The 57671-nt window shown below is 43.1% G+C and carries 51 protein-coding genes and 2 pseudogenes (2 of these 53 cut by a window edge); 41 read left to right on the top strand and 12 right to left on the bottom strand.

The window, feature by feature from the left end:
• Window positions 1–567, bottom strand: partial view of a helix-turn-helix domain-containing protein gene (locus LY387_RS24945; RefSeq protein ID WP_128650094.1) — the 5' portion only. The gene continues 78 nt to the left of window position 1, outside the view; only the first 567 of its 645 coding nucleotides appear in the window; its start codon is at window positions 565–567; the stop codon falls past the left edge of the window.
• Window positions 568–765: 198 nt separating this feature from the next.
• On the opposite strand from LY387_RS24945, the gene LY387_RS24940 reads away from it, so the two are divergent.
• From LY387_RS24940 to LY387_RS24925, 4 genes are all read left to right on the top strand, one after another.
• Window positions 766–1002: a DUF2164 domain-containing protein gene (locus LY387_RS24940; protein WP_234496827.1), complete on the top strand. Its 237-nt coding sequence runs from the start codon at window positions 766–768 to the stop codon at window positions 1000–1002.
• 153 nt (window positions 1003–1155) lie between these two features.
• Entirely contained in the window at window positions 1156–1704 is a 549-nt protein-coding gene (locus LY387_RS24935; RefSeq protein ID WP_234497852.1) for a cytochrome b, read from the top strand.
• Window positions 1701–2270: a YceI family protein gene (locus LY387_RS24930; protein WP_128650096.1), complete on the top strand. Its 570-nt coding sequence runs from the start codon at window positions 1701–1703 to the stop codon at window positions 2268–2270. The genes LY387_RS24935 and LY387_RS24930 overlap by 4 nt, the downstream gene beginning before the upstream one ends.
• Before the next feature lie 353 nt (window positions 2271–2623).
• A complete protein-coding gene (locus LY387_RS24925) occupies window positions 2624–4768 on the top strand; it encodes a YadA-like family protein (protein ID WP_234496826.1) in 2145 nt (714 codons plus the stop codon).
• 158 nt (window positions 4769–4926) lie between these two features.
• Here the strand turns inward: LY387_RS24925 and focA are convergent, their stop codons facing one another.
• Window positions 4927–6375 carry a formate transporter FocA gene (focA, locus tag LY387_RS24920; RefSeq protein ID WP_234496825.1) on the bottom strand — a complete coding sequence of 483 codons (1449 nt, stop codon included), beginning with the start codon at window positions 6373–6375 and terminating at the stop codon, window positions 4927–4929.
• 378 nt (window positions 6376–6753) lie between these two features.
• On the opposite strand from focA, the gene LY387_RS24915 reads away from it, so the two are divergent.
• Together LY387_RS24915 and LY387_RS24910 are read left to right on the top strand one after the other, a co-directional pair.
• Entirely contained in the window at window positions 6754–7659 is a 906-nt protein-coding gene (locus tag LY387_RS24915) for a LysR substrate-binding domain-containing protein (protein WP_042471503.1), read from the top strand.
• Between the two features lie 126 nt (window positions 7660–7785).
• Window positions 7786–8265, top strand: a complete 480-nt coding sequence (locus tag LY387_RS24910; protein WP_234497851.1) for a DUF1097 domain-containing protein — start codon at window positions 7786–7788, stop codon at window positions 8263–8265.
• 44 nt (window positions 8266–8309) lie between these two features.
• On the opposite strand, the gene LY387_RS24905 is transcribed toward LY387_RS24910, so the two are convergent.
• Complete coding sequence (locus LY387_RS24905; protein WP_234496824.1) at window positions 8310–9941, bottom strand: ATP-dependent endonuclease; 1632 nt, start codon at window positions 9939–9941, stop codon at window positions 8310–8312.
• Window positions 9942–10200: 259 nt separating this feature from the next.
• Between LY387_RS24905 and LY387_RS24900 the strand changes: the two genes are divergently transcribed.
• Both LY387_RS24900 and LY387_RS24895 read left to right on the top strand, forming a co-directional pair.
• Window positions 10201–11907, top strand: coding sequence for a bifunctional metallophosphatase/5'-nucleotidase (locus LY387_RS24900; protein WP_234496823.1), 1707 nt, complete (start codon window positions 10201–10203; stop codon window positions 11905–11907).
• Window positions 11908–12290: 383 nt separating this feature from the next.
• The gene (locus LY387_RS24895; protein WP_234497850.1) at window positions 12291–12866 is read left to right on the top strand and encodes an SOS response-associated peptidase; all 576 of its coding nucleotides are present in this window, start codon (window positions 12291–12293) and stop codon (window positions 12864–12866) included.
• A 24-nt stretch (window positions 12867–12890) separates the two neighbouring features.
• Here LY387_RS24895 and LY387_RS24890 read toward each other — a convergent pair whose 3' ends face one another.
• The 3 genes from LY387_RS24890 to LY387_RS24880 all read right to left on the bottom strand — a co-directional run bounded on the left by LY387_RS24890 (window position 12891) and on the right by LY387_RS24880 (window position 14427).
• On the bottom strand, window positions 12891–13244 hold the full coding sequence (locus LY387_RS24890) for a DUF1428 domain-containing protein (RefSeq protein WP_234496822.1): 354 nt from the start codon (window positions 13242–13244) through the stop codon (window positions 12891–12893).
• A 326-nt stretch (window positions 13245–13570) separates the two neighbouring features.
• Window positions 13571–13819: a YgjV family protein gene (locus LY387_RS24885; protein WP_042471521.1), complete on the bottom strand. Its 249-nt coding sequence runs from the start codon at window positions 13817–13819 to the stop codon at window positions 13571–13573.
• Between the two features lie 290 nt (window positions 13820–14109).
• On the bottom strand, window positions 14110–14427 hold the full coding sequence (locus LY387_RS24880; RefSeq protein WP_006072802.1) for a DUF496 family protein: 318 nt from the start codon (window positions 14425–14427) through the stop codon (window positions 14110–14112).
• A 190-nt stretch (window positions 14428–14617) separates the two neighbouring features.
• Between LY387_RS24880 and LY387_RS24875 the strand changes: the two genes are divergently transcribed.
• From LY387_RS24875 to luxQ, 5 genes are all read left to right on the top strand, one after another.
• Window positions 14618–14830 (top strand): hypothetical protein, encoded by a 213-nt coding sequence (locus LY387_RS24875; protein ID WP_234496821.1) that lies wholly within the window; start codon window positions 14618–14620, stop codon window positions 14828–14830.
• A 45-nt stretch (window positions 14831–14875) separates the two neighbouring features.
• Window positions 14876–15541 (top strand): YceH family protein, encoded by a 666-nt coding sequence (locus tag LY387_RS24870; protein ID WP_234496820.1) that lies wholly within the window; start codon window positions 14876–14878, stop codon window positions 15539–15541.
• Window positions 15542–15597: 56 nt separating this feature from the next.
• Window positions 15598–15891 carry a GIY-YIG nuclease family protein gene (locus tag LY387_RS24865; RefSeq protein WP_234496819.1) on the top strand — a complete coding sequence of 98 codons (294 nt, stop codon included), beginning with the start codon at window positions 15598–15600 and terminating at the stop codon, window positions 15889–15891.
• Between the two features lie 99 nt (window positions 15892–15990).
• A complete protein-coding gene (locus LY387_RS24860; RefSeq protein WP_234497849.1) occupies window positions 15991–17064 on the top strand; it encodes an autoinducer 2-binding periplasmic protein LuxP in 1074 nt (357 codons plus the stop codon).
• A gap of 19 nt (window positions 17065–17083) precedes the next feature.
• Complete coding sequence (luxQ, locus tag LY387_RS24855) at window positions 17084–19657, top strand: quorum-sensing autoinducer 2 sensor kinase/phosphatase LuxQ (RefSeq protein ID WP_267967707.1); 2574 nt, start codon at window positions 17084–17086, stop codon at window positions 19655–19657.
• A 74-nt stretch (window positions 19658–19731) separates the two neighbouring features.
• On the opposite strand, the gene LY387_RS24850 is transcribed toward luxQ, so the two are convergent.
• The 3 genes from LY387_RS24850 to yccS form a co-directional block, all read right to left on the bottom strand.
• Window positions 19732–20991 carry a hydroxymethylglutaryl-CoA reductase gene (locus LY387_RS24850; RefSeq protein WP_234496817.1) on the bottom strand — a complete coding sequence of 420 codons (1260 nt, stop codon included), beginning with the start codon at window positions 20989–20991 and terminating at the stop codon, window positions 19732–19734.
• 160 nt (window positions 20992–21151) lie between these two features.
• Entirely contained in the window at window positions 21152–21313 is a 162-nt protein-coding gene (locus LY387_RS24845) for a hypothetical protein (RefSeq protein WP_234496816.1), read from the bottom strand.
• A gap of 199 nt (window positions 21314–21512) precedes the next feature.
• Window positions 21513–23690 carry a YccS family putative transporter gene (gene yccS / locus LY387_RS24840; RefSeq protein ID WP_234496815.1) on the bottom strand — a complete coding sequence of 726 codons (2178 nt, stop codon included), beginning with the start codon at window positions 23688–23690 and terminating at the stop codon, window positions 21513–21515.
• 281 nt (window positions 23691–23971) lie between these two features.
• On the opposite strand from yccS, the gene LY387_RS24835 reads away from it, so the two are divergent.
• Entirely contained in the window at window positions 23972–24175 is a 204-nt protein-coding gene (locus LY387_RS24835) for a hypothetical protein (protein WP_234496814.1), read from the top strand.
• A gap of 122 nt (window positions 24176–24297) precedes the next feature.
• On the opposite strand, the gene ylqF is transcribed toward LY387_RS24835, so the two are convergent.
• The gene (ylqF, locus tag LY387_RS24830) at window positions 24298–25245 is read right to left on the bottom strand and encodes a ribosome biogenesis GTPase YlqF (RefSeq protein ID WP_234496813.1); all 948 of its coding nucleotides are present in this window, start codon (window positions 25243–25245) and stop codon (window positions 24298–24300) included.
• 1128 nt (window positions 25246–26373) lie between these two features.
• Here ylqF and LY387_RS24825 point away from each other — a divergent pair.
• From LY387_RS24825 to LY387_RS24730, 20 genes are all read left to right on the top strand, one after another.
• Window positions 26374–27783, top strand: a complete 1410-nt coding sequence (locus LY387_RS24825) for an undecaprenyl-phosphate glucose phosphotransferase (protein ID WP_234496812.1) — start codon at window positions 26374–26376, stop codon at window positions 27781–27783.
• A 46-nt stretch (window positions 27784–27829) separates the two neighbouring features.
• A complete protein-coding gene (locus LY387_RS24820) occupies window positions 27830–28996 on the top strand; it encodes a nucleotide sugar dehydrogenase (protein ID WP_234496811.1) in 1167 nt (388 codons plus the stop codon).
• A 12-nt stretch (window positions 28997–29008) separates the two neighbouring features.
• Complete coding sequence (locus LY387_RS24815) at window positions 29009–29707, top strand: LuxR C-terminal-related transcriptional regulator (protein ID WP_234496810.1); 699 nt, start codon at window positions 29009–29011, stop codon at window positions 29705–29707.
• 16 nt (window positions 29708–29723) lie between these two features.
• Window positions 29724–30968 carry an outer membrane beta-barrel protein gene (locus LY387_RS24810; RefSeq protein WP_234496809.1) on the top strand — a complete coding sequence of 415 codons (1245 nt, stop codon included), beginning with the start codon at window positions 29724–29726 and terminating at the stop codon, window positions 30966–30968.
• 10 nt (window positions 30969–30978) lie between these two features.
• Entirely contained in the window at window positions 30979–31512 is a 534-nt protein-coding gene (locus LY387_RS24805) for a polysaccharide biosynthesis/export family protein (RefSeq protein WP_234496808.1), read from the top strand.
• Between the two features lie 14 nt (window positions 31513–31526).
• Window positions 31527–33755 carry a GumC family protein gene (locus tag LY387_RS24800; RefSeq protein ID WP_234496807.1) on the top strand — a complete coding sequence of 743 codons (2229 nt, stop codon included), beginning with the start codon at window positions 31527–31529 and terminating at the stop codon, window positions 33753–33755.
• A gap of 24 nt (window positions 33756–33779) precedes the next feature.
• Window positions 33780–34781, top strand: a complete 1002-nt coding sequence (locus tag LY387_RS24795) for a glycosyltransferase family 2 protein (protein ID WP_234496806.1) — start codon at window positions 33780–33782, stop codon at window positions 34779–34781.
• Window positions 34778–35746, top strand: coding sequence for a polysaccharide pyruvyl transferase family protein (locus tag LY387_RS24790; protein WP_234496805.1), 969 nt, complete (start codon window positions 34778–34780; stop codon window positions 35744–35746). The genes LY387_RS24795 and LY387_RS24790 overlap by 4 nt, the downstream gene beginning before the upstream one ends.
• Window positions 35730–37154 carry an oligosaccharide flippase family protein gene (locus tag LY387_RS24785; protein WP_234496804.1) on the top strand — a complete coding sequence of 475 codons (1425 nt, stop codon included), beginning with the start codon at window positions 35730–35732 and terminating at the stop codon, window positions 37152–37154. Before LY387_RS24790 ends, LY387_RS24785 begins: the two co-directional genes overlap by 17 nt.
• A 7-nt stretch (window positions 37155–37161) precedes the next feature.
• A complete protein-coding gene (locus tag LY387_RS24780; protein ID WP_234496803.1) occupies window positions 37162–38310 on the top strand; it encodes a glycosyltransferase in 1149 nt (382 codons plus the stop codon).
• Window positions 38311–38333: 23 nt separating this feature from the next.
• Window positions 38334–39224 carry a glycosyltransferase family 2 protein gene (locus tag LY387_RS24775; RefSeq protein WP_234496802.1) on the top strand — a complete coding sequence of 297 codons (891 nt, stop codon included), beginning with the start codon at window positions 38334–38336 and terminating at the stop codon, window positions 39222–39224.
• 2 nt (window positions 39225–39226) lie between these two features.
• Complete coding sequence (locus tag LY387_RS24770) at window positions 39227–40375, top strand: glycosyltransferase (RefSeq protein ID WP_234496801.1); 1149 nt, start codon at window positions 39227–39229, stop codon at window positions 40373–40375.
• Window positions 40359–41099 (top strand): WecB/TagA/CpsF family glycosyltransferase, encoded by a 741-nt coding sequence (locus LY387_RS24765; RefSeq protein ID WP_234496800.1) that lies wholly within the window; start codon window positions 40359–40361, stop codon window positions 41097–41099. Before LY387_RS24770 ends, LY387_RS24765 begins: the two co-directional genes overlap by 17 nt.
• Window positions 41089–41832: a heparin lyase I family protein gene (locus tag LY387_RS24760; RefSeq protein ID WP_234496799.1), complete on the top strand. Its 744-nt coding sequence runs from the start codon at window positions 41089–41091 to the stop codon at window positions 41830–41832. Before LY387_RS24765 ends, LY387_RS24760 begins: the two co-directional genes overlap by 11 nt.
• A gap of 3 nt (window positions 41833–41835) precedes the next feature.
• A complete protein-coding gene (locus LY387_RS24755; protein WP_234496798.1) occupies window positions 41836–43077 on the top strand; it encodes an O-antigen ligase family protein in 1242 nt (413 codons plus the stop codon).
• Between the two features lie 237 nt (window positions 43078–43314).
• Window positions 43315–44211 carry a hypothetical protein gene (locus tag LY387_RS24750; RefSeq protein WP_234496797.1) on the top strand — a complete coding sequence of 299 codons (897 nt, stop codon included), beginning with the start codon at window positions 43315–43317 and terminating at the stop codon, window positions 44209–44211.
• Between the two features lie 83 nt (window positions 44212–44294).
• Window positions 44295–45986 (top strand): ATP-binding cassette domain-containing protein, encoded by a 1692-nt coding sequence (locus tag LY387_RS24745; protein ID WP_234496796.1) that lies wholly within the window; start codon window positions 44295–44297, stop codon window positions 45984–45986.
• Between the two features lie 7 nt (window positions 45987–45993).
• Complete coding sequence (locus LY387_RS24740) at window positions 45994–47304, top strand: HlyD family type I secretion periplasmic adaptor subunit (protein WP_234496795.1); 1311 nt, start codon at window positions 45994–45996, stop codon at window positions 47302–47304.
• A gap of 63 nt (window positions 47305–47367) precedes the next feature.
• Window positions 47368–48255, top strand: coding sequence for a UTP--glucose-1-phosphate uridylyltransferase GalU (gene galU, locus LY387_RS24735; protein WP_234496794.1), 888 nt, complete (start codon window positions 47368–47370; stop codon window positions 48253–48255).
• 104 nt (window positions 48256–48359) lie between these two features.
• Window positions 48360–49367, top strand: coding sequence for an acyltransferase family protein (locus LY387_RS24730; protein WP_234496793.1), 1008 nt, complete (start codon window positions 48360–48362; stop codon window positions 49365–49367).
• Here the strand turns inward: LY387_RS24730 and LY387_RS24725 are convergent.
• The gene (locus LY387_RS24725; protein WP_234496792.1) at window positions 49349–50251 is read right to left on the bottom strand and encodes a LysR substrate-binding domain-containing protein; all 903 of its coding nucleotides are present in this window, start codon (window positions 50249–50251) and stop codon (window positions 49349–49351) included. The two genes, LY387_RS24730 and LY387_RS24725, sit on opposite strands and share 19 nt — an antisense overlap.
• 110 nt (window positions 50252–50361) lie before the next feature.
• On the opposite strand from LY387_RS24725, the gene LY387_RS24720 reads away from it, so the two are divergent.
• The 7 genes and pseudogenes from LY387_RS24720 (at window position 50362) to LY387_RS24695 (ending at window position 56048) form a co-directional block, all read left to right on the top strand.
• Window positions 50362–51303 (top strand): DMT family transporter, encoded by a 942-nt coding sequence (locus tag LY387_RS24720; RefSeq protein ID WP_234496791.1) that lies wholly within the window; start codon window positions 50362–50364, stop codon window positions 51301–51303.
• Between the two features lie 115 nt (window positions 51304–51418).
• The gene (locus LY387_RS24715; RefSeq protein ID WP_234496790.1) at window positions 51419–53563 is read left to right on the top strand and encodes an LruC domain-containing protein; all 2145 of its coding nucleotides are present in this window, start codon (window positions 51419–51421) and stop codon (window positions 53561–53563) included.
• Window positions 53564–53573: 10 nt separating this feature from the next.
• A complete protein-coding gene (locus LY387_RS24710) occupies window positions 53574–54071 on the top strand; it encodes a hypothetical protein (protein WP_234496789.1) in 498 nt (165 codons plus the stop codon).
• A 118-nt stretch (window positions 54072–54189) separates the two neighbouring features.
• Window positions 54190–54714 carry an RNA-binding S4 domain-containing protein gene (locus LY387_RS24705; RefSeq protein ID WP_234497848.1) on the top strand — a complete coding sequence of 175 codons (525 nt, stop codon included), beginning with the start codon at window positions 54190–54192 and terminating at the stop codon, window positions 54712–54714.
• A gap of 74 nt (window positions 54715–54788) precedes the next feature.
• Window positions 54789–55472: pseudogene (locus LY387_RS24700) on the top strand (phosphatase); the annotation flags it as partial.
• Window positions 55458–55538, top strand: a pseudogene (locus LY387_RS27295) (phosphatase); the annotation flags it as partial. The pseudogenes LY387_RS24700 and LY387_RS27295, both read left to right, overlap by 15 nt.
• Before the next feature lie 111 nt (window positions 55539–55649).
• Window positions 55650–56048: a cytochrome b562 gene (locus LY387_RS24695; RefSeq protein WP_234496787.1), complete on the top strand. Its 399-nt coding sequence runs from the start codon at window positions 55650–55652 to the stop codon at window positions 56046–56048.
• Window positions 56049–56104: 56 nt separating this feature from the next.
• On the opposite strand, the gene LY387_RS24690 is transcribed toward LY387_RS24695, so the two are convergent.
• A protein-coding gene (locus LY387_RS24690; RefSeq protein ID WP_234496786.1) for an FAD-dependent oxidoreductase crosses the window boundary here: on the bottom strand, window positions 56105–57671 show its 3' portion. 137 nt of this gene lie beyond the right edge of the window; only the last 1567 of its 1704 coding nucleotides appear in the window; its start codon lies off the right edge, out of view; its stop codon occupies window positions 56105–56107.

Raw genomic sequence — 57671 nt, 5'->3', positions numbered from 1 at the left:
GTTCTTCGTTGTGTCGTCACCGTACCAAACGTGAATGGTGGTACCGACTTTAACAAGCGTAAAAAAGTCTGGGTGGGGATTACCAGGTAATCGAGCGAGTACGATGTCATCGTTAATCCATTCCTGATTACGATTGACCAGAGCGACACAGTCCCATTTGTAAGAGACGGTGCCTCCTACTGGATATAAGACCCCAAAGCAATCTTTGTACTCAGGAGGCACGGGAATTGTTCCTTTACTTTCTGCTTCACCCGTTTCAAGCAGTTTAGTCACTTCGGTTCGGCTGTAGTAAGACACTGTCGCGGCACTGGTGCTCGCCGCTTTGGTGATTTCATTGGCTTCCGTATACTTGTCGCCGACACCAAAACAGAGCCAGTGAGCCTGAACGTTGAAATAGTCTGCGATAAGAGCAAGGTCTTCGATAGAGGGATAGGTGCGAGTAGGACCTTTAGTTAGGTAACGACCAATTGTGGCTTTTCCTTTGCCGATAGCTTCTGCAAGCTCATTGTTAGTGATTTTATTTTCCTTAAGCAGCGACACAATGCGCTCTTGATAGCCGTAATCCATGATTCCTCCGTAATTTCCTGCATAGTGTAGTTTATGAGTTTCAGAAATGAAACGGGGTTCTTGAATAATGTTTGAAAATGAGACTCTTGCGAGATTGTTGAATCGTGATCTAGTGTTAAAAATCGACAATCAGCATTGAAATCATAACGTTAATCACCCATAACCATCCTATATTTGTAACAAAAAATGAGATTAATAATGTTTGATACCAAGAAAAGAGCCGCAATAGTGTCAGAGTTGCAAAAGTATTTTGAACAAGAATTAGAGACAGACTTAGGCCAGTTTGACGCTGAATTCTTATTAGACTTCCTGATCAAGAAATTAGGGCCAGCCTTTTACAACCAAGGGTTAGAGGACGCAAAAGGGGTTCTTGACAGGCGAGTAGCAGACATAGCGGATGAACTCTACGAAATTGAAATGTCGGACGATCTCTAACCTGTTGTAGCACATTAGTTTTATAGATGTTCGAAAAAACTGAATGACTCTATCGAAGGGGTGTTGTCGTTAAAGTGTCAAGTTAGGTAAATACTGTATCCCATAGGTTGATGAGTTGTTAACATTATTGGCAAGTTAGATTAAATCATGGAAATGACGATGGCGGTAAAAGAAGTAAAAAACTACAACCCGATAGCAAGAGCACTGCACTGGATTTCAGCTATTGTAGTGATTGGAATGTTTGCAGTGGGTTTGTGGATGGTCGATCTCACTTACTACAGTGAGTGGTATAAAACGGCTCCACACTGGCACCGTTCTATCGGCATCCTTTTGGCAGGGCTCACCATTTTCCGTTTGGTTTGGAAGCACGTGACTGCAGCACCAAAAGTAGAAGGCAACCAGTTCGAAAAGGTTGGCGCTAAGGTAGGTCATATCGCTATGTACGTTGCACTTATCGTCATTTTTGTTAGTGGATACCTTATCTCAACTTCAGATGGTCGCGGAATTGAAGTATTTGACTGGTTTACAGTTCCGGGCTTGGGAGAGTTTTTCCCTAATCAATCAGACATTGCGGGCGAAGTGCACTTTTACGCTGCTTGGTTCGTTATTCTTGCCGCTGGTGGTCATGCGCTAGCTGCTTTGAAACATCACTTTATAAACAAAGACAACACTCTTCGAAAAATGTTAGGAGTTTCGAAATGAAAAAGACACTAATCGCTACAGGAATGGCTGCGGCAATGCTATTGCCACTAGGTGCTAACGCTGCTGACTACGCAATTGATACGAAAGGCGCACACGCTTCTATCAACTTTAAAGTAAGCCACTTAGGTTACAGCTACATCAAAGGCCGTTTTAACACTTTCTCTGGTGACTTTAGCTACGACCCTGCAAACATCGAAGCGTCATCTGTAAACGTTGTTGTTGATACAACAAGTCTTGATTCAAACCATGCTGAGCGTGATAAACACATCCGCAGCTCTGACTTTATCGATGCAGGTAAATTCAAGCAAGCAACATTCAAGAGCACAAGCGTGAAAGACAAGGGCAACGGTAAGCTAGACGTAATGGGCGATCTAACACTTCACGGTGTGACACAGCCAATCACGATCGAAGCTGAGTTCATTGGCGCTGGTCAAGACCCATGGGGTGGTGAGCGCGCTGGCTTCAACGGCACAACTCGTCTAGAACTGGCTGACTTCAAAATCCCTGTCATGGGCGCATCAAGCTACGTAGACATGGAGCTGCACGTAGAAGGTATTAAGAAGTAATTTCTACCAACTATTTCCCATCAAAGCCCCGAGCACAGTCTCGGGGTTTTTTTTGTCCATTCCACCAAAGCATTACTAACTCACTGATTATTAGTAACTCTTCTCAACTCTCTTTTCTTCTCTAACGTTTCTTTAAGTAATACAAATAACGGTAGGTTACTTTTGAAATGTCTTTTATCAATAGGATGCGCCCCGTGTTCCAAACGGACACCACCAATCAAGCACCAGGCAGTAATGGGGTGTTTGAAGAAGCGCTCTGCCATCAATGATTAGCGAGCGGTTCAATAAGGCGAAAGGAGAGTCGCCAGATAACAAATCCTAATTTTCCTTATTGATACAAAGAAACCTATTTAATGAAAAAGACATTTATCGCACTTTCACTAGCCTCTGTTTTCGCTGCTCCTGCTATGGCTAACCAAAGCGTTAAAGCAAGCGAACTAGAAGCGGCTGTTAGAGACCTTGCTTCACAGGGTTACACTGTTAACGAAGAAGGCTACATCCTTAACGAAGCGCAACAAGAAGTAGGCATGATCACAGAAGGTGACGGCTACACTACTATCACTACTCGTCCAGATGAGAACGGCAAATACACTTCAACGCGCATTGACGCTAGTCGTAGCCAAATCACTCATTGGGATGAAGAAAACAACGAAACTATCGTTGACGTTGAACGAGATGACCGTAACAACAATGTTATTGAAGGTGATATTGCACAATACGCTGCTCAAATCGATGTAAATCGTAACGAAATTGGGCACATAAAAGTTGCTGGTGAGCAAGTGCAAGAGGACGTAGAGTTCCTTCGCTCTGTCGCGAAAGGCAATAACCAAATGATTCAAGATAACATCGAAAATGGGAAGGCGGCGTATTCAGAGCTAGTAAAAAGTGGCAAGCGTTTGTACGAAGCTGGCGGTCGCGAAGTTGCCAAGTTAGAAACCTCAATTACAGCGGTAGACAAAGGCATCCGTATGGATGGTCAGAAAGCTTACGATAAGTTGTATGCAGCAGGTGGACGTGAAGTCGCGAAGCTTGAATCTGTTACCAACGCCTTAGATCAGAAAATGGATCTAATGGAAAAAGACGGTGCGAAATACGTTCAAGAGAAAGCGGATGCTGCCGTATCTAAGTCAGCGGATAAGCTATATGCGGCTGGTGGACGCGAAGTTGCTAAGCTAGAGACATCAATTACAGCGGTAGACAAGGGCATCCGTATGGATGGTCAGAAAGCTTACGATAAGTTATATGCAGCAGGTGGACGTGAAGTCGCGAAGCTTGAATCTGTTACCAATGCCTTAGATCAGAAAATGGGTCTAATGGAAAAAGACGGTGCGAAATACGTTCAAGAGAAAGCGGATGCTGCCGTATCGAAGTCAGCGGACAAGCTATATGCGGCTGGTGGACGTGAAGTTGCTAAGCTAGAAACTTCTATTACAGCGGTAGATAAAGGCATCCGTATGGATGGTCAGAAAGCTTACGATAAATTGTATGCAGCAGGTGGACGTGAAGTCGCGAAGCTAGAATCGGTCACCAATGCATTAGATAAGAAAATGGATCTAATGGAGAAAGACGGCACAAAATACGTTCAAGAGAAAGCCGATGCAGCCGTATCGAAATCAGCGGACAAGCTATATGCAGCAGGCGGACGCGAAGTCGCTAAGCTAGAAACCTCAATTACAGCCGTAGACAAAGGCATCCGCATGGATGGTCAGAAAGCATATAGTTCACTTGCGCAAGCTGGTGCTCGTGAGGTCGCTAAAGCTGAATCTGCACTCGAAGGTGTCAACAAATCTATCCGTGTTGATGCAGAGCAAGCAGGTAAGCAAATTGAACAGCAGCTAGCAGCTATGCAAGCACGTATCGATGAATTAGAAAATAAAAATACTGGTGGAAACTCTAAGATTGATGATGCAGTTAAAGCTGGTGAAGCTGAATTAGCCAAACTGCGTGATCAAGCTTCTAAGGAAGTCGAATCCATGCGTAAAGATGCCGCAGAAGAAGTGGCTAGCATCCGTGAAGAGATTAAGAATGGAGGCGGTGCTTCAGACGCTAAGATCGAGCAGATTAAGATAGATGCGGCTAAAGCACTTGATGAACTGTATAAAGATGCCGGTAACGCTGGTAATTGGGCGGGGCAGGTTGCGGATACCGCATATCAAGACCTAGATGGACGTGTTAACAAGAATACAGCTCGCATCGACAACCTAGAATCTGAAATGAAAGCAATGGGCGACAACATGTTAGTCCTTGAAGACCGCATGGACGGCGTAGTAGCAAGCTCTCACGCAATCAACAATGCGCGTCCTGTCCTTGCGACTGCTGGTCAGTTCGGTGTTGGTGTTGGTATGGGTGCTGCTGGCTCTAAGAAAGCGTTAGCACTAGGTGGTGCTTATCAGTTCAATGATTCTTGGTCTGGCTCTATGACAGTGAACTATGAGACGTCTGGTAAGAAATCGAAATCTCAAGTTTCTGCTGGTGCCGGTGTTCAATACCGCTGGTAGTTCAGTTCTGAGTAGAAATCTATTACAGGATAAAAAACGCAACACAACGTCACGCATTAAAACAATAACAATGGCTTAAAACAAAGTTGCCCCGGTTTTTACACCGGGGCTTTTTCGGCCAAACGACTTATTTCCTAGCCAAAAATTGGTTTGTTGTCTTACGCTGATTCAAGTTCGCGTTCAACAACATTCAAGCGTTCGCCATAGATAGGGCGGACAGCTTTCATTACTTCAGCTCTTGATAAAATTCCAACCAAGACACCATTTTCTAATACAGGCAATACATGTGGTTTGTTTACTTTCATCGCTTTAGCGCGCTCTTCTAGTGAAAGAGTAGAGAAGCTAGTAGCGATGCCCATTGAACTTACCGGATATAGCTGCTCTTTATCGATGCAAAGAAATTCAGCCACATCTACCAGTTTTTCAGACGCGTTGATAGCGACAACATCACGGCTCATCAGGTCGACCACTTTCTGACCTTGCTCAGGGATGTAGTCTTGGCACCACAAATCAACCATTACATCGTGCACAGAGAAGAAACCAACCAAGCGACCTTCGATGTCTGTAACTGGAGCACTTGTTAGGTTGTGGTCCAAAAGTGTATCTAGAGCAACAGCTGTTGGCATTTCTACGCTTAGTGTTACTGGTTGAGTGTTCATGATGTCTTTTACGATGATGTTGTTGTTCATTTGCGTCTCCTTTACTGACGTAAGTTCAGTGGTTTGTGTAATTGCAGTTACATTTGCTGCTTTTAGTTGTGGTCTGCGGTAGATACTCCAGTTAGCAAGTCCTACCAAAACCGAACCACCAATTATGTTTCCTAGCGTGACTGGTATAAGGTTGTTCGTTAAAAAGTGAATCGGTGTTAGGTCGCTAAACTGAGCTTGGGTTGTGCCCGTTGCTGCCCAGAATTCAGCGCCTGCAAAGTTTTGAATCACAATGCCCAGTGGGACCATAAACATGTTTGCTACACAGTGTTCAAAACCGCTGCTGACAAACATCGCGACGGGTAAAACCGTCATAGCGGCTTTGGTCATCGCGTTTGCGCTGCTAAACGTCAGCCAAATTGCTAGACATACTAGTAGGTTACATAGAACACCTAGAGCGAAAGCCTGTACCCATGTGTGATGTAATTTGTGCTGTGCAATATGCAGAGCGTTCAGTCCCCATTGACCATTGTCCATTTGGTAAAGACCTGCGGCAGAGACAATCAAAAGCAAGAACATCGCGCCTATGAAGTTTCCAACGTACACCTTTCCCCAAATTGAAAGCATTTTGCTAAAGCTAATCTGTTTATTTGCCCAGGAGATGCTAGATAGCACTGAGCTCGTAAACAGTTCGCCACCGCATATCACGATGAGAATTAACCCCATACTGAATGCAAGTCCGCCAGCTAGCCTGCTTAAGCCCCATCCCGCATCTGCGCTTCCCGTCGTTACCGTGATGTAGAATAGAAATGCCAAGCCGATAAAGGCGCCTGCCATAATGGCCAAGCTCATTGTCATTCCACTGGTTTTCTTCGCTTTACTTAATGCGAACTTTTCAGCTTCTGCCATCATCTCTAATGGCGAGAAGAGCAGATTGTTCTCGGAGCTAGCTGATGCCATTCCTTACTCCTTAACCTCGTTTGTGTGTGAATCGCCCATTTCATAACTCCTTAATTAGTTGAGATAAAAGTGCGAGAACAAAGCCCCGTGCTGTGTTCGAAACTAGATTAAGGGCAATTAGGTGCAGTGGTAAAATTGATAATTTTTAAAATTGAAATCAGAAATATTGATAACTTTACTGCACAAGGTAGAATAAGGGCTCAAGTCCATAACGTACTGTTTTTTAGTGAGAGATTAGCGAACGTCGTAATTCTCAATCGGTGAGAAATTCGTCATAGAACGAACATCGAAAAAGCGACATAAAAGAAACTGATAGAAACAGTTCGTGATTTGCAGTCGAACACAATATTTTAAGACTTAGTGGTGTAAGGAAAACGGATGCGATATTCATTAAAACAACTTGCCGTTTTTGATGCAGTGGCAGATACGGGAAGCGTCAGTCAGGCAGCAGATAAGTTGTCGTTAACACAGTCAGCGACGAGTATGTCATTGGCACAGCTGGAAAAAATGCTTGGAAGACCCTTGTTTGAGAGACAAGGCAAGCAGATGGCATTGACGCATTGGGGCGTATGGCTAAGACCCAAGGCTAAACGTCTGTTGCAAGATGCGCAGCAAATTGAAATGGGATTCTACGAGCAACATCTTTTAAGTGGCGAGTTAAAGCTAGGGGCAAGTCAAACTCCAGCGGAACACTTGGTGCCAGACCTTATCAGCTCGATTGATAACGATTTTCCTGAAATGCGTATTTCGCTTGGGGTAAAAAGTACCGATTCGGTGATTGAAGGGGTCTTAGACTATAAATATGACCTTGGGATCATTGAAGGGCGCTGCGATGATAATCGAATTCACCAAGAGATCTGGTGCCGTGACCACTTAACGGTCGTCGCTTCAGCACATCACCCGTTTGCCCGTCGTGAGAAAGTAAGCCTTGCACAATTAGAGCAAGCACGTTGGGTTCTCCGTGAGCATGGTTCAGGTACTCGAAAGATTTTTGATAGCTCTATTCATCATTTGATAGGTGATCTTGATGTTTGGCGTGAGTATGAACACGTGCCCGTGCTCCGTAGTATGGTGGCAAATGGTCAATACTTAACGTGTTTGCCTTATTTAGATGTTGAGCGATTTATCGAAGCAGGTGAGCTCGTTGCATTGAATGTTCCGGAACTAGAAATGGAGCGTACACTTTCCTTTATTTGGCGTGCGGACATGGCAGAGAACCCACTTGTTGAGTGTGTAAAACGCGAAGGTTCGAGAATGATGAAAGGGAAACCATCTGTCCTTTAGTGACAATTATCACAATAATCATGCAATGGAATGTATGTTGCTTTCAGTGTCGTGATCGTGATCTCTTAAATTCAATCAATGTTCGGTTACTTTATGGTTAACGTAATCGAACAATTGGTTGACGATATGAGTCCATTAATCGCAATTTCTCTTACAACGGGTATTTTGTCTGGCATCTGGGGCTGGACGGCGTTATCGCTAGGTCTATTGTCTTGGGCTGGCTTCTTGGGTTGTACGAGTTACTTTGCTTCTCCAAAAGACGGTGTTATCGGTCTTGCTCAGAGCTTATTAACCAACATGTCAGGTGTGGTGTGGGCAATGATTATTATTCATGGCTCATCATTGATCAATCTCGAGATCGCTGGCTACATAATGACGGCACTCGTATCCTTCTTTATGTGTATCCAAGCTAAACGTGCATGGCTGCAATATATCCCTGGCACTTTTATTGGCGCGTGTGCGACATTTGCTGCCGATGGCGCATGGCAACTCGTCGTGCCGTCACTAGTACTAGGTGGGCTATTTGGCTACACGATGAAGGCAAGTGGACTTTGGCTTCATAAACGTTTGAGTGACGAGCCAGACTCTGCTTTGGTTAACGAATAGAAATCTCGAAAGCCACTATCATAAAATCTGATAGTGGCTTTTTACTATGTATTGCCGTTAGCCATTGTGATGACTCTGCGTAGTATCCACCGAATCAATACAGGAATACTTTCTACCCCTTTATCTTCGCACTCCGAGACGATAGCCAAGGCTAAATCAGGTTTTGCAAACTTTTTGAGAACGCGTGCCACCACTTTTTTCGGTGGGATAGGGTGATCATGAGGAATCTTGATAAGATCCCTAAAAAATAGTTCAAATCCATTCACATAGAGGTAGTGCTCGATATCACGGTCAGGAAGTTCTGTTAAATGATGGCGGGGATGTTCACCTTCTAGTTGATGCATGACCGTTGTCGCGTATTTTTTGCCGGCGGCGTCACCGTCTGTCACTACGTGCCAGTCAATACCGAACGCTTTTGCTACCTTAATCAATGATTTTAAGCCTGATTGAGCAAACTCGATGATCTGAACGCCTTCTGCAGCCAAGTTGTAACCACATTGATTGGCAAGCTCGTTAAACAGCCAAACTTCAGTTTCACCTTCGACCAGTAGCCAGCATCTTGCAAACAAGGCTCTGGAGCGATGAAAACGAATATGGAACCCGACTCGTCTAAGTTCATCTTTAGTCAGGTTATGGGTGGCGATACTCTTAGTAATGGTTTTGTCTGATTGCCTGACCAATCGTCTGATGGATTGAAGCGGTACTGCACCAAGAAGATCACTGCTGTTAGTCGTGAGGATCTTTTGCATGGGTAGCATTTGCAATAAACTCCATGCTCGCGCCAAGTGTGTAGGGTGCAAGCGTCCTTCTGGATCTTCAATAATCAGAATTGGGCGAGCACAACGCCTCAGATCTGTTGGACCTTTCGCTTGCAAATACGCATTGAGTAAACCCAATAGTAGTAAGCGTGTCTGATGGTTTTTGGTTTCATCGATAACCTGAGAAAGGTTTTGTTCCGTGTTGGGGCGTGAGAAGAAAACGCCATCACGATGTCCTTTGCCTGATTTTCTGGAATGGCTCTTAAATGAAAAATAGTGTTCAACCAAGGCTTTCATTGAGTTCAGGCTGCTTTTCATTTCTCCTTTGTTTACATGGCCAGGGATCGCCATTAAACGTCTAACGGTGTTGTGAATGCGCTTCTCTGAACGTGAATTCATACCATTAGTCGGAGCATCTTGCGTATAGAGGCGCCTTGAGTCGCGTAATCGGATAACAGGATGAAGGGTCATGAGTTCTTGAGCGATTCTTTCAGAATGATGCAGTCTCAGCGGATTACCCATTTGGTCCAAAAACTCATACCTTTGTGTGATGTCATAACCGTTGAGAGTAGCACTAATGCGATAATAGAAGCGTTGGATACCATTTTCATCCTCAAACCAAATAGGTTTAAGTTTGCGGTATCGACCGGATAGGGTTTCATTTCGTTCGGTCGATATAAAAGAAAGAACAATCTGTAGATGGCGAGTTTGGGGATGAGATGCGGCGTAGTCGACATGAAAGTCTTTCATCTCAAACTGATAAGGTGACCCGTCTGCGGGCAAGACGACACTCAATGCATCGAGCAAAGAAGACTTACCCCATGTGTTCTCACCAATTAAAGTGGTGAGATCGTCTAGCGCAATAGAGAGGCGTTTGATTCCACGAAAACCGGAAACATCAATTCGTTCTAGTTTCATTCAACTCTCCTAAAGAAAGTGATGCATATGGCACTATCTATTTCAATTATAAGCGGCTTTTTGTCATTGGACTGTAATCAAGCTCATAGTTGTTTCGTTTATGTCTGTCGTTAGAGGCTTGTTTGCTCGCTTTTTGTACGATTTTATTGTGACCCTTATCATAAAAAGACCTGTATAATCGGTATGTGATTTCATAAAATTCATTGGAATGTCACATAAAGCGCGCTACCATCAGAAGTGAAAATAAAGAGGAAAATCGATGACAAACAATAATAAGCCTCTATCGCTGACAATAGCGCATATCAACGATACCCATTCTTACTTTGAACCAACGTCTCTCCCTTTAAGTATTGAACTCGATGGGCAAACTCATCAGCCTTATGTTAGTGCTGGTGGATTCGCACGAATCGCGACACGAGTAAAAGAACTAAAACAGAACCACAGTTCAGATGGTTTTCTATTTCTTCATGCAGGGGACTGTTTTCAGGGTACTTTGTATTTTTCTCTGTTCAAAGGTGAAGCTAATGCGGTGATGCTTAATGCTTTGAACATTGACGCAATGACACTGGGAAACCATGAACTCGATATGGGCAATGAGCCCGTGGGACAGTTCATTCGCAGTATTCAGTTTCCACTTCTAGCAGGTAACTGGAATGTCTCTAGTGAGGGCGATAAGCAGTATCCATTGAAAGGACACGACAATCTTATCGACTTCGATGAATCACGTGGCGTTGCACGCTGGATTGAGCGTGAGGTTAACGGTGAACGAGTCGCCATATTCGGCTTATCGATCGAAAAAATGGCCGATATCGCCAACCCTGATTGTGATACGAGCTTTGAGCCTTGTGTACAGACCGCCAAATCGACGGTTAGAGCGATTAATCAGCGCGGAATCAACAAAATAATACTACTCAGCCATATGGGCTATGAGGCAGATCTCGAATTGGCGGAGCAAGTGACAGGCATCGGTTTGATCATTGGTGGCCATAGTCATGTCCTTCAAGGTGATTTCAAAGCGTTAGGCATCAAGTCGCAAGACCAATATGGTGTGCGTGTGAAAAATACTTTGATCGTTCAAGCGGGTTTTCACTCAATGACATTAGGTCATTGCCACATCGAGTTCGACCAAAATGGCCTCGTCACTTCCTTTGAAGGTCAAAACGAACTGTTGATTGGCAGGCGCGTGTTCATGGATGTTAATAAAGAGAATACGTTGGTTGATTTGGAAGCTCTTAAGAGAAACGTTCAAACACACCAAAATGTGGCCGTAGTGAGAAAGGACCGCGAAATTAAAGCGGTAATGGCAGAAAAATATCAACCTAAGGTTAAAGAGCTTCAAACTCAGACGATTGCTCACATCGATCATGAACTTCGTCATGTCAGGCTTCCTGATGAGGAAGGACCAAGTCAGTTAGCACCACTTGTTGCACACTCTTTCTTGTACACCATGAAATCTCTTGGGCATAACGTAGATTTTGCAATGCACAACGCAGGAGGTGTCAGGAACTCTCTTGGCGTTGGTGACGTCTCTGTTGCTGATGTCGCAGGAAAACTTCTGCCGTTTGCCGTGCCTATTGGTGTTTATCGAATTCGTGGTCGCCATATTCCACTGATTCTAGAAGGCGCACTTGATAATGCGTATAGCAATGGAGTACAGGGGACAGGATCGGGAAGCTATCCGTACACCTCGCAACTTGAGTTTCATTATGACCCGACGCTCGCAAAAGGGAAAAGAGTCAGTAAAGTGTTCGTCGATGGTTCACCATTACAGCCTGAAAAGATTTATACAGGCACCTCAAGTGCTTACACGATGAAAGGTAAAGAAGGGTATGACGCCATTAAAAACATGGAAGACAATGGCGTTGTTACGACGTGGTCGATGGCCGATTGCTTTATCAAACTTTTATCTGAACAGCCTCAAATAGTTAGCGACAAACGTCAGAAAAATGCGGGCTTGCTTCCATAATGACGGAATAGTTTTTGCTCCAGTTGAACCTAATTGGGTTTTGGCCGTCTACCTCCAGTAGATTGCCAACACATATCATTGGAAGAAAGGTTTATCGGGGGAGCTATGTGGAACAAAGATTGGCTCGACACATTTGTAGTGGTCGGTTGGATAGGCGCTTGGTCACTGTTGGTTTATTTAATACCTAGCGGAGCTATTTAACGCTCAACTCATAAACTCCGACAGCAAAAAAGGTGGGTCGGCCGAGAACAGCAGAATCTCGGCCTTTCCAGACGCGCAAGCAAAGGCGTTCCGAACTAAAACTATGAGGGTTTGGAGTTGGCGTCAAGAGCAAAAACATGCGATACGCTATAATAGACCACAAATAAGGAAGTTTATTGTCTATGTGCGGTCGACTTAACATTATCGATGATCCCTTCAGCCAGTACGTTTCAGAACAACTGGGCCTAGAGTTTTCTACGTCACAGAAAACAGAGTTATTCCCTTCTGAACAAATAGACTGTATCGTCTCGAGCACAGAACAAAAGCTGTTTACTTTGCCTCTAAGTTGGGGGATTAAACCTAGCTGGAGTAAGCGTCTTATCATCAATGCTCAAGCAGAATCCGTGGTAACGAAACCGACTTTTTCAGACGCATACGCTTACCATAGAGTGATTGTGCCTTGTTCAGGTTGGTATGAATGGAAGCAAAACGAGCTGTCAGAGAAAACTAAATATTTGTTCAGTGCCGAAAGTCATCGCCCACTGTACATGGCTGCTGTCGGTTATCCTCAAACCCAGCAGGTGGTAACACTCACAACCAAGCCAACGAAGCACTATTCACGCTATCATCATAGGATGCCACTTATGTTAACCCCACAAGCTGCTATGCAGTGGTTGGTACCATCGATAGACAGGCATGATGAAATATTAAATAGCTTAGTGAGCGATGAGTTATGGCAGGTCGCTAAGGTTGGTTAGTGACCCTGTAACTTTTGGCAAAACTCATTCATCCACTAGAACCTCAAACCCACCATAGATTAATCGTTTAGTGTCAAAAGGCATTGCTGCCATTTCACGTTGAATCATTTCGTCGTCAAACACGGCTTTCATTCCAGCATCTCGAACGTCTTTTGACGGCCAAGTAATCCAAGAAAACACGACACATTCGTCTTCTTTCTTCATTACTGCTTTAGGAAAAGAGGTTAGCTGACCTTCGGAAACGTCATCTTCCCAGCACTCAATAACGGACAGCGCTCCGTGTTGTTTGAAAACCGGGGCGATTTTTAATACATGCTCACGATACAAGGCCTTGTTTTCTTTGGGTACGGCCGCCACAAATCCATCTACATATTCCATATCTGCCCCCGTGCAATGATGGTGTTCAACATACAGTATGAACCAAGATCATTGTTTTAGTGAGCATTTGGAGGTCAAGGCAGTTTTAATCTTACAAGCACGCAGATACACTAGAGCCCTGAATTTATATATAGAGAAGTAATATGTTCATTTTGATTCGCCTACTTAAACTAGCGGTAATTTCGGCTGTCTTTTTCACCATCTATGATTTGATAGCGTTTGGAGAAATCACTTGGGTAAGCCGCTTCTTCGGATAGGAGACACAAAAAAGCCCCGACATAAATCGAGGCTCTTAAATAGGGCTAAGATAACTAGATTGCTACAGATTAAGCATTGCTCTCTGTGCTAGCGTCGCTCTTTTTTTGCATCTGAAGCAAGAAATAAACGTTAACACAAGCAATGAAACCGTTGGTGATCACTACAGGCATTGAATCGATCGCTAATCCATAAGCGGTAAAAAGTGCACAGCCAACAAAGTTCAACACGCGTAGTTTAATGATGTCTTTCATTGTCAGAGAGATTGCGACCATAATTGACGCCGCGTAGCCAAGTATTTCTACCATACTAAAGTCCATATTTTCCTCCTCAGATATTGCCAGGGTTTCTGGTACCTATTCTTCTCTTCATGAGATTAGTGAGGAAGCTCCGTGCCTCGAATGGTAATACTGTAATTCGCGGACACTATAACAGCGTCTATTCTGTGATGGAACCGTCAATTTGGGATACGGAGAGGGTTAGCGATTACGCAAACGTTTTGGCATGAAGGAATAGGGAGTTGATACCTAGAAGTGTTGAAACTATCAATAGGTGTGCGGGAAATAAAAAAGCCTGCGTGTGCAGGCTTTAGGCATTTGTCAGGTAGAAATTATTTCTTACCTTGTACCATTTGCTTGTCTTCTTCAGTTAGCTCACGGATACGACGGCTGATGTCACGGCGAGCTTTTGAAATCTCAGCGCTCTTGATGATGTGGTCATCAACGCGGTCTTCGTAGTCTGCTTTCATGTTCTTGATGATGGTAACGATCTCGTCGTGTGTCATCTCTGGCTTGATGTAATCCATCAAGTTCTCTAGAAGGTCGACACGCTTACGGTTGTCTCGAACTTTCTTTTCGTTGTCTAGTAGTTCACGTTTTAATTTGTTTTTGCGGCGCGCCTGCGCAACGATTTCAAATACGCTACTCATAATCCTTTCCTAATTCGTGTTGATATCTGGCTTGATTAAAGCACAACAATCTCATTGATAACAGCCCTTAGATCAATACTCTCGGGCTATTGCTTATATTGTCACCACTCAGTTAAAGAAACGATTGAGTTGCACTCTTAAATAGCGCTATGATTTCGACACACCAATGTAATAAATCGCAATGTAAACCATGTCACTGTTATCAAAATCTTCAACTGAACCGATTAGTGAGATTGTCTTCCCTAGTGAGGACAAGCCGACACATAAAGACAAACTTAAAGGAGCGTACATTAACGAGCGCAGTAAGCTAGAGGTTGTCGAGGTTGAGCTCAATCGCAGTAAGGTTGCAATGATAGACCAAGATGGAAAAATGATCCGAGTTCCTTTTCTCTCGGAGCACTAAGCTTAATCTGTGTGACAATGTATCGGACTACAAAGGAATAGAACAATGAATATAGAATTATCCTTGGTTGAGGCTCGAGTAATCGGCTGTCTTATTGAAAAAGAAGTCACTACTCCAGACCAGTACCCTCTGACCCTGAACAGTCTGACGACAGCATGTAATCAAAAAAGTAACCGCGATCCAGTGCTGAGCTTATCGGATGCTGAAGTTCAAGATGCCGTGACAGCACTAATCGATCGTCGTTTAGTGAGTGATGAGAGTGGATTCAATAGCAGAGTCTCAAAATTCCAACATAGGTTCTGCAATACTGAGTTTGGCGATCTTAAGCTGACAGCACAGGAAAAAGGGATTGTCTGCTGCATGCTATTGCGTGGTGCACAAACTCCGGGCGAGATCCGTACTCGTACCAACAGGCTTTGCAATTTCACTGACGTTAAAGAAGTCGAAGCGGTTCTTGATTCAATGGCGTCACGCGATAGTGGTGCGCTTGTAGTGAAACTACCACGCGAAGCGGGTAAGCGTGAATCTCGATACATGCATCTATTCAGTGGTGCAGTCGATGTTGAGCAACTTACTCAGGAAGCCGCTGCTGGAATAAGCCAAACGGTTTCAACACCAACTCAGGCTCGTATCGAGTCATTGGAGAATGAAGTGGAAGCGCTTAAGCAAGAGCTGAATGAGCTCAAGTCACTGGTCAATTCACTGCTGTAATTTGAATTGGCGGCATATGGTGCCGCCGATTCTACGTCCATCTGAATCGTATCGATATGTCTCAAGTAAGTTTAAATCCACCTTGGTATGTGTATTTAATACGTACCGCAGAGAACAAGCTCTATTGCGGGATTACCAATGATCTCGAGCGCCGCTTTAATCAACATCAAATGGGAAAAGGTGCGAAGGCGTTGAGAGGGCGAGGACCTTTAACATTGGTTTGGAGCCAACAAGAACGTGATAAAAGTAGCGCCTTAAAAACAGAGATAGCGATTAAGAAGTTGACGAAGAAGCGCAAAGAAGAACTGGTCTTACACCAGCAATCTTTTGCATTAAATGGTATGGAATAAGGATCGTTGCTGGCTGAATTCAAATCTATTGTATACACTTGTTCTTAAACACAAAAATGTATAGATCCGATGCGCAAATTTCATACTTTCTTTATCTCTATGTTGCTGGGAACGCCTGTACTAACAAGCCATGCAAATACTTTCCTGTCTGATTATTGGAACTATCAACATTATTTAGAAGCTCATCCTGAGCAAAAGGCCTTAACTGACGAGCTGCAGTTAGCTGTGTCTAAAGGTCCTATGCCGTTATCTGTAAAACAACGTAAACCAATCACTATTTCAGTGGTTTATCCCGGTCAACAAGTGTCTGATTATTGGGTTCGAAACATAAAAGCATTTGAAACCAGATTAGAAGAACTGGGCGTGGAATATGAGCTGAACCAAGTTTTCACAAGACCCAATGATGATTTTAGACAGCAAAGTGTGTCATTGATGGAAGCGGTCAAAAACAAGTCCGGTTATTTGATCTTTACGCTTGATACCTCTCGGCACCGTAAATTCATCGAACACGTTCTGCATGCGACAGATACTAAGCTCATACTGCAAAATATCACCACGCCTTTAAAGAGTTGGTCAGAGAATCCTCCGTTCATGTATGTTGGATTTGACCACGTGAAAGGCAGTCTACTGCTCGCTGATTACTTCAAGGAGCGTTTTAATGGCGATAAAGCAGATTACTCAGTGCTGTATTTTTCAGAAGGATACGTGAGTGATGCTCGAGGGGGGACGTTTATTCAAGAGATGGACAAGCTTAATGGTTTTTCCTTGGCTACGTCTTACTACACCAAAGCGAGTCGAGACAGTGGCCGTGAAGCAGCATTGAATACCTTAAAACAACATCCAAACGTGAATTTTATCTACGCATGCTCTACCGACGTAGCTCTTGGAGCAGCCGATGCCTTGAACGAGTTGGATCGTAAAGATGTGGTTGTAAACGGCTGGGGCGGTGGCTCCGCTGAGTTAGAAGCCATTCAAAATGGTGAACTTGATGTAACCGTTATGAGAATGAATGATGATACAGGAGTAGCAATGGCAGAAGCGATCAAGTGGGATCTAGAAGATAAGGAAGTGCCTTTAGTGTATTCCGGTACTTTTGAGTTGGTGACCAGTGCCGATTCGGATGAAAAAATCGAAGCTCTTAAAAAAAGAGCGTTTCGGTATTCAGATCGCTAACACGACTCGATAAATCGTTATGCCTTTAACTGACTTCAATAATAGAAAAACGCTAGCAACCCTAATTACTCGGACCGTAATTTGGGTAGTTGGTCTGTTTACAATAGGGATGCTGATTCAAAGCTGGTACCTAAGTCGCGATATAGTGAGAGAAGAAGTCCAAAGAAGTTCTCGTCAAACGAGCGCTCTAGTAGTGAACTACTTCAATTATCGCTTAGCAACTCTACAAATCTTGCAAGACAGCAATGCAAAAAGTGATGCGGTAGAAAATTTCTTCCAATCACGTGATGATCAGTCTTTGGACTATTTTTTTCTTCGTGAAGATAACTTGCAGCCAACCCATACACCGGATTTTCGATACATCACAACCAATTCAAACATTGTGTGGGATGACGGTAATGCACTGTTTTATGGGCTTGAAGAAAGCAGCCTGTCAGCTATGAATATTGCTGCTAGTAAAACCAATAGTTGGACGACGGTTTCTACCGATTCTCAGTTAGGAGAGCGACATATTTTGCTCCGTCGCACCCCGATTGTTGATAGAAGCTCAGGAGAAGTATTTGGTCATCTGTCTGCTGGTGTCATTTTAGACGACAACGCAGGTCTACTTACCAGCCTTTTGAGAGGTAGTAATAGTGATGACGTAGTACTGAAGTTCGGAGCTGACATTATTGCCTCTTCTATCTCCTCCGATGATAATTACACAGCGGAGTCGGCGTTGGACGGGATTGAAAATGGTCAGATGGATTTGAACAAAATCTTGGTGACCGAAACCCCTTTATTTATCGGTAGCCAACCATCAGATATCACTGTTTACTCGATACAACGAAACCCAGGCGTTTTAGCGCTGCGTAACAGCTATCTTTTTTCAATTTTGCTATCTGTTGTTGTCATTGCAGTAGCATCAGTAGCCACTAGGCGTTGGTTAAATCGTAAAGTCACCAAAGAGCTTGCTAAGCTCATGGTGTATACAAAGATTGCTGGGGATACACAGAAGTTTGAGCGATTTAGTGGTTCTGCAATACATGAGTTTAATCACATAGGAAAAACGCTTAGCCAAACGTTTGAGAGGCTTTCGGAACAAGAAAAGCTGTTCCAAGATTTGTTTAACTTTTCTTTATCGCCAATCATCGTTTGGACTGAAGATTCAACGATACTCCAAATTAACCCTGCTGCGAGAAAAGCACTAGGAATACAGCCTGGGCCAGACCGTGATCATGGGTCACCGTTTACAACATTTGTTGAAGCGATGGAACAACATGTAATTAAAGCCAACCATGGCGTAACCATTACCGGTATAGACGTACCCATTGATGATATGGTTTATCGCTGGAACCTGTCGTCAATTCAGACTCGCAAAGACAAAAAGCTCGTACTGTCGCAAGGTCAGGATATTACCAAGCTTGTTGAAGCAGAGAAACAAAGTGCCAAGGCCAGAGTGGAAGCTGAACGCGCTGCTGTTGCCCGAACTGAATTTATGGCAAAAATGAGCCATGAGATAAGAACGCCACTTAACGGCATCTTAGGTATTTCTCAACTTCTAAAGAAAGAGGCAAAGGAAACTCGATATCAAGAGCAGATCGACGTTTTGTGTAACAGTGGTGAGCATCTGCTTGCCGTGCTTAACGACATACTTGATTTCTCAAAGATAGAAAATGGAAGCTTTAAGCTAGAAAAACATAATTTCAGTTTTAAAGAGGTGGCTAACGCTTTAGATGGTATCTACCGACCGCTCTGTGACGAAAAAAGCATTGAACTCGTTATCGACAATCAGATGCCACAAGAAACAGTGTTGTTCACTGACCAAGTCCGCCTTAATCAGATACTCTTTAATCTAGTGAGCAACGCCATTAAATTCACTCACAAAGGAAAGGTCAAAGTCTCTTTTCTGCTATCTCATCAACGTTCAGAGGAAACGGCTGAGCTTCATATACAAGTGGAAGATACGGGTATTGGGATCCGTAGTAATCAACTCGAACAAATATTCGACCCGTTTGTTCAATCAGAATCTACTCTAACCAGAGAGTACGGTGGCAGTGGCTTGGGGTTAGCAATCGTTCGAAATCTAGTCACGATATTGGACGGCGACATCCAAATACAGAGTGAAGTCGGAGAGGGGACACAGTTTAAGATAAATCTGCCAATAGACATCGTAGAGGAATCAGAACAGACGATTGCTGAAGAGACAGAAATTGACTTCGATTTGTTTAATCGTGAGTTAATGGTGTTATTGGTAGAGGATAACCACACGAACGCGTTCATTGCAAAAGCCTTCTGTGAAAAGTACGGAATGCGGGTTATGTGGGCGAAAGATGGGCAAGAAGCTCTCGATTACATAGACCAAATGAGCTTTGATCTAGTGCTTATGGATAATCAACTGCCTTCGGTTTCGGGAATCGAAATTACTAAGAAGATACGCCAAGATATCGATAAGTCGTTACCTATTTATGCCTGTACAGCCGACAATCAAACATCAACCCGTCAGGCGTTTTTTGCCGCAGGCGCTGATTTTGTGATAGTAAAACCGATCAAAGAGAAGTCATTGAACGAAGCTTTAAAGCATTTCCAACAATTTCACTATCGCGCCGCGTAGTTGATTGTCCTTGAGGCGAAGTTTAGAGAAAAAAAGAGGGCGCATTAGCGCCCTCTGGTTTGTTCGACAATCAATTATCTAGCCAACTTATGATGCGCTCTTGAAAAGTGCCCTGCACAGAATGCACCGACAATTGAAAGCTCTCCTGCTAAACAGAGACCGGCAGCGACTTCGGCAAGTGCTTGAGATTTTCCTGAGCCATAAAGGCCAAGCAGATCTAAGCAGGCTTTCTGACTTGGTAACCCTGTACCTCCACCAACCGTGCCTACCATCAAATTTGGCAGTGTCACACTGGCATAAAGCTCACCTTTTGCCGTCACTTCCATTCGTGTCATACCAATGGCGGACTCAGCGACACAAGCAGCGTCTTGACCGCAAGCAATGTAGAGAGCAGCGAGAGCATTAGCATAGTGAGCATTGATACCGATGGTACCGCTTAACGCGCCACCTACCGTGGTCATCTGTCCAAACTGCGCCATTTTCTCTGGAGTGGTATGCAGATACTTCTCAACGAGTTCAGCTGGAATAATGACCTCAGCGGTCACTTTTTTACCGCGGACACTTCTTAGGGTTTGAGAGTTTGCTTTTTTGTCTCCCGAGAGGTTTCCGTCAAGAAATGCATAGTCGGGTTCGATTGGCGTGTGCTCTAAGATGTAGTTGAATACGACATTGGTTGCGATAGTCACCATGTTTTGACCAGAAGCATCGCCAGTCAGGTATTCGAAGACTAAGTAAACATGATTACCTTCGATGTTCACACTCACATCACTCAGTTTTCCATGTGAGGTGGTTGATTCTGCTAACTGCTTAAAATGGTCGAATTGAGTCACTAGCCAAGCGACAAACTGACCGGCTTCTACTAATGATTTGAATGCGAAACCAGGCGTTCGCGTCACCCCTTCATTTAGCAGCATTGCGCTTGTACCGCCCGCGGCAGTAATAAGATTTGCGCCACGATTATATGACGCAACAAGAGCCGCTTCAGTTGTAGCAAGTGGCACTTGATAGTCGCCTTGTGCAAAGAGGCCATTGATTCTGAGCGGTCCTGCGGTTCCGATAGGCATCTTTAGAGTGCCAATAAAGAACTCGATATTTTTCTCGTAAGCTTCCATTTGAGCTTCTGTATGTGGATCGAGAAGCTGTGCTTGTGCGCTAGGGTTATTCAGAGACTTCCAACGATAATCTACGTTACGTTGATTCAGATAAGGGCTGCGATTGACGCGCTTCGCTGGAGAATCAAACTTTGGCGCTAACTTAGTTTCGAACTCAGACATATCGAGTTCGGTCCCTAAATTGTTTAGGTAGTCGCGCTTGTGAAGGTTTACTTTAGGCATGTCGATCTTAGTCAATCAATTTGAAGGGGGATTCTACCCGCATAGCACAGAGATACAAGGCGTGGCCTTAAAGTTCTGTGACATCTTATTACAGACGTGTAGATTTTGAACCGATTACTGTACAGGGAGGGAATAGGTGAATATCGGTCACTGCGAGTGATTAACGAAACAATTGAGACAGTGCTGAGAGCTCTTCTTCACTCAGCAAGCTATCAGAGCTTGGTTGAAGCTTACTAGAAATCTCACCTTGCAGCATTTTAAGTTGCTGAGGAGATAGTTGCTTTAGTTGCTCTCGAAGTTTCTCAAATTGTTGTGTTGGCATGGAATCACCGTAAATACGCATCATGGTTAATATAGTGTAAAGCGGTTAGAGTTCCTTTCGTTCATCAATGATGAATCGCTATTTGGGTATTCTATAAATTAATAGTGTGATTTTTGTCCGAGGATTGTAAGAGAGCGTTAATCACTCTGTAAGAAAAGTCATGCTGACGCAAAGATTCACGTCAGCAAAATCTGAAGAGCTAGCTTTCGGTCGCTTTGTCTTCTAGTGCATTAGTCTGCTTGAGACTTGACGATAGGGTCTGAAATTCAGGCAACATTCGATAAATTAGATGTAACTGTTGCAATACCATGCGCGCAGAACGATCGTCTTCGTCGCGCCATTCGGAGAGACGTCGATGGATATCAAACTGGTCAACCGTTGTATGAGTGATGTCTTCTAAATTGTCGCCTAGATTTGCTTCAATCACTTCAATATGTTGATTGATACTTCGATGAGCCTCTAAGACAAGCAGGTGTATAGACTCGTCTTCTAGTCTTTGACGATGTGCACCTAGCGCAGAGATGTAACTAAGCAGGGCGTGGTTTAACGTTAAGAATCGAAAGCACTCGTCTGCAGGTAGTTGATACCTATCAGGCTCTGCAAGCATATTCGAAATCGCTTTAGATAAATTAGCATCCGCGTTGTGAGCGTCGCGCCTTGCAATTCGATAGGCTAGGTCATCTTTTTTACCCACACGATATTGACCAATAATCTGCATTAGGTAGAGACGATTGGTTTTCAAAGCGTTGGTCATGATCTTGGAGATACGCTTAGACTCCCAGTCGGGCAGGATGAAGTACACCGCACACACAGCCAAAGCACAGCCAATGAGAGTGTCCATCAACCTTGGCAAAACCACCGCATAACCCTCACCGAGTTGATCAAAACAGAGTAGGACCAGTACGGTGATAAAGCCTGTAGCGTATCCATAGTTATTGATCCTAAAAGCAAAGAACATCACGCCGGAGATCACTAATAGCACCAGTTGGCTTTCTGTCGATGGGAACAGAGTCAGGAGTGGTACGCCAACCAAAAGCCCGACTATCGTACCTGCAATACGAGCTGTAAGCTTTTTGCGAGTCGCACTGTAGTTGGGTTGACAGACAAAAAGGGTAGTGAGAAGTATCCAATAGCCTCTTTCCAAGTCGAAAAACTGGATAATTCCATAGCCGAGCGTGAGTGCGCAAGCCAATCGAATAGCATGCCTGAGTAACATAGAATCAAGAGAAAAGGCTGACTTAACACGGCGCCACATCGCAAGTGGGGTGTGAGCATTGGTGTCATCTAATACACTGTCATCATGTGAAATGATGTCAGGATTGTTGACGTTACTCAGAAGCTTTTCGACCGTCGCGAGGTTATTGAATAGATATTGAATTTGAAGTAATAGAGGTTTCCATTCTTCAACATTTTGCTGCTGTAGATACTCAATAGAGTCTTGAAGCTCTACAAGTGCAACCAAAGAATCATTACTATGGGAATACTCATTACCAAGCTTTAAAGCTAAGGCGATTTCCTTACACGCTTTCGACTGCATCTCCAATAAGTGTTTAAATCGAAATAGCACATCAGAGTGAGAAAATTGTGTCGCTAATTCTTGATAGCGATAGTGGCTTGAACTCACGCGTTCGTGAATATCTTGTGCGATAAAATAGACCTGTAAGAAGCGGTCACTAGGTCCGTCAACATGCCCGCGTTTCGAGCGATTCAGTAAAGTCGTTTTGCATTCATTCAACGCAAACACAGTACACGCGTTCAAACTCGCTTCTTTTAGTCGGTGTGGTTGTGGAATTAGGTCTCGAGTAGGATGAAATAGATTTCGTTTAGCATCCAAGTAGAGACTCAACTCGTTAAACACATTAGAGAGACTTTGTTGTACCGGTTGCAAAGGCCAAACACTGTTCCACATGATTGATACTAAGTAATACCAAGATGCACCACCGAGCAAAAGTGCGGGTTGCATCCAAAGGTTGGTACTCTCATGTGCGCCAAGCATGGTATAGATTGCGACCAGCAGAGAGCCAAAAGCGATACTGGTGTATCGAGGACCGATTGCGCCAAGAAGCACGAATACTAATGTCGAAAGGAATAGTCCGATCGCGAATAGCCAAGGTGTATCGAAGAGTAGTTCTATTGAGAACGAAGCGATAGCAAAGCAAATTAAGGTGATGATTAGCGCTTTAATCCGCCCTGTGAAACTTTCATCACTCTCTGCCAATGCCGCAGCAATGACACCTAGAATTAATGGTGTGACCCAGGTTTGCTGGTCCAAATACCAAGCGGGAATGACGACCCCAAGTAATGCAAACAGTATAAGAACACTGTAGTTAAATGTTTTGTTGGCCCATTGAAGGCGAAGTTGACCAAGAATGCTCACAATTGACACTGTGTAGGTGAAAAGAATGACTATCTTAACAGAAACTTAGTCAGTTTGAATGTTGGGATTGTTTGAACCCTAGTTAAAGTGATGAGCTATCTAGTGCTCACCAAAGCTGTTAGCTGGCGCCTTAGTGTTTAAGTTCTATGAGATCTCTCTATAGATGCTAAATTGCAAAGTTTAATGAAATTGAGTTCAATGCTTTTCTAGTTTTTGGTCGCGAATCGTATAGGCGCGTCAGGTGTTTTAGTGTTTATCACATTGATCGAGGTACTTTTTGAGTGAAGTCTCTACATGAACTTACGCGCTGGAATCTCAGAAAGAAGGGAAAGGGACTGAGTGAAGTTGGTCATAAAACCATACTCAGGAACAAAAAAGGGGCAAAGCCAATTGAGGTAGACGGTACAAAAGAAGTGCTAGCTGACATCAAAGCAGATAGTCAATTCATTGACGATGAGCACTCCGTTGATAATACCGAAGGCTAGAAGGTTTGGCTCGCGAAAATATGTCAAAAAATAAAGAGTGATGGGGGGGGGCACGTTCAAGTTTCCCGGAAGTTGACCAGTACGAACACTCTGTCTTTCGTACTGGCCTGAACAGTTGGATGTTAGCGTTTGTTCTTCAAATAGCGCTTACGACGCTCTTCTTTCTTCTTCGCTTTCTCTTCTGCTTTACGCGTTGCTTCGATTTCTACTTCTACTAGCTCTTTAGTGATCATTTCAGGCAGTTCCAATGTCAGTTGACCTAGTGTTCCGTTGCGAAGTTCATGTAATAGGATTTCAGAGGTTTTATGTAGATTAACTCGTCCACCCGATTGCAGAGCACCTCGCTTGCGACCAATCAACTCCATGATCTCTAGATCAGATTCAGGCAGTTCTTCGTCGATTTGGTAGCGCTCTTTTAAACGCTCAGGATAGACTGCCGCTAAATACTCCACTGTATAAAACGCCACTTCATCATACTCAATAGCGGTATCTTTTACTGCGCCTGTCGCCGCTAGACGAAAGCCGCTGTGTGGGTTTTCCACTTTAGGCCACAGGATCCCTGGAGTATCGGAAAGTACAATGCCATTCTGTAGATTAATTCGTTGCTGACGACGAGTTACTGCTGGCTGGTTGCCCGTAACCGCAATTGTGCGACCTGCAAGTGTGTTGATGATCGTGGACTTGCCTACGTTTGGAATGCCCATAATCATGGTGCGAATATTTTTACCAATCTCTTCACGGTGCGGCGCGAGTTTACGACACAGATCGAGGATCTTGTTTACCTCTTGCGGGTTTGAGGTCGTGATCGCCATCGCTTTTACACCTTGCTCTTTCTCTAGGTGTTCAATCCATAATTCAGTTTTTTCAGGATCCGCCAAGTCTCGTTTGTTCAATACCTTCACTACGGGTTTATCACCACGAAGCTCGGAAATCATTGGGTTTTCACTGCTAAAAGGGATACGTGCGTCGAGAACTTCAATGATGACGTCAACTTGTGGGATGACTTCTTCGATCTCTTTACGCGCTTTGTGCATGTGACCTGGAAACCATTGGATTGAGTTGTTAACCATACAATCTATACCTTTGTGCTTTTATGGCTCAGCTGACAGTTAGTGGCATGTGCATCTTCGAGCAATATCGAACCGATTATCGTGTTTAGCGTCGAGATATGTCAGCATTTATTGCGTCAATTCTAACACTTTATGAAGTGTACCGAAATGCAATGAGGAGGGTTTGGTTACTAGTTGTACGTCAATAGACATAACGGCCGACTTGGACATCTCACATTGAGTTATCCCTGTGTGCTGTTTCATAGTTGTAGATTGGCGACTAATAATAACCGTAATTAATGCGCACATAATTAGTGCGTATCTAAAAGTGCTAATTTAACCATACAGTGTTAAATCAGCTTACTTTATGAGTATTACTATGAACCACAGTTAACCATTAGCCTTCCCTAAATTAGTGGGTTTACATTAACTGCTCTTAATAAACTTACCTTTGTAACTCGATGAAAAATAAAATTTCAGCTTTATATTGGTTGAAAAGAATGATTCATTTGTATGCTTTTTTATTTCCATATTATCCACACAAAAAACATGCTTAATAAGATCTAATGACTCGATTATTAAAATTTAAATTAATAAGTATTAGTCATTATAATACCTTATGCGGATGGTTCTAATGATTATGTAACTAAAATAGATACTGTTCTTTGCTTAGCTTTTGTCTTGCTTCATCTAAGTGATTGTTAATAAAAGATAAATGCAGCTTTGTTGAGTGGTTTGACTATAGTAAAAAAACTACAGAAATTTTAAATTTGTCTTAATTTCTATCGAAAATACGAAGATTTGAGATTCATATCTCAAAAATATGCGTGCAAATGAAACGATTTCATATTCTGTCTTAATAATGAGACAGAATAAAAAGACTGATTGTAGTTTTCTTTCAAAATTTTTATTATTAATACGCTTAATTAAAAGCCCTATTATTTATCTGGATTGACCAGTATTAACAAAAGCTAGATGGATGTGGTAAAGGGTTAAGGAAAGGCATTACTAATTTAGCTATTGGCTTTAATTGTGTTTCCTATGTTTTTAGTTGTTATTTTGAAAGTCCATAATATTTACAGGGATAGTACATTGGGAACTGAAACCTAAGGGCGGTAGCGTACTTAGGACCAGTTTAAAGGTACAGGTATGTTATACATTGATCGAATTAAGAACCACGATGATGACTCAACATCAGTCTATAGAATTTTAGATATTACCGTGATACTGAGTATTTTATTTGTCGCCAGTTACTTCTATCTTGGCAACGTAACGATAGAATATTTGTATGCTGCGGTTTCGGCTGTCGTCCTGTTTACAGTGACTACCGAGATATTAGGAGTCTATCGCGCCATTCATCGGACTCCACTAAACGAGAAAATGGTCCTCATTTTCGTATCTTGGTTTATCTGTGTCTCGTTACTTCTTTCTGCAGCGTTTGCGCTGAAGTCGACGGAGTTCTATAGCAGAGTAGTTATAAGTTGGTGGTTTTCAACGGTGCCCGTTGTACTAGTTGTTGCGCGCTGGTCGTTTAAAAAGCTCTCAAGCTTCACAATTAGTGATAGCGGCTACAAACAAAAGACGGTGATCATCGGTGCGACGCCGACGGGACTGAAACTAGCTGAAGAGATTATTAAGCACAAGCATCTTGACTTGGATCTTGTAGGGCTTTATGACGACAGGACACTTGAGCGTCTCGAACTGTCAGATGATGAACTTCCCACAGAGTACAAAGGGACCATTGAAGAAGCATGTAAGCTGGCAAAAAGCTCTTCAATCAAAAATGTTTACATTGCTCTACCACTGGAAGCGACTCAACGGACGAAGCAGATAGTGAATAGCTTTGCTGATAGCACTGCTAGAGTGTTTATCGTGCCAAATTTCCATGTTTACGACCTTATGCAGGCAAGGTGGGGCTACTTAGGAACGCTGCCGACACTTAGTGTCCATGACTCGCCGTTTTATGGATTTAGTCAGTTTGTGAAGCGAGCAGAAGACATCGTTCTTGCGACGATAATCCTACTTCTTATTAGCCCGGTATTGTTTGTAGTAGCGGTTGGAGTGAAAGCTACGTCCCCAGGACCTGTGCTATTTAAGCAAAAACGCTATGGTCTTGACGGACGACCAATTAGCGTTTGGAAATTTCGCTCGATGACCACGCAAGACAATGGTGACGTTGTAAAACAAGCAACAAAAAATGACCCGAGAGTAACAAAGTTAGGTGCGGTTTTACGCCGTACCTCGCTCGATGAACTTCCCCAGTTTTTCAATGTTCTGACAGGTCAAATGTCCGTAGTAGGCCCAAGACCCCATGCGGTTGCTCACAATGAAAAATATAGAACCTTGATAGAAAGGTACATGCTGCGTCACCACGTAAAGCCAGGTATTACCGGCTGGGCGCAGATTAACGGCTATCGTGGCGAGACCGACACACTAGATAAAATGGAAAAACGTATCGAATATGACCTCGCGTACATTAAATCTTGGTCAGTTTGGCTGGATCTCAAGATTATCTTTCTAACCGTGTTTAAAGGCTTTGTTAACAAAGCTGCATATTGAGAAGTTACCCATTGAACTAGGGTTTTGGTTACTAGGACGTAAACTTATGAAGATAGTAATTGTTGGGCTTGGCTACGTAGGTATGTCAAACGCCGTGCTGTTGGCGCAAAACAATGAGGTTGTGGCTTTAGATATAGATCGCCGCAGAGTAGAAATGCTTAACCGCGGAATTTCTGCTATCGAAGATAGTCACATTCAACAGTATTTAGACGAAAAAGCGTTAAATTTGCGAGCTACGCAAGACACTGAAGAACTAAAAGATGCAGACTATGTCCTTATTGCGACTCCGACAAACTATGACCCTGTAACAAACTACTTTGATACGCAATCAGTCGATAACATGGTGTCGTTAGCTGTTGAGTATAACGCTGATGCAACAGTCGTTATCAAATCTACGATACCGGTTGGTTATACCGAACGAATACGAAAAAAACTGAGCTCCCAGAACATACTCTTCTCGCCTGAGTTTCTGCGTGAGGGAACAGCACTACAAGATAACCTGTTTCCTTCTCGAATCATAATTGGTGATCATTCTGAAGCTGCTAATCATTTCGCGAAACTGCTCGTTGAAGGTGCGCTGAAAGATAACGTAGATGTGATCTTTACTGACTCCACCGAAGCAGAAGCGATAAAGCTGTTTTCAAATACATATCTTGCAATGCGCGTTTCTTATTTCAATGAGCTCGACTCATTTGCTGAGACGCACAACCTTAATAGCCGTCAAATCATCGATGGTGTGTGTCTAGACCCTCGCATTGGAAGCCACTATAACAACCCATCGTTTGGTTATGGCGGTTATTGTTTGCCAAAGGATACCAAACAACTTCTCGCTAACTATCAAAATGTTCCAAATAATATAATCTCAGCGATAGTAGAGGCGAATAGGACTCGTAAAGACTTCATTGCCGAATCAATTCTAAAACAAACGCCACGGACGGTTGGAGTTTATCGCTTGATTATGAAGTCAAACTCCGACAATTTCCGGTCATCTTCAATTCAAGGAATCATGAAACGGATTAAAGCCAAAGGCATCACCGTTGTTATCTATGAGCCCAATTTGACTGACCAAACATTTTTTAACTCTGAGATAATCAGAAATTTAGACGATTTTAAGCAAGTGTCCGATGTAATCATTACCAATCGTATGGTTGATGAGTTATCTGATGTACACGAAAAAGTCTACACCCGTGATATCTACGGCTCTGATTCATAAGGATATGACAGGATGGATGAAGTAAAAGCACGACCAATTGAGATATTAGATAGCAACACTGTTCCTCGTGTTGAAAACCAGATCAATACTATCTATTTAATTGCTGATGGCGGTATTCAAATGGATGTATTTCTGGAATACATCGAGAAAGCGATTAATTCGACAGTGACATTTATCGAAAGCAGTTCACTTAGCGAAGAGCTATTAGAAACTAAGGACGCTCTTTTCATTGTCGACTATAGCTCAAAACGTAAGATGACAGACATTGCGAATACACTTTCTGTGGGTTCAGAAGATTCGATTACTGTTTTAATCAATGTTGACTCAGTAGAAATAGAAGACTTGATTTGTTGGAAGAATCTTTATGGCTGTTTCGGTGTACAAGATAGTTTAGACCAAGTAAGTCGTGGGCTAATGAAAGTTCTACAAAGGATTAACTGGTTACCTCGTCATGTAATGATGGAACTAATTGAGTATTTTCAGAACAATGGTTCGGATGTAAAACTGCAAAAGGTTGCCGCTACCTCTTTAACTAGAAGAGAAATGGAAATACTTGAACAACTTAAGTCTGGCGAGCCAAATTTAGTTCTGGCTCAACGACTTAACGTTAGTGAAAACACAATCAAAGTTCATCTTTACAATATTTACAAAAAGATTGAAGTGAAAAATAGACGTCAAGCCATTGATTGGACGACATGCTACATTCCTTAGAGTTGTGAGAACTAAAATGACATTTACTACAAATGCTCTAAGAACAGCTGCTGGACTGTTGCTTTTACATTCTTTGACTGTATTGGCGAATGAATCACAAGAAGGCCATTTCGTGAAGGGGGTGACGTACTTGCCTAGCTTGGAGTTGTATACGGGTTATAACGACAACCTTCTTTATCAAAGTGATGAACAAGACAAAAAGAAAACAGAGTTTGTTTACTTAGTGCCCCAGATGGGAGCCGCAATAGAGAAAAAGTCGCGAAAACACTATTTGGAGTACAAAGCATTTTTAGGGCAGTACTTTAATAGTCAGAGTGACGACTTCGTAGATCACTATGTGACAGCTGAAAACGAGCTGCGGCTGTCGTTAAGAAATGCTATTGAGCTCAACGGAGCCTATAGTTATCAACACGAGGCAAGGGGGCAAGGTACATCTTCGGGTAACGCTACGCTAATAGATAGCCCTATTAAGTTCCACTATTTCGAAGCGGAGCTAGGTTATCGTTATGGTGCTCCGGGAGCGAAAGGTCAACTTGCTTTTTCTTTGGAGTGGAACAAAAAGAAATATGCAAATTATACCGATGAACGAGACTCTAGCATTGGATTAACTACCCGCCTAAAGGACTATGACTTGTGGGCTGCTGGCGTGAGTTTTTCAAGCGCTTGGAGACAAGGAGTAAACGCGACTCTTTCCTACGAGCACGAGCGTAAAACTTACCCCTTTCAAAGAGAAGGCTCTCCTTCACAAGATAGTTTCAATCATCTGGTCTATGCGGGTTTGGATTGGGATATTGCCCAAAAGACTGAGGGATATTTAAAGTTAGGTGTCCAAGATAAGAATTTTTTAGATAGCCAAAGAGAAGACTTTACTGGGTTTAGTTGGGCGACTGGCATTAAATGGACACCTCTAAGACATTCAACGATTTCATTCAATTCATCACAAATCGCGAAAGATCCGGATCAGGATGGTGATTATCTAAAGCAAACGATATTTTCAGTAGGTTGGCAGCATTACTGGATTACTCACTTATATAGCCAGCTAAATGTAGGATATACGATTGATAAATATACTGGTGCCTTTGATTTTAATGGCGTACTAAGAGACGAAAATTTACTTAATACTTCAGTGAAACTAGCTTATAAATTCAATCGAAATGTCGAATTTGGAGTTCTATACACATACAACGATAAATCATCGTCATGGAACAACTATCAGTATAATCAAAATGTATATTTAATTAGTGGGAAATTGGAATTCTAGCAGGTAAGATATGGACAGCTTGTATATGCGAAGTGTGATATTGCTATTATCTCTCAGTAGTTTTTGCTCGTGGGGAGCAGGGGAGAGTGATAGATATAAGATTGGAGCAGGCGATACGATAAGTATTGTCGTTTACGCGGAAGAAGATTTATCAAAAGAGGTGTTAATTAACTCTAGTGGTCAACTTGATTATCCTTATATTGGGCCGATCATGGCAAAGGGAAAAACAACTTCCCAGTTGCAGATTCAGATTACTAAATCTCTTAAAGGTGATTATTTAGTTGACCCCAAAGTGATGGTTAATGTTGTTGAATACCGAAAGGTCTACATTAATGGCGAAGTCAAGCAACCGGGAGGCTATGAGTTTCAACCAGGACTGACCGTTGATAAAGCGATTGCGTTAGCTGGTGGTTTTACGGATAGAGCAGCAAAAGATAAGATAAATGTCTCATCAAACACGGCTCAATTAAGCAGTCGTAGCGTATCCCTAAGTTCCAATGTTCAACCGGGTGACATTATTGTCATCGAGCAAAGTTTCTTTTAAGGGGTATTCACGTTATGTTAATAAAATCTCAAGAAGTGAAACGACACGATGAATTTATCGACTTGAGTAAGTATACTCAAGTGATAAAGAGCAACCTTAATCGAGCTTTATTGTTTACCCTTGTTGTGACAATGGTTTCTATTGTTTTTGTTCTTTCTATGACACCAGTATATAAATCTACGGCAACTCTACTTATTGAAGGTGAGAATAATAACGTAGTTTCAATTGAACGGCTGGTGGGTGTTGATACAAGCAAACAAGAATACTTTCAGACTCAACATGAGATAATTAAATCAAATGTAATCGCTAAAAAGGTAATAGAACGATTAGCTATTGGCCCGGATAGCAGTACGCAGACCCTATTGAGTTACTCTGATGAGGCTTTGCGTTCAAGTCAACCAAGCGCCATGCTAGCAAATCTTAAAGCTCAGGTTTCTGATACGCTTTATAGTTTACCGTTGCTGAATACGATTTTAGTTAAACCTAGAGCTATTAAAGATGACCAATTAGCTGACTTTCAAAAGCTAGAGTTTTTAAAACAGTTCAAGTCTAACCTGCATGTTTCTCCTATTAAGAATACTCAACTTGTACAGATTACATTTTTAGCGGAGGACCCTGATGTCGCTGCTATGGTCGCAAATGCTGTAGGAGAGGTCTACATAGAAAATCACTATGAGTCGCAAGCTATTATTAATGCTCAAGCTTCCGATTGGATTTCAGGTCGTTTAGCCGAATTAGAAGCTAACTTAAGACAATCAGAATTAAAGCTGGTTAATTTCATGGACAAAGAGGGGCTTGTCGATGTTTCTGGTATCGACTCTCTCGCGTCGGCTGAACTGACGAAACTGATAGAACAGTTGGCTAACGCACGAGATCGAAGGCTTGCAGCAGAGTCGCTTATAACGGTACTTAAACAGAACAAAAACGCGGACGCGAGCTACCTCTACACCATTCCTCAGGTCACCAACCACCCACAAATGCGTGATATTCGTTTGAGTGAAATTGAAGCGGAAAAAAAGGTCTCTGAGTTATCAAAGCGTTATGGCCCTAAACATGACAAGATGATTCAAGCACAAGCGCAGTTAAAAACCATTCAAGATCGTTCGAAGCGAACTCTACAGAGGATGGTTGCTGGCAAGGAGAAAGAGCTTGTTACCGCCAGACAGCAAGAACGTAGCTTAAAGCATGAGTTGGCAGAGAAAAAAGCGGAGTTTCAGTCTTTTGCACTTAAACGTGCGCAATATGAAACACTTCAGCGAGAAGTTGATACCAATCGTCAGCTTTATGACTTGTTCTTAACCAGGCAAAAAGAATATGACGCCACAAGTGACTTTAGAAACGTTATCGCTCAAATAACAGAGCGTGCCGAGGTACCGTTTTCACCTGCGAAACCCAACAAACCATTAATCGTCGCAGGCTCTGCCGCGGGTGCATTTTCATTTGCGATGATCATCGCGTTTGCTACCAGCGCGCTTAAAAACACCTTTGAGCGTAGAAGTGATCTAAAAAATCGTGGTCAGGTGAGTGTATTTGGTAGCATTCCAAAGATCTCTGACAAGAAAATTGGCAAATCACCTATTAACAGCAGACTGTACAGTGATCAAAGCGTTGGCGTGTTTGGTGAGTCCATTCGAAACATCAGGACCTCGTTGAGTATCGGCTTAATAAATGAACATAAAAAATGCATTAGCGTTACTTCCGCGCTGCCTTGCGAAGGCAAAAGCACGGTCGCGTTGAGCCTTGCAACCTCTATGGCAAGTTTAGAGAAAGTACTGCTAATTGATGCAGACTTGCGACGCCCATCGCTAGCACAGCGTTTTGACCTTGATGAAGAGTGCCTTGGGTTAACTGACTATCTGAATGGCACTGCTGATCTTGTCTCATGCATCCACAAAGACGAATCCCAAGGTTTATATCTGCTACCTGTTGGAAACCACAAAGGTAACCCTCAAGAGTTGTTAAGCTCTAAGTCTTTTAGAGATTTGGTGAACGCTGTGGGTGAAAAGTTCGATCGAGTCATCATAGATACTCCGTCTATCAATAGCGTTATCGATCCAGTACTAATTGGCGCAGCGACAGATGGCACGCTTATGGTTGTTAAGGCTAATAGCACTCAGATCAATCAGTTCAAATTCGCTGTAGGTCGATTAAAAGAACACAATATCGAAATGCTGGGTGCTGTTCTCAACCAGGATGAAAGCAAAACCCAAGATGCATATCAGTTCTCTGGGACTTACGCATAGACTCATTACCATCAGGACGGGGTTATGAATAAACAATACAGTGCTGACATTATTATTCTGTCGTGGGATCGGCTAGAAGACACTATCGCAGCAATAGAAAGCTCACTTGAACAAAAAGGCGTCGCCCTAAGTGTTATCGTTGTGGATCAAGGCTCAAAACCAGAAACGATTAGAACTTTGCGTTCCTACTGCAATGAACATCCCCAAATTACGTTAGTTTGTAACCAAGAGAATAAGGGTGTCCCGGGTGGAAGAAATCAAGCGAGTGCTCTAGGATCCTCTGAGTTTATCGTTTCGCTCGATAACGATGCTGAGTTTGCAGATGAGTTTCAAGTGGCTAAAGCGTGTGAGTTGATGGCTGAGCGTGAAGATCTAGGTGCACTAGCTTTTCGGATATTGAGGCATGGTTCGAATGATGATGATGTAACGAGTTGGTCTTATCACCAATCACTTGATGAATGGTCAACCCAGTCGTTTTATACCGACCGATTCGTCGGAGCGGGGCATCTAATAAGGAGAGTGGCATTTGATAGTATCGGTGGATACGATGCAACGCTCTTTTTCTTGCACGAAGAGGTCGACCTATCAAAACGATTGATCAATGCAAATTTCAAGATTCTTTATACACCAGAGGTTGTTATCGGGCATAAGGTTTCAAAAGAGCATCGAGTGGCGTGGACTGCGGGTCGATGGGTGTTCGACGTAAGAAATCGTACTTATCTTCACATGAAACACAAAACCTTTTTCCCTACTGCTGTTTTCCATACCTGGTTGATGGTTCATAAAGGTTTTAAATCAGGGTTGTATGGTTCGACACTGACAGGGTTATGTAAAGGTTTTGGTCTTTTCCCTCAAGCGATTAAGAGTTGGCAAAAAGATCCAGCACTAACAGTTAATGAGCAAGCGCAGCAATACCTAGATGAATGTTCACCTACGCAAGGGATGAGTATTGTTGAACGGGTCAAGATGCGAGTTCGTAATAATGGGTCGTTGCCGCTCGCAAAAGAGAGTGGGGGTGATAAATGAATACAGCGCCCATCGTACAAGCTAATCAGTCAACCCTAAATAAACTGAGTGATCTTCTTTTTGCCGAGTTGACGCCGTTACTGTCAGGTAAATCAATCATTTTTATTGATTACCCAATCTATTGGAATGTTGGAGATTATCTAATAACACAAGGAGCAGAGTATCTCTTCCAGAAAGTCGGGGCTAGAGTGAAGGACCGAATTTCAGGACGAAATAAACAGCGCTTGTTTAAAAAAAAGTTAGATAGTCAGACCGTGCTAGTACTTAACGGTGGTGGGAACTTCGGTGATATTTATCCTCACCACCAAGAGTTAAGAAAGGAAGTCGTAAGTACGTTCCCTAACAACAAGGTCATCATTCTTCCACAATCGATTCACTACGACAACTCGATTGCTCTTAAGGAAGACATAGAAGTGTTCAAATCCCACCCGGACCTACATCTCTATGTCCGAGACCAGCATTCTTTTGAAGAGATGAAAGATTCGATGCCAGACGGGCGTCTCAAGAAACTACCTGATATGGCTTTTACTATGGCTCAAAGGTGGAACAAAACACTACCAGATAAGCATAAACCTCTTCGAATGAGACGACGGGACTGTGAAACCCAATCCATCGAAGACCAAACAGTCGATGCATTTGATTGGGAAGACTTGTGTACGACACGTCACCAATTTGGGTATGACTTTGCGCGAAGGCTCGCTCGTGCTGAGAATAAATTGAACTGTCCCCTTGGCCTGTCATGGTTTTGGAAGAAATATAGCGACCACGTAGTAAACATTGCGGTGGAACGTTTTCAGAGCGCCAATGTTGTAGACACCGATAGGCTCCATGGGCTAATTCTTGCTCTTCTGTTAGGCCGAGATGTCGTTATGCGTGACAATTCTTATGGGAAGCTCAGTCGTTTTTCTAGCGAGTGGCTTGGACTTGAATCGCTAGAAGAGTATCAACGTGCAGTTAACCAATAACCGAATTACTAAGTTACTTTGGATTGCAATTGAAAAAGGTGGGATGACACTAGTGTCTATTGTCACTTTTTTCGTCTACGCAAAATTGTTGACTCCAGAACAATTTGGTTATGCCATCTTCGCATTAGCCGTTGGGCAAGGTATAGCGATGATCTTCGCTAATCTATTCGAAGATGCATTAATTCAACAAAGTGCCGCTTCAAAGAAACATTATGATACTGCCTTTTGGGGTGGACTCATCTTCAGTTTACTCTCCTGTTCGTTAGTGGCCATCTGGCTATTCTCAACCCAAAGCAACAGAGTGTTAACAGAATTAATTGCATTTTCACTTCTTATTATTGTGTTTGTGGGTATGTCATCTATTTACGTCGCCAACGCAAGGATAGAGGGCGACTTCAAACTGCTTGCAAAACGATCCGTCATCGCACGTCTGATTGGAGCAGCTTGTGGTATCACTATGGCTTTCAAAGGTTTTGGCCCTCTTTCCGTCGTAATTCAAGCCGTGTTGATAGAGGTAATCAGCTTCTTTTACTTGGCTGTTCGCAGGCCCCAAAGAATTGGATTTGACGTTGGGATTACTGAGTTCAAGGAGCTTTCGGCTATTGGCTGGTTACTGTGCTTACGTAGATTAAGTTGGGATGGCACTACAAGAGGTTTACCTCTGATATTAGGAACCGTAGCAGGTCCTGCTGCTGTAGGATTATTCGGCTTTGCATGGCGAACTGTCGAAATGCCAAGAAGTGCAATCAGCAGTGGTTTGATGAGTTATGCTTTGCCGGCTTTTTCTCGTAAGAAAGATGACAAGGAAGAGCTTCAAGAGTTGTTTATCGGTATGACACGCTATACCGCATTGCTTGTTGTTCCACTATTTGTGGGGTTAGCTGCCACAGCGCCTACTTTAATACCGTTGATATTTGGCGATAAATGGTTAGAGGCGATTGTACCCGTTCAAGTGATGTCTCTAATCGGACTAGTAAGTCTGTTACGTGTGTATGCACCAAGTCTGTTTACTGCACTCGCGCGTCCTAATGTATCGCTCACATCCGACATAGTGAGTACGTTAGCTGCCTTAGTTTGTACATTGATTCTCGCAGACGATTTTGGAGTATATGCTGCAGTATTTGGACTAATCACCAGAAGTGTCATTTCTGTACCTTTCAGCGTAATGGGTATTAATAAGGTCCTGAAACTTAATGGCTTTACTCAGCTATCGCCTGTTGTGGTGCCTTGTGTAGCAAGTATCGGCATGGCTGTTGTTGTACACATGCTAGGGCATGTGATAAGCCAATCTACTTCTTGGCTTCTTCTTACTTATCAAGTTACAGGTGGCACCATTGTTTACTTTTCTTTGGTGCTCATACTCATGCCAAACGTTAAGACTCATTGGGGTCTATTCATTAATCGATAGGTCACTCATGAAACAAGAAAGTATCAGTAATATTGTTGTTTTCTCAAATCATCTTCTTGCTTACTCAGAGACATTTATCTTGGCTCAAGGGGAGTCTTTAAGACGGTATAAAGCAAACTACATGGGGAGTGACTTTGTCCCTAATGGGTTGCCGACGCCAAAAGATCGTTCGTTTGTGCTCAATCGAGGTCGGTTTGGCTCTTTAGTCGATAAGGCGCTAAAACTGGGAATAGCCCTACCGCGTGCTACGAAACAAATTAAAGAGATACAGCCAAAGCTTTGCCACGCTCATTTCGGACCCAATGGTATGACTGCAGCGCCATTGTCCAAGAAGTTGAATATACCACTTGTTGTTACCTTTCATGGATTCGACTTAATTGAGTCACCTACAGTCATTGAGCATGGCCGACTACATGTCAACTATTATCGTAACCGACATCGTCTAAATGAAAAAGTGACCAAATTTATAGCCGTTTCCGAACGCGTTAAACAGAGAATGCTGGATGCGGGCTTTCCAAAAGAAAAAATTATTCGTCACTACATAGGAATCGACACAAAAAAGTTTACTCCTGACCAAAGCGTAGCGCGTGAAAACTTAGTGGTCTGCGTTGGGAGAATGTCTAAGTACAAAGGGCAAGAATATTTGATTCGTGCGATGGCGGAGGTGCAGAAGCTACAGAATGACTATCGTCTAGTACTGATCGGGGATGGTGATGAACGTGCTTCATTAGAAAGAATCGCGTCACAACTCTCCGTCAATATAACGTTTACCGGTCGGCAAACACCCGAACAGGTTGTTGAATGGATGAGAAAAGCTAAGGTGTATGTTCAGCCTAGTGTCCGTCTGAAAAATGGACAAGAAGAAGCATTGGCTCTAACGATTGTAGAGGCACAAGCGGTTGGCACCCCCGCGGTTGTGTTTAGCTCTGGGGGTATGCGTGAAGCAATTAATCCAGGAAGGTCTGGTTTCGTCGTTGATAGTGAGTCTACGACGCAGCTAGTAAATGCCATTTCGAATCTTGTATCTGATCAATGCCTGTGGGAAAGCTTCAGTGATGAAGCTAGGCGTTACGTGCTGGAAGTTCACGATCTAGAAAAACAAACGGAAAAGCTTGAGTCCATATATGAGCAAGCGATTAGAGACTACCGCGCGTAGTCATCGACATAAGGATTTTGTCAATGAAACTATCAGTCATTATTCCATCTTATGAGTCCCAAGATAATTTAGAGGCAACCCTCAAAGCGATCGAGCCTCAGGTTAATGAAAATATAGAAATAATCGTAGTAGACTGCTCCGCTACCAGCGAAGTAGATCAAATCTGCAATCGTTTTGGCTTTGTCCAGTTTATAAAAGAAACGAAACGATTTAATCCTGGCAAAGGGCGAAATATCGGTGCCAAGTATGCACAAGGTGACTACTTAGTTTTCTTAGACTCAGACGTCATCCTCGATCCAAGAGCTTTAGAGTTGATAGGATCTCATGCGTCTAATGGTTTTAAGGTTTTCGGTGGCGCATTAGAGCTCAATACCGAAGCAGATTCGTCGCTTTCCTCATATATCGAGCACTATTACTTTAACCATGAATCGCAAGCCACTCGTTCTCCAACGATTCGCTCGAACCTAAGTTCAGCTCTTATGGTGATTGCGAAATCGACTTTTGAAAATGCGGGAGGTTTTAGCGATTTACCTCGTATGCAAGATACGGAGTTGACTGAGCGATTAGTGTCAGATGGTCTAACGCTCTACTTCTTCCCTGATATCGTCGGGTATCAAATTCAGGACTCACCGTTAAAGAAAGTTCTGAAGAAGATTTTTATCACCGGAAACAATCTATTTTTCCTGCGCTATCAGCGCAAAGCAGTCGGGCTGGGAAAACTGGCGATCGCAGCACTTTTGCCATTTTTGATGTTAGCAAAAATAACCAGAATCAATTACAGAAACATAAAGTTCGCTGCTAGCCCTATGATGATCTTTGTGCTGTGCCCAATGATGTATCTATGCGGAGTTGCATGGATGGCAGGCTTCTATAAAGGAATATTTGTCAGTAATGGGATTGATGCGGGGCGTTAGGTATGGATATCGCGTTGTACTCTATCTCAGATAAGATCAAAGGGTTTCATCGACTTCCGTTTATCAAGCAGTTAAATGGGAAGATTGAAAACGAAGGCGGTAAACTCGCGTATTTTAAGCGTCCACGTTTCTTCTTGGCGACTGATAGTGACTATCGACGTCGAGAAGAAGTTGATGGGGTCCCGTCATATCCACTGTACACATTAGTACCCGTATCAAAAGTTATAGGATACCCACTGCTCCTTTGGCTGCTTGTCACATTGCCAATTAAGCTACAAGTGAACGTAGTTTTTAGAAATCGATCAAATACGTCGCGTATAGATTGGTTTTATAAGCCTGACCAATACTTATATCTTAAGGGAGTCAGTACCACTTATGCTTACACGCACTACGATAACTACGATGACGACAAAGACTACTACTTCTCTCATTCAAGAAACTATGAGCAAACGTTGCGTTTATGCGTCCAAGAAAGTCTTGTTACGTTCACGACAGGGGAGAGGTTACTCGAAAAGCTTCAAGAGTTGGGGCAAGGGACCAACGTCTGCTATCTACCAAATGCCGTTTCTGATGAATGGTTGGGAGTGCCACATCCTGATGATAAACCTGAGCAAAAACCAGTAGTAATAGGTTTTGTAGGCACAATCGATACGAGTATTGATGAGGATCTCATAGAGGTTATCTGTCAAAAGTACCGCAACGCATCAGTCAGGTTGATTGGCAGAGTAACGAATGATGCAATTGAGAGGCTGTCTAACAAATACCAAAACTTGCAGTTGCTTGGTCAAGTAGACTATCTAAAACTCCCTTCTATGATAAGTGACTTTACTGTAGGCCTGGTACCTTATAAGGGTTCCCCATTCAACGCCTACCGTAATCCTTTGAAGCTGTATGAGTACTGCGCATGTGGAATACCTACCGTGTCAGTGGCCTGCGATTTTGATCGAAGTGGTCGTCATTTAATTAGTATCGCCAATGATATCGAGTCATTCTTGGATAGTCTTGAACAAATATTATCAAGACGCGACGGTCTAAGGCGGGAGCGTACTGAATTTGCCGAGGCCAACACTTGGTCTCTCCGAGCCCATCAAGCGATTGCCCAAATCAGGGATCATCAAATCAAGGAAGACAATAATGAAACGCATATTTAGTGGTCTTTTAGACAAAGTGACCACGTATCCAACGTCGGATGCCGTGATAGCCGTCATCGAGGAAAAGATGAGGTGCGGCGAGAACGTTAATATTGCTTTTGTGAATGCACACGCGTTCAATTTGGCATGCAGAGACGCAAACTTCTATTCCGCAATAAGACAAAGTGATCTTTTATTGAGAGATGGTATCGGAGTAGAGATATTGTTCCGTATGTTGGGTTCAGAGCCAGGGGAAAACCTAAACGGCACAGATCTCATCCCCCAACTACTTGAACGATCCTTCAAAAATAAACGGGTAGCTATTTTTGGTTCGGCCCAAGAAGAACTGGATAAGGCAGAAGTTTTGCTCAGAGATTCTGGGTTGAATGTAGTCGCTACTGTCGATGGGTTTCAAAGTGAAGACACTTATCTAGAATCATTGAGAGAGAATGTTCCCGACGTTGTCATACTGGCGATGGGGATGCCAAAACAGGAAATACTCTCCATTGCTCTTCAAGCTGAAATGACGTCTCTTGTTACCGTAAACGGAGGTGCAGTTATTGATTTTCTGGCTGGAAAAGTAGAGCGAGCTCCTCGATGGGTTAGAGCGTGTCATATGGAGTGGTGTTTTCGTTTGTTTATGGAGCCCAAACGATTATTCAGTCGCTACGTTGTTGGTAATGTTGTTTTCCTATCGCGAGCAGTTTGGATCAAGTTAATAACGGGTAAACGCTATGCAAATTAAAACTCACTTATTGATCGGACTAACGAGCCTCGTAAGTATCAACGTGGTCGCTAATGAAAAGAAAACGATCGAACCACAACAATTTTTGACGTTTCCGTCTGATAAAACCGCTAGTTTGGTGTTTGAGTGTGCAGAGTCGCTGTGGGGACACGGCGAGGACACGGGCGTTACAACGTTTACTCTTACGCCTGAGAAAAATAGAAAACGGTGTGAGTTTGCAATCCAAGGGCTACTTCAAAGAGACGTCAGGTTCCGGTTAAGTTTCGAGTTTAAAGTGAATGAAGTGTATGACGATCCAGTTAACTGGCATAGTTATTTTCAATTCCATTCATTCCCAGATGAAGGCGAGCGATGGCGTTGTCCCGTTAGCGCATTGGAATCGAGAGGCGGCACGTTAAGAATGTTTAATCGATGGGATGAACAACATATATCGAGCACCATCAATGGTACTTGTGCCAACGATGGCAACTCAATACAAGCTAGGACACTTTTCTCCGAACGAACTTTTAATGTCGGTAGTTGGAACGAGTTTACGGTTGAAGGGGTTATGAGCACTAATGATGAAGGACATATCAGAGTTTCGCTCAATGATGAATTGCTATCCGAAGTCGTGGGCCCCAATACATTTAATGATGATAGAGATCCTTACTTTAAACTCGGTATCTACAAGCCGACACGATGGGCAGAGAATGATCATATTGCACTATCGGTCAGAAATGTGGAGTTTGAGTAAGATATGTTGATCAATAGAGATAAATTTGACTCATTTTGCTTAAGCTGCATGTTAGCGCTGTCATTCTTTCGCTCAACAAGTATGTGGATTGGCTATCCGTCAGCTCAACACCAACTTGCTCAAATCACCTACATGCCTCAAAAACTAATGCAAATACTCGTAATGTTATTGCTCATTGCTTACTTAGTTTTTTCGGGTTATCGGCTTTTATTGGATATTCGACTAAAGAAAGTCGAGTGGTTGGTGATAGTTTCTATACTCTTTTCAGTTGTATTGTCAGATTACAAAGTTCTATCAATGCGCTATTTTGTTTCATTTATGGTGATTACGTTACCACCCATACTTTATTATCATCGTTATGGACCTGAAGCATTACTTGTCTTTATAACAAAAATAATATCGCTAACTGTGCTTGTAAACTTTTTTTATGTATTAGTTTCCCCCGGTTATGCCATAATGTCTGGTGTACATGAGGGCGCTTGGCGAGGTATGTTCGTACATAAAAATGTAGCGGGAGCTTATTTTGCATTAGTTAGTGTTATTTTTATTTCAAAGTGGTTCTACCTAGAAAAGCTCAGGACTAGAAACGATTTAATACTATTTGTATTATGCTGCGTAATGGTGTTTGGATCTAAATCAATGACAGCGATACTAACATTTTTTATCGTACATCTTTCTTTCTGGCTATCTTACCTAATACTTAAGCATTCACTCGTCTCTCAAAGGCTTTTCATCGTCACAACATATCTCCTAGTACTAGTAGTCGGGGGATTTGTGGTAAGCACGTATTTCGATGAACTTATGACCTTGCTAGGTCGAGACCCATCGCTTACGGGAAGAACCGGGCTCTGGGAGGTCTTATTGCCTCTCGTTATTGAGAAACCTGTCTTTGGCTATGGCATCGGAGTATTCTCTCGCCCAGAGATTATGTACGAGTATTCCTTGGCCTTTGGGTGGATGGCGAAATCAACACACAGTTCCTTTTTAGATATATTATTAGGCGTGGGTTTTATAGGTGCTACATCAGTATTATCTTGGTTATTTTACTGCTTGTTTTCCACTTTGCTGAAACAAGTGATTACTGCTAGGTATGCTTTTCAATTATCCGGAGCTGTGAGTGTCATAATTGGCTGTCTCATAATTGCGACATCCTCAAGTGGGGTGTTAATTAGTGCAAATATATTTTGGATCCTTATTATTTGTATGGTTTACTTCTGTTATTCGCAGGAAGTTATTGAGGGATAGATTTCCCATTCAACTTTTGATAAGGCTAAATCATTATTTAGCTAATACTTCTTGTCAGTGTCATAAAGTCTATCTCATTGCTGTTTTTAATGGGTACGTTAAAACGCTATGGCTTCAATGTGCCTAGTTATTCATGGGCGCATCATAATAAAAGTGATTTTAATCACGGGTAATAATAGAGAGTGTTACTTTTTATTCTATCAAAGTATTAGAGCATTTAATTATCAGGAGAAGACAATGAGTACTATCTATACAGGATCAACTAACACAACAGGTACAGGGTCCGCGACTGGGTTAACCGCAGAAAACGCATTTTTGGCCGTATTTTCGGGGGATTGGGTTCTTACAGAAGAATCTGTTTTTGTCAGTGATCTAGGTAATGATGTCATTGCTACCAACCAAGGCAAGTGGAACCAAGCAGGATATAAAGAAATAAGCATAGAAACGGATAAGAGCTTTATCTTTGTAGACAATTTTGTCGACGTTGATGTCTTAGCGACATCTAACCGAGGCACTGATGTCACGGTCCTTGATGCAAAGCGTGGCGATATTGCCACAGGTAACGGACGTGATGTTGTTGAGATCTCTGCCTACTCCAATGCTTCTAGCGCTACTGGGTGGGGCAATATGTTTAATGTAGATACCGGTGCTGGTAGTGACATTATCCAAATGACTCATAGTAAAAACTCACAATGGACAGAGTTTAATATTGATGCGGGACGTGGACACGACTTTGTCGATGTTTCTGAGTTGTATGACCCAGCTTCTGGGGTAAGCCGATTTGCTGATGGTGGTAGAGGCGTCGACTTTCTAAAGTTCTCAGGCGATAACACTTTAGAGTTTGAAAACTTTGAGGTAGTGATTGGTGGTGATAGCGCTGCTTTAGAGCTCGATGAAGATTTACTAGAAAGTAACGATTCACTCGCAGCTCTCAATATCGGCCTCGTGCTGAGCAATATTAACCTATCTACTGATCTGGCTTTTGAAACGAATGAGGGTCTATCTGTACAAGAGGTTCTTTTGCTTGAAGCTAGTGGTTTTGACTCGACCGAGTTTACGTCAGTCACCCTGATGGGAGAAGGTGATAGTGAATACACCGTGCTCACCGACAGTGATGACTTTGCCGTAGTTTAAGGCTTAGTTGCTTATCTAGTTTTGCTATAGAGAGCACTCAGTTTATGAGTGCTCTAGTTATCTACTAAAGATTGGTATGGTCTATGAAGGAACAATGGACATCATTCTTAGCATATCGAAGGAAAACACTCGTTTTCTTTGAGCTATTCTCTGTGTTCGCAAATATGCTGGTTTTAGTGTTACCAATATACAGCTTGCAGGTGTTCAATAGAGTGTTGAGTTCAAAAAGCTTGGAAACGTTGTTGTATCTTACAGTGATTGCATGCTGTCTATTGCTACTTCAGCAGGTGTTGGAATATGCACGTCAACGAATCTTAGGTAACTTAAAGAATATCTACGAGGCGACATTTGATACCAATGTGTTGTCTATTGCTCTGTCAAACACCAACGAAGACCCGACAGAGGTGCTAAAAAAGCATCGCCAGGCTGCACTTTACCTGTCTTCACCTTACAAGCGTGCAAAATCGGATCTTCCATGGTCTATAGCATTTATTTTGGTCATGTTTAGCTTACATCCAGTCCTGGGAAGTTACGCGTTGTGTACTTCCATACTCTTGATTCTCATGATAGTGATGTTTTCAGGTTCAGTTAGGCAATTAGAAATGAGCTATCAACACTATAAGGGTGTCCAGAGATCAGGTGCCGCTAGAATCGTTAGTCACGCAGTACTTGCTAGATCGCTACGAATCTCGAATAAACTGATTGCTACATGGGGTCATAAAAATCAACACACCTCACAATTACAACTTGATGCTTCCTCGAAAACAGCAGTGTTGCAATCGTCTATAAAGCTGTTGAGAACATTAATACAAGTCGGAGTTTATGCTGTTGGCGCAGTACTGGTTATCAAGGGTGATGTCTTAGCGGGAGCCTTACTTGCCTCTGCGATACTCATCAGCCGTATTGTTACGCCTATAGAACTTGCTTCCCAGCACTATAAAGAGTTCCAAGCACAGCGAGACGCATTTAATTGGCTCAATCATATACTAACCAGTCATAAATCGGTGACTAAGTTTGAAGTGGAACTTGATGATATAAAAGTACGCTTGCAAGACGTGTCTTTTAGCTACCATGAGCGTGCACTTCTCAAAAGCATTAGCTTTAAGTTAGCTCAAGGAAAGTGCTTGGAAATCAAAGGGCCCACGGGGTCTGGTAAAACGTTATTAATGGACACTCTGTCCAACCGTGTGCAACCGACGGACGGCAAAGTGTTATTCAACGATATAGATATACGCAATATTGATGAAAATACACTATCGGAAAGCGTTGGTTATCTTAGTCAAAATCCAAGCTTTTTTAAAGGCACCATTGCAGAGAACATATGTGGCTTTCATGATGTCGCATCGAATTCAGAAAAAATATTGGCGATAAGTGAAGCTGTTGGTCTAGTCGATGAGGTTACAAGACTGCCGGATAACTACAACACGGTTTTAGAGAGCGACGACATGACCTTGTCACAAGGACAAAAACAAAAGCTCGCATTAGCACGTTGCTTTTATGGCAACCCCAAACTCGTTCTTTTAGACAACCCGACAGTCGCGTTAGATCCCACAACAAAAGTAAAACTGTTGAATACGCTCATTAGTCTGAAAGAGAGTGGAACGACCATTATTTTTATAAGCGATGACGCCTCACTACAGAGCCTTGCCGATTATGTTGTTGAGCTCCAAGAAGGCACGGTCGTGAAAGGTTACTCAATCAACAAAAACTCCTCAGGCAGTAAAAACGTGACCGATCTAAAGCCTGCAGCGCAATATCAAAGTATTACTTATTGAGTAGCTTATGAATCATTTGGACTCAGATTTAACACAAAGCAATAACAAACTTGTTTTGACCACGCTTTTAATCCTCGTTATCGGAATTGTTCTGTTCGTTGGTTGGTCACTCAAAGCTAAGCTAAGTTCCGCAGCGATTGCACCGGGGCTTATTGTTGTGGAAAACAAACGCAAAACGATTGAGCATCTAGAAGGGGGAATCGCGCACTCTGTGCTCGTATCTGATGGCGAACACGTAGTCATTGGCCAGCCTCTGCTTAAAATTGCTGACATTGCTACACAAAGTGCGCTTAGAAGGGGGACTCTTCACTGGTTGAGTAAGCGTGTTGAATATATGAGATTGCTCGCCGAGCGAGATAACAAAGAAGAGTTCGAATCGTCACTCGAGCATGAGCAGTTTGCGGGATTACGTCTTGAATACATAACCATGGTTGAAAACCAGCAGTCGCTTTTTGCTAGTCGTAAACAGATGCGTGCCCTTGAACTATCGATTATGTCTTCAAGAAAGGCAGAGCTAGAAGGCAGAAGTTCCTCATTTCGTAGCAAGCTTAGCCAAAATTCTCTAGCTAAAGTCTACTTGCTAGAAGAGATAAAGATGCACGAGCGGCTACTTGAAGATGGCTACACTTCGCGGATAAAACTGCTTGAATTGAAGCGCTCACAAGTCCTTCTAGATTCAGACATTATTGGGATACGAGCAGAACTCGCCTCTATTGAACAAAGTATCGTTGAGGTTACTCGTCAGCTAAACGCTATTGAACAAAAACATAATTCAGAAATAGAGCAGTTAATCGCCCAGGTGAAGAACGATCTTATCGCTGCGGAGGCCGAGCTGAAGATAGCGAGAGACAGCTATGAACGCTCGCTCATCACTAGTCCTTCCGATGGAATCATACAAAACATTACCGTTCACTCGTCAGGACAGGTTATTAAAGCTGGTGAAGTACTCATGGAAGTCGTGCCGAACAATGATCGCTTGATCGTTGAAGCGATCGTCTCGCCACAAGACATCGATATGGTTCAAAGCGGCCAGAACGCATCGGTGCGATTATCCGGTTTGAATCATATGACAGTACCACCTGTTAGCGGGGAAGTTATTTACGTCGATGCAGATGTGTCGGAAAGTCCAGATGGGGCCTCGACGGGTTTTAAAGTCAAAGTTAGCATCAACCAAAACAGCATTGAGGGTCTATATCAAGTTGATCTTACACCAGGAATGCCTGCAGAGGTGTTCGTTCTGTTAGAGCAAAAGAGACCAATTGATTACTTGTTAGAGCCTTTATCAAATAGCTTTTATAAAGCTTTTAGAGAGCAATAATTTTAGTTAGTGACGTTTACTAACGCTTTAACCATTACTTTTATAAAACAAGGAAGTGTCGAAATGATTAAACATTGCTTATTCCCGGCAGCGGGTTATGGAACGCGTTTTTTGCCTGCGACCAAATCCATGCCTAAAGAGATGATGCCCATCGTAAACAAACCATTAATTGAATACGGAGTCGATGAAGCGATTCAAGCAGGAATGACAAACATGGCAATTGTCACCGGACGCGGGAAGAACTCCCTTATGGATCACTTTGATAAAAACTATGAGCTCGAGCACCAGATTAGTGGAACTAACAAAGAAGAGATGCTTGTTGATATTAGATTACTCATTGATTCTGCGCAGTTTACATATATCCGCCAGAGAGAAATGAAGGGGCTAGGGCATGCCATTCTTACGGGTAAGCAGTTGATAGGAGATAACCCGTTTGCTGTCGTTTTGGCTGATGACTTGTGTGTCAATGAAACTCAAGGCGTGCTTGAACAGATGGTTAAGCTGTTTAAGCAATTCAGATGCACGATTGTTGCTGTTGAGGAGGTGCCTAACGATGAGACGCACAAATATGGGGTTATCGCAGGTGAGCATTTAAGTGATGATCTGATCCGAGTGACTGACATGGTTGAAAAGCCAGAACAAGGAACCGCGCCTAGCAATTTAGCGATTATTGGTCGTTATATTCTCACACCGGATATCTTCGAACATATTGAAAACACTGAACCTGGGAAAGGTGGTGAGATACAAATAACCGACGCCATTCTAAAACAGGCCAGCAATGGGTGCGTTATCGCCTATCGCTTTAAGGGAAAACGGTTTGATTGCGGTAGCGTGGATGGGTATATCGATGCGACAAATTACTGCTATGAAAACATATACTTAAACGATGACAGCGTGGAACTCAAGAAGCTTGCTACGTTCAAAAACGGTCATGATCGAAAATGTGCTTGATTGAACTTGGCTTGTTAGTAGTGGCAAGGCTATGAGCAGAGCGCTGCTTTGCTCTGGTCTTGTTATGTTGCTCGTTTTCTCACACATATGGCTAAGGAACAGTGATGAATGAGAAATTGAGAATAGACACATTGCGTGGGACTGCGTGTGTGCTATTGGTGTTTTTCCATGTTATTGGCTCTAACCCAAACAATGGACTAAAAATCGACGATGGCTTTTATCGCGATTTCAACGACGTACTCGGTTATCTGCGCATGCCACTGTTTACATTTTTATCGGGTTACGTTTATGCCTATCGGCCTTTTCAAGTAGGAGCGACGAGCTTTCTATTCAAAAAGGCGCGACGACTGTTGGTACCAATGTTGATTGTAGGTACGGCGTTTGCGCTTCTTCAGAGTTTGACCCCAGGTACCAATTTTGAAGGGTACAATTGGCAATTGTTACACATTAAGCCTGTCGCGCATTTTTGGTTTATTGAAGCGCTGTTTCTAATATTTATTCTGATCGTCATGTTAGAGAAATCAAAAGCGTTTGAGTGTCTGGCGAGGTGGGTTCTGGTATTGGCTGTCGCTTCGGTGGTTTACATTTCGCCTTTGTCCATCGACTATTTTTCGATAAATGGCTTCATTTACCTTTGCCCGTATTTTGTTTTAGGCATGGGTGTGAATAGATTTAACCTCATGAAAAGGTTAAGAAAAGAAGCGATTTTCATAATGTTGCTAGGTGTAGGTTTGGTATTATCCTTTATGTATTTTGATGTACTCTCAGCCGATTCAAAGAGGACGTTGCTAGCATTAATGCTTGGAATGCTGGGCTGTACTGGGTTGTTGGGCTTAAAGCTTAAGCTTAACTTTCTGGCTATGATTGGTGCTTTTTCTTATTCAATCTATCTCTATCATGTGTTCTTCACATCCTTTACTCGGATTTTGATAAACAAAATGCCCGTTAATCCAAGCCTGGAAGTGCTCGCCTTATTAGGTATCGTTGCTGGCATTTTGGGCCCCATAGTTGTCCAAAAAATCATGGCCAATAACAATACAACCCGTCTGCTTTTTTTGGGTATGGGTAAACAAAAGAACATTCAAACGAAAACTCAGTCGCTAGCAACTTGAAACTCCTTCTTAAGCCACCGCCTCAGTGCGAGTGTGCTCTCCAGCTTTAATCGCTCAGGTAGACAAGCAAAGTGATATTCCTGATGAGGGTTGACGACTGGACTGCCAATCTCGATTAAAAACTGGTTCTCAACTTCGTCTTTAATAAACAACCTATGTGTCACCAGTATGCCCAAGCTTCTTATTGCGGCGTGAATGGCTTGTACTGAAGCGTTGAACTTGAGTGTTCCATGTGTGGTGGGTGATGAAATGTTATGGGCCTTGCACCATAAGTCCCAATCGTGTTTTCGTCGATCGTTCGTCACCCAGATGCTTGGGTATCGTTTTAAAAGTCCTTCTACGTCTTCCTTTGGATGAGATTTGGCTATGGAGGGACTGCACACCATAACTAACTCATCATCCCCAAGCTTTTCACTGTAATAATCACTCCAATCTTCGATGTTGCCATGGACTATGGCGACATCGACCCCTTCACGTTCCAAGTCGAACGGACCAATTAGGTTAGAAATTCGAACATCTAGCGATGGAATTTCTTTTTGTAAATCTTCGACACGCGGAATCCACCAGTGAAGCGCTAATGAGTTAACCATGTTAATCGTCAGGCGCTCGTCTCTATGCTTGTTAAGCAGTGCCTCGCTTGCTCGTACAATTTGTTCTAACGCGGGGCCAACATCTCTGTAGTAATTCTTTCCTTCTTTCGTGAGTTCGACGCGCCGGCCTACACGATGGAACAGCTTGGTATTAAGTTGAGATTCGAGACTTTTGACGCTCTGACTAACGGCTGAGTGACTTACGAATAAGTGCTCTGCAGCTAAAGTCATGCTACCGAGCTCAGCGACGGCAACAAAAGAATAAAGAGACTTTAATGCAACGTGTTGCTTCATAGTATGAATCTGTTAGTAAAACTTACATTAAGCTTAACTAAAACTCGTTATTTTTCAGAGAAACGTATCACTATAATGCGATTATGATTTGAATTTTTCGAGATGTATCAATGAAAGCGAGCCAGTCAACCATTGCTATGAGCTATATGCTGTCTTCAACCCTGAGTTTGTCCGTAACTGGATTGATAACTGGGTATTTAGCGAATTATTTTGTTGCTGTCGATCTTGCTCTGATTCGATTCTTAGTTCCTGCCGTTATTCTGTTTGTTATCCTTACAATAGCAGGTTTGCGATTACCTCCCACATCGATGCGTAAAGTGTTGGCGATACGCGCGTTTAGTATCGCAGCTTGTCAGTTGTGCTTTATCTATGCGTTGGGGAAACTGTCACTAATCGAAAGTGTTGTGTTATTTGGTACTGGTCCTCTGTTTATCGCACTGTTCGAGAAGTGCCTATTCAACATTGAGCTTACTGCTCGGACTACCACAGCATTGCTGTTTACGTTTATTGGGGTGATTTTCCTGGCTGGCGACCCCTCAGGTTTCACTTTCAAGCCCGAACTCTTTATTGGGTTATTGTCAGGAGTGTTCAATGCAGGTTCACAGTTGAGTCTACATCGAGCATCAAAAGGAGAGATGTCGGGAGTTGAAAACAACGCGTGGACGTTCTTAATCGCGGGTATCTTCTTAATACCTTTTGCTGTGATATTTCATAAGGCCATAGGTGTTGATTACGGTATCGGAGACATATCAACCATTATGTATGCCGCCATTGCAGTATTAACAGTGATGATCATCAACACTCAGGTATGTAGATACAAAGCTTACAAGAGTGCAGCAACCAATACACAAGTTGCTCCACTGATCTATACCAATTTAGTGTTTACGGCGATGTTCCAGTTTACTCTGTTTGACACAACATTTACTTTGAGTCAGTTAGCTGGCATCGCACTGATCATTTTAGGGAACAGCATTCCCGCTTTATACCCATTACTTAAGCTGAGATATTTTTCTCACAACCAGAAAACTCAACCTCAAAACGCGCCAAATTGATTCTCATAATGAAAAATGAAACTTGGTGCAATTTAAGTGATTGAATTTAAAAGTTTAAATAGTTGGCACGTGTTTTGTACCTTCAGTCTCAAGCCATCAGCAAAGGGACAAACTCATGGTACTAGCACACAAATACAGATCACTAACAATACTTGGGAGCGGGTTAGCAGCATCGCTGCTAGGCTTCGAGAGTCACGCGACTGCGTTCGATACTTGCCCTAGCAAAGCCTATCTTTTCCAAGCAAACCCGGTAAAAGTATACGGCGTCAACTTGGTGACAGGCTCAACGAGCTTGTTGCAAGGCGATACGGGGCTTAATGCAAATATTAATGGGGTAGGTTTCGACTTTGATGGCCGATACATCTACGGCTACGATACCACGAACAAACGTATCGTTCGCTTGGGTAAGGATTTTCAAGCAGAGATATTGAATACTTCCGGACTTCCCACAGACCATACGTTTTACGTAGGTGATGTATATGAAAGTGTGTATTACCTCTACCGTAAAGGAAAAGGTCTATTCACCATTGATCTAACTCCACTTGAATCGGACTCAAGCGCGGTGCTTGCCGTAAATCGTGTCACTACACGCGCTGTGGTTAACCTAACAGACTTCGCGTTTCATCCTAGTGACGGAAAGCTGTATGGTATCGACAACAATTCCGGTGCTCTATACTCGTTTGATGCGAGTACGGGGCAAGAAACCTACATCGGTGACACCGGTGAAACGGGTACATTTGGTGCCGGATACTTCGATGTCGATGGTTATTACTATGTTTCTCGCAACCAAGACGGCCAGATCTACCGTATCGATCTATCACCGGGCAATGCAACAAACATTTCCAATGGTGTCGTCCCGGCGGTCAAATTCGCTGACGGTCCAAATTCGAACCAAAACGATGGTGCTCGCTGTGCAAACGCACCGGTTATCGATGAGGACTCTAACATCGACTTCGGTGACGCTCCTACTACTTATCAAACCAAACTCGCCGATAATGGCCCTAGACATGAGTTGGATGGCTCAACATGGCTAGGTGATTCGGCACCTGATGGCGACCAAGACGGCAGAGCGAACAACCTCGCCGATGACGAAACTGGAATTGACGACGAAAACGGTGTTGGTTTCGTAACAGCCATAGAACCGGGCTTGGATAGTATTGTTCGCGTAAATGCGTCAACCTCGGGATATCTATCGGCTTGGTTCGACTGGAACCAAGATGGCGACTTTGCAGATGATGGCGAGCAGGTATTTACAGACCAGCTTCTCGACGCAGGTAACAACGATCTCGTTTTTACTGTTGATGCAGCCGCATTTATCGGTACTACTTGGAGTCGATTCCGCTTCAGTCAACAAACAGGTCTAGATTACTTCGGTGGTTCTACTTCTGGCGAAGTTGAGGATCACGAGGTAGCAGTCACAGGTGAAGGGTTGTCTGTGCGTTACTACCCAAGTGCGACAGATTATGCCACGGTCGCTTATGAAGATAACTGGCCTTACACAGCAGACTACGACATGAATGACGTCGTTGTTAGCTACCGAATCACGGAGATCCTACGAGACGACAATGTTGTTAAATCGAAAATCGAAGGTCATCTTGGAGCCGTTGGTGCTTCTTACCATAACGGCTTTGCTATTCGTCTGAAAGGTTTGAATAGAACGGATGTTGACGCAGCAACAACTCGTCTCATCAAGAATGACGTTCAAGCAGAGAGTAGTGGTTTAGAAGCCATTTCGAATGAGGCAATCTTTATCATCAGCGAAGACACATCCGAGTACAAACATGAAAGCTGTGAATTCCACAGAACCCTGTTGTCTTGTGCGAAGGAAGACGTACAGCTCAACTTTACTCTTCATGTCAACATCGTCGATGGTACGGACACCACATCTCTTATGGCCATGCCTTACGACCCGTTCATCTTTGCTACGCCAGGTTACTACCACGGTGAAGGTTATTTCCAACCGGGCAGAAAGTGGGAAGTGCACCTACCTAACTACGAACCGACAGAGCAGTTTGACGCAGATATGTTTAGTGGTTTAGGCCGAGATGTCAGTAATGCGGCAACAGGTACCTACTTCAAGACAGCAGAAAACTTACCGTGGGCTCTACTAGTCAATGACCAATGGCAGTGGCCGACAGAAAATACGGATTTGATAGAGGCGTACCCAGAATATGCAACGTATGCCGAATCTAGTGGCGAACAATCGCAAAACTGGTTCGAATCGCAATTCGCCACCCCTGGCAAATGTTATATCCCATAGGAGACGCGTCATGAAAGCACTAACAGTAACATCAATTATTTCTCTAGGTTTAGTCGTTGGCTGTGGCGGTGGTGGCGGCGGTGAGGGTGGCTCAGGTGGTAGTGTTGCAGCAGAGACTCCGCCGGCTGTAGCACCTGCACCGGAACCTACACCAGCGCCTGCGCCAACACCAGTTTCAGTAGCTCGAACAATGGAGGATTTATCAATACCAGATAGCTTTGATTATCAACCGATAGAGGAATATTCACTAACAATCGATGCTTCTAGCGATGTAAGTGGAAGAGCTTTTGTCACTGTATATACCGAGTTCGAAGAGTTAGCTTCTGGAGAGGTAGAGCCCAAGTACGAAAGTAAAGTGGCGTCACAAGCCCTCACTTCTGGTAAAGCAAAGCTATCTTTCAACGCAGCTGAACATGTCGGTACCTTTTTAGTGGAAATATGGACGTATGATGGTAACGATCCAGTGAAAAAGCAGATATCTGCAACAAGCTCAACGTTGACCTGGTAGCTGCCAAAGACGTAATCCTATTTGCTGTGTGAAAAAAGCCCTGCCATCGCAGGGCTTTTTATGGCTTGTACCGACTCAAGCAAGTACAATGCGAGAAAAGTCACATGTAATGAAAGCAATGAATCAAGATTACGTAAATGAGCCGGAAGACTTCGACTACGAAGAAGGCGAAGAGATTGAAATTGAAGCGATTGGAATCGAAGTATCAAGTCATCCAATTGAACTGTACAAATTGTTCAAGGTTGCCAACTTAGTTGGTGGCGGTGGTGAAGCTAAGCACTTTATTGCAGAAGGCTATGTTGCGGTAAATGGAGAGTTAGAAACTCGTAAGCGCCGCAAGATGTATGATGGCGACTTTTTCGAATTCAACCAAGAATACTATGTTGTAGTTTGTGACCAACCACCGATGGAGCCAGAAGAAACGAAAGCGAGCACGCAAGTTGCTTCATCAGATAAGGCAAAGAAAGAAAAAAGTCGCAATAACAGCTCAAGTGTTGGCAAGAAGCAGAATAAAGCGAATAATGCAGCTTCAAAAAAGTCTAACAAAAACGGTTCAAGCAAAGAGCAATCAAAGAAAGCACCATCGAAAAAGAGTGGCAACAAAGATCCTAACAGTGGTCGTGGGTCCATTGACTTCTTTTAAAGAGGTAAGACTAAAAAACTGTAATATCTTTGATTGATACTGGTCTTTAGCTTAAAAATGTCGAGGAGAGAAGAATGAAACTTGTGGTGGATACCCATACCCATACCCATACTTATGCGAGTGGTCATGCCTATAGCACGATTAAAGAAAACGCTGAAGCTGCAAAAGCCCACGGCTTAGAGATCTTGTGCACTACGGACCACGCTGAGTCTATGCCGGGAGCGCCGCACTTTTGGTTCTTTTCAAACCAACGTGTAATTCCTCGATTTTTATCCGGAGTTGCGATTATTCGAGGCGTTGAAGCTAACATACTCGATACTGAGGGTAACATTGACGTTCATCCAACTTCCTATAAATCATTAGATTGGATTATTGGAAGTTTCCATGAACCGGTATTTAAGCCGTCGACTAAAGAGGCACATACTACGGCACTTTTGAATGTCATTGAGAGTGGCGACGTTGATGCGCTTGGACATTTGGGAAATCCGAACTTTGATTTCGACTTTGATGCGGTTGCAGCATGTGCGGCCAAGCATAATGTGGCTATTGAGATTAACAACTCTACCCTTAGAGGACATAGCCGAGTAGGAAGCGTCGAACGCTGTTATGAAATAGCACGTGCCGTAAAAGCTGCGGGTGGTTATATCACAACTGGCAGCGACTCACATTTTTACGACACCATTGGCAAATTTGACCTGACTGAAAAACTTCTGCGAGAAATCGAGATGCCAATGGATAAAATTATTACCAGTTCGGCAAGACAGTTCTTAGATTTTCTTGAGCTCAGAGGGCGCGAGCCAATTGCTGAATTTGCAGAACTGTAAGTAAAGCGTTAAACGTTTCTAAACAATTTTTATCCCTCTTGTAAATCCAGTTCAAGTACAATGTCGAAGCCCTCAGGCAACTGAGGGCTTTTGCACTCAAAAGGACCAACAATGATAAAAACAAACCTAATTAGCCTAGTCGCTTTAACTGCGCTCGTATCTACGTCAGCTTTTGCGAGTGAGCCATTTGATCTCAAGAAAAACATGCAAGCGATGAAGCTCGCGTTTAAACAAGCAGCAGAAGCTCAATCTGTAGAAGAGATGCGTGTGCCCGTTGATACACTGGATAAGTTGATTGCAGACTCTAAACAAGGGGACTATCCACCAGAGAAAGCGGACTTGTACCAGGAAGGGTTTAAAAAATTGTCGCAAGCGATTGAAGAAGTAGATTCTGAATTGGAAAGAGGCGATCTTGAATCCGCAAAACAGTCCCTTCGTGAAGTGGATAGTCTTCGCCTCGAATATCACGATAAGCGCAACCCAAGTATTTGGAAGCGTCTATTTGGTTAGCAAAAAGGAGCACCTAGGTGCTCCTTTTTGATTTATTGAAAGTTATCTTGTGATTACTATGCCTTAGCAAACTTATAGGTGCGGTAACCACCAATCAAGTTGCGAGCCTTAAAGCCATTATTGACTAATTGGCGATAAGCCACGTTACCACGTAACCCAACTTGGCAGTAGATTACAATCTCTTTGTCTTTTGGCAGTTCGTTCATTCGACCGCGTAGCTGATCGACAGGGATATTAATCGCACCTTCGATAAAGCCAACGTTCTCTAACTCACTTGGATTACGCACATCGAGCAGCACTTGATCGTCGTTTAAGTTGTCTATTTCATCGAAGTGGATAGGGGTTGCATCGCCTTTCAGTATGTTGTTTGCTACAAATGCGGCTTGGTTGATCACATCCTTAGCGCTACCGTACGGAGGCGCATAAGTAAGCTCTAAGTGTTGGAGCTGTTCAACCGTCATGCCAGCACGCTGTGCCACCGCAAGCACATCAATACGCTTGTCGACACCGTCTTTACCAGCCGCCTGTGCTCCAAGGATCTTGCCTGTTTCAGGGCTAAAGAGTAGTTTCAGTGACACTATCTCTGCCCCTGGATAATATCCAGCGTGACTTGCAGTATGAACGTATACTTTTTCGTAGTTGATGCCTTCACGTTTGAGGACTTTTTCATTTTTGCCAACTGACGCTACGGCTAAATCAAATATCTTCACAATGGCAGTGCCTTGTGTACCTTGGTACGTTTCACTGCGTCCCAGCATGTTGTCTGCAGCCATACGACCTTGGCGGTTTGCCGGTCCAGCGAGTGGAACAAATCCCGCTTTGCCTGTGACAAAGTCTTTATCTTCAATGGCATCACCAACCGCGTAGATCGAAGGATCACTCGTCTGCATACTGTCGTTGGTATAAATGCCGCCAAGTTCGCCAAGTTGTAGACCTGCTTCTTGTGCTAGCTTAGTTTCTGGGCGTACACCGATTGACATAATCAGTAAGTCGGTTTCGAGTGTATCGCCATTATTCAATGATAGAGCCAACTTACCTTGCAGATGCTGATGTTCACTTGATTCACCGGCACTGGTATCAGCAACTTGAGTTGAAGGGATGTACTCAACAGATTCAAGCGCTGCACCTAAACGTAGATCTATGCCGCGTTGCTTGATTTCCGCGTGTGCAAATCCAGCCATTTCTTTATCGACAGGCGTCATTACCTGATCAGCCATTTCGATAAGCGTTGTTTTGATACCCAGCTGGTGGAAGGCTTCCATCATTTCTAGGCCAATGAATCCACCACCAATTACCGTTGCATGTTCTGGCTTATTCATCTGAATGGTTTGAATGATGCGGTCCATATCAGGAATGTTGCGCAGCGAATGGGTTAGGGGATTATCAATTCCCGGAATCGCAGGAACGAACGGTGCCGCACCCGGACTTAAAAGAAGGAAGTCGTAAGATTCCTGATATTCACTTCCGTCTAGAAGATTTTTGATCGTCACCGTTTTGTCAGCGCGGTTGATCGATTTTACTTCGTTCATTACTCGAACATCGACGTTAAAACGCGCCAAGAAACTCTCTGGTGTTTGAAGTAGCAGTTTGGAGCGATCTTTTATGTCTCCTCCAATGTGGTAA

The organism is Vibrio maritimus (assembly GCF_021441885.1).
Lineage (GTDB): Bacteria > Pseudomonadota > Gammaproteobacteria > Enterobacterales > Vibrionaceae > Vibrio > Vibrio maritimus_B.
Note: the sequence above shows the minus strand (reverse complement) of the source record. Positions and strands in the feature narration are given on the sequence as shown.

Coding starts and splice junctions, on each gene's coding strand:
- LY387_RS24845 (WP_234496816.1), bottom strand. CDS start 21,313: ATGCCAACACAACAATTTGAGAAACTTCGAGAGCAACTAAAGCAACTA.
- LY387_RS24890 (WP_234496822.1), bottom strand. CDS start 13,244: ATGGAATATGTAGATGGATTTGTGGCGGCCGTACCCAAAGAAAACAAG.
- LY387_RS24750 (WP_234496797.1), top strand. CDS start 43,315: ATGAGTACTATCTATACAGGATCAACTAACACAACAGGTACAGGGTCC.
- LY387_RS24860 (WP_234497849.1), top strand. CDS start 15,991: ATGTTGCTGGGAACGCCTGTACTAACAAGCCATGCAAATACTTTCCTG.
- LY387_RS24720 (WP_234496791.1), top strand. CDS start 50,362: ATGAAAGCGAGCCAGTCAACCATTGCTATGAGCTATATGCTGTCTTCA.
- LY387_RS24850 (WP_234496817.1), bottom strand. CDS start 20,991: ATGCCTAAAGTAAACCTTCACAAGCGCGACTACCTAAACAATTTAGGG.
- LY387_RS24715 (WP_234496790.1), top strand. CDS start 51,419: ATGGTACTAGCACACAAATACAGATCACTAACAATACTTGGGAGCGGG.
- LY387_RS24910 (WP_234497851.1), top strand. CDS start 7,786: ATGAGTCCATTAATCGCAATTTCTCTTACAACGGGTATTTTGTCTGGC.
- LY387_RS24795 (WP_234496806.1), top strand. CDS start 33,780: ATGAATAAACAATACAGTGCTGACATTATTATTCTGTCGTGGGATCGG.
- LY387_RS24760 (WP_234496799.1), top strand. CDS start 41,089: ATGCAAATTAAAACTCACTTATTGATCGGACTAACGAGCCTCGTAAGT.
- LY387_RS24710 (WP_234496789.1), top strand. CDS start 53,574: ATGAAAGCACTAACAGTAACATCAATTATTTCTCTAGGTTTAGTCGTT.
- LY387_RS24900 (WP_234496823.1), top strand. CDS start 10,201: ATGACAAACAATAATAAGCCTCTATCGCTGACAATAGCGCATATCAAC.
- LY387_RS24790 (WP_234496805.1), top strand. CDS start 34,778: ATGAATACAGCGCCCATCGTACAAGCTAATCAGTCAACCCTAAATAAA.
- LY387_RS24870 (WP_234496820.1), top strand. CDS start 14,876: ATGAATATAGAATTATCCTTGGTTGAGGCTCGAGTAATCGGCTGTCTT.
- LY387_RS24740 (WP_234496795.1), top strand. CDS start 45,994: ATGAATCATTTGGACTCAGATTTAACACAAAGCAATAACAAACTTGTT.
- galU (WP_234496794.1), top strand. CDS start 47,368: ATGATTAAACATTGCTTATTCCCGGCAGCGGGTTATGGAACGCGTTTT.
- LY387_RS24755 (WP_234496798.1), top strand. CDS start 41,836: ATGTTGATCAATAGAGATAAATTTGACTCATTTTGCTTAAGCTGCATG.
- LY387_RS24770 (WP_234496801.1), top strand. CDS start 39,227: ATGGATATCGCGTTGTACTCTATCTCAGATAAGATCAAAGGGTTTCAT.
- luxQ (WP_267967707.1), top strand. CDS start 17,084: ATGCCTTTAACTGACTTCAATAATAGAAAAACGCTAGCAACCCTAATT.
- LY387_RS24695 (WP_234496787.1), top strand. CDS start 55,650: ATGATAAAAACAAACCTAATTAGCCTAGTCGCTTTAACTGCGCTCGTA.
- LY387_RS24915 (WP_042471503.1), top strand. CDS start 6,754: ATGCGATATTCATTAAAACAACTTGCCGTTTTTGATGCAGTGGCAGAT.
- LY387_RS24810 (WP_234496809.1), top strand. CDS start 29,724: ATGACATTTACTACAAATGCTCTAAGAACAGCTGCTGGACTGTTGCTT.
- LY387_RS24800 (WP_234496807.1), top strand. CDS start 31,527: ATGTTAATAAAATCTCAAGAAGTGAAACGACACGATGAATTTATCGAC.
- LY387_RS24730 (WP_234496793.1), top strand. CDS start 48,360: ATGAATGAGAAATTGAGAATAGACACATTGCGTGGGACTGCGTGTGTG.
- LY387_RS24805 (WP_234496808.1), top strand. CDS start 30,979: ATGGACAGCTTGTATATGCGAAGTGTGATATTGCTATTATCTCTCAGT.
- LY387_RS24875 (WP_234496821.1), top strand. CDS start 14,618: ATGTCACTGTTATCAAAATCTTCAACTGAACCGATTAGTGAGATTGTC.
- LY387_RS24865 (WP_234496819.1), top strand. CDS start 15,598: ATGTCTCAAGTAAGTTTAAATCCACCTTGGTATGTGTATTTAATACGT.
- LY387_RS24775 (WP_234496802.1), top strand. CDS start 38,334: ATGAAACTATCAGTCATTATTCCATCTTATGAGTCCCAAGATAATTTA.
- LY387_RS24905 (WP_234496824.1), bottom strand. CDS start 9,941: ATGAAACTAGAACGAATTGATGTTTCCGGTTTTCGTGGAATCAAACGC.
- LY387_RS24820 (WP_234496811.1), top strand. CDS start 27,830: ATGAAGATAGTAATTGTTGGGCTTGGCTACGTAGGTATGTCAAACGCC.
- LY387_RS24765 (WP_234496800.1), top strand. CDS start 40,359: ATGAAACGCATATTTAGTGGTCTTTTAGACAAAGTGACCACGTATCCA.
- LY387_RS24940 (WP_234496827.1), top strand. CDS start 766: ATGTTTGATACCAAGAAAAGAGCCGCAATAGTGTCAGAGTTGCAAAAG.
- ylqF (WP_234496813.1), bottom strand. CDS start 25,245: ATGGTTAACAACTCAATCCAATGGTTTCCAGGTCACATGCACAAAGCG.
- LY387_RS24930 (WP_128650096.1), top strand. CDS start 1,701: ATGAAAAAGACACTAATCGCTACAGGAATGGCTGCGGCAATGCTATTG.
- LY387_RS24815 (WP_234496810.1), top strand. CDS start 29,009: ATGGATGAAGTAAAAGCACGACCAATTGAGATATTAGATAGCAACACT.
- focA (WP_234496825.1), bottom strand. CDS start 6,375: ATGGCATCAGCTAGCTCCGAGAACAATCTGCTCTTCTCGCCATTAGAG.
- LY387_RS24725 (WP_234496792.1), bottom strand. CDS start 50,251: ATGAAGCAACACGTTGCATTAAAGTCTCTTTATTCTTTTGTTGCCGTC.
- LY387_RS24825 (WP_234496812.1), top strand. CDS start 26,374: ATGTTATACATTGATCGAATTAAGAACCACGATGATGACTCAACATCA.
- LY387_RS24880 (WP_006072802.1), bottom strand. CDS start 14,427: ATGAGTAGCGTATTTGAAATCGTTGCGCAGGCGCGCCGCAAAAACAAA.
- LY387_RS24895 (WP_234497850.1), top strand. CDS start 12,291: ATGTGCGGTCGACTTAACATTATCGATGATCCCTTCAGCCAGTACGTT.
- LY387_RS24780 (WP_234496803.1), top strand. CDS start 37,162: ATGAAACAAGAAAGTATCAGTAATATTGTTGTTTTCTCAAATCATCTT.
- LY387_RS24705 (WP_234497848.1), top strand. CDS start 54,190: ATGAATCAAGATTACGTAAATGAGCCGGAAGACTTCGACTACGAAGAA.
- LY387_RS24745 (WP_234496796.1), top strand. CDS start 44,295: ATGAAGGAACAATGGACATCATTCTTAGCATATCGAAGGAAAACACTC.
- LY387_RS24925 (WP_234496826.1), top strand. CDS start 2,624: ATGAAAAAGACATTTATCGCACTTTCACTAGCCTCTGTTTTCGCTGCT.
- LY387_RS24885 (WP_042471521.1), bottom strand. CDS start 13,819: ATGGACTTTAGTATGGTAGAAATACTTGGCTACGCGGCGTCAATTATG.
- LY387_RS24935 (WP_234497852.1), top strand. CDS start 1,156: ATGACGATGGCGGTAAAAGAAGTAAAAAACTACAACCCGATAGCAAGA.